Below are 56,591 nucleotides of genomic sequence, written 5' to 3'. Positions count from 1 at the left end.
GGAACGCGCGTTGCCCTTTGGTATCCAGGCTCAGGTTCAGGTAGAAATGCTCTTTCCCGTCGTCCTGCACTTTTTTGCGGCTCAGCACTTTGTTGGTGGCCGTATCGATGGTGATCAGCTCGCCGTCTGCGTTAGTGCTGTAAAGACGTTTTGCCTGCGCATCCAGCGCCAGACCCGTGCTGAATGCGCCGGTGTTAGCAATGGTCTCTTTCAGTTTCAGCGTTTCGCCATCCACTACCCAAATCACACTCTCTTTGCCGATACCGGTGATATAGACGGTATTGGTGGTGTCATCGGCCACCAGCTCGCGCGGCTGCAGCGGCTTCACGGTTTCGCTGCGCTTGCGATCGTCAAGCACCAGGCGCCCTTTCACTTCACCGGTTTTGGCGTCGATAGCCGTTACCGCGCTGTTGGTGGTGTTACCAAACCACAGGGTCTGAGTGGCATTGTTGATGGTGGCGCCGAACGGTTTTAAATCGTTATGAATGGCCTGCGTCACTTCAAGTGTGACGGGATCAAGACGGTAAACCACGCCACCTTTATCCGTTTTGCGGCTTTGCGTGGTAGCAACCCACAGGGCATTTTCCTGCTGGCTGACCGCCATTTCGTAAGCGCCTTTACCCACCGCTTTTCGCAGCATCTCTTCTGCAGCATGAACATTAAACGACCCCGCTACCAGCAGTGAACCCAACAGCAGAGAACCACGCAGACGCGGTGAGCACAGATGACGTAATGACATGACGACTCCCTTTGATAAAAAAATGTGTAATGCCGACATTGCTTCCCTGAGACGAAGTCATCGCTTCATCCTGTTTTATTGTTGAGAATAGTAATCATTATTCACCTGAATGTGGAGCCTTTGTTTCCCGTTTCGCGCCCCGCTTCGTTTTTATCTACACTTCTGTTAACGCAACGTGCTGTTAAAGTTTTCAAAACCTTTACAAAAGATTTACCATACGCACATGTGTTCCATTTGGTTCGTTTTCTTCATCAACCGGCTCTTTATTCATGAAAATCATTTCTGCCCGTCAGGCCACGCTCACCCTGTTGTGGATGCCGACGATCTTTGCCCCCGCAGCGGCACTGGCTGCACAAGAACAAACGATGATCGTCAGCGCCACGCCGCAGACCGTTTCTGAACTCGATACCCCTGCCGCGGTTAGCGTCGTGAACGGGGATGATATGCGTCAGGCCGCGCAGCGCATCAACCTTTCTGAATCACTCGGCAGCGTGCCCGGTTTACAAATTCAGAACCGGCAGAACTACGCTCAGGACCTGCAGCTCTCCATGCGCGGCTTCGGTGCCCGCTCTACCTTCGGCGTGCGCGGTATTCGCATGTACGTCGACGGCATCCCGGCGACCATGCCGGACGGCCAGGGGCAGACTTCAAATATCGATCTCTCCAGCATCGACAGCGTCGAAGTGCTGCGCGGTCCGTTCTCTGCCCTGTACGGCAATGCCTCCGGCGGCGTGATCAATATCGCCAGCCAGACCGGCCAACAGCCGCCGACCATTGAAGCGAGCAGCTATTACGGCAGCTACGGCACCTGGCGCTACGGCCTCAAAGCCACCGGCGCAATGGGTGACGGCACCCATGCGGGCGATGTGGATTACACGGTGTCGACGACCCGTTTCACGACGAAGGGCTATCGCGACCACAGCGGCGCGCGTAAAAATCTGGCGAACGCCAAACTGGGCGTGCGCATTGATGACGCCAGCAAACTGACGCTGATTTTCAACAGCGTCGACATGAAAGCTAACGATCCGGGCGGACTGGATTATCAGGAGTGGCGCGACAACCCGCGTCAGTCTCCGCGCGCCGATCAGTACAACACCCGCAAAACCATCAAGCAGACCCAGGCTGGCCTGCGCTACGAGCGCCAGCTGACGGAGCAGGACGATCTCAGCGTGATGATGTACGCCGGTGAGCGTGAAATGACGCAGTATCAGTCAATTCCCTATCAGCCGCAGCTGAAAGAGACCCACTCCGGCGGCGTGATCGATATGCAGCGCCACTATCAGGGCGTGGACACCCGCTGGACGCATCGCGGCGAACTGCTGGTGCCCGTGACCTTCACCACCGGGCTGAACTACGAAAACATGAGCGAAGATCGTCGCGGTTACGAGAACTTCGTCATGAACAACGGCGTGCCGGAGTACGGTGTGAAAGGCGATAAACGCCGCAACGAACGCAACCTGATGTGGAACGTCGACCCGTATCTGCAGACCAGCTGGCAACTGACGCAAAAACTCTCCCTGGATGCAGGCGTGCGTTACAGCTCCGTGTGGTTTGACTCCAACGATCACTACGTACAAGGCGCCAACGGGGATGACAGCGGCGACGCGAGCTACCACAAATGGCTGCCTGCCAGTTCTTTAAAATACGCTATCACCGATGGGTGGAATGTCTACGCTGCGGCAGGCCGCGGGTTTGAAACGCCGACCATCAATGAACTCTCCTACCGTTCCGGAAATCAAAGCGGGCTGAACTTCGGCCTGAAACCCTCCACCAACAATACTTACGAAGTGGGCAGCAAAACCCGCGTCGGCAATGGTCTGTTGACGGCGGCACTTTTCCGCACCGATACGGATGATGAGATTGTGGTAGACGCCAGTGCCGGCGGCCGTACCAGCTATAAAAACGCCGGCAAAACGCGTCGTCAGGGCGTGGAGCTTTCCCTCGACCAGCAGTTTGCCGAGAACTGGAAGCTGAAAATGGCGTGGACGTATCTGGATGCAACGTACCGCACCAACGTCTGCTCCGACGCCGACTGTAACGGTAACCGTATGCCGGGCATCGCCCGCAATATGGGCTACGCGTCGTTTGGCTGGCAGCCGGAAGAAGGCTGGTACGCAGGCTCGGATGTGCGCTATATGAGCGACATTATGGCGGACGATGAAAACACCGCCAAAGCCCCTTCCTACACTGTTGTCGGCCTGAATACGGGCTACAAATTTAACTACGGCAACTGGGGAATGGACGTCTTCGGGCGCGTCGATAACCTGTTCGACAAAGAATATGTCGGATCGGTCATCGTTAACGAATCCAACGGCCGCTACTACGAACCGGCTCCGGGGCGTAATTACGGCGTGGGGATGTCCGTGTCATATCGTTTCGAATAACGGTTAATAGAAGCTACACAACAAAAACCCCGCCTGACGAAGGCGGGGTTTCAGAGGCCAATTATTCCTCAACGTAACGGTACGCGGTCACAATCCCTTGATCAGAGAAATCAACCGACAGATATTGTTTCCTGTCGAGGATCACCGGAATGATAAGGTAGATGCGGCGATCGACGATTTTTGAGGTATATACCCAGTGGTTCACTTTGTTGTAATCCGGTGTATTGGCGGGAACGCCGAAGGCAATCAGAACATCTTTGCGGGTGGTCACCTCAGGAGTGATTTTCTGTTTGATCTCTTTTTCAGAATACTGCGCTAAGCTGGTTGCGCCCGTTTTATCGTAATTTGACGCACATGACGCGCTCATTAAGACAAGTAAAACAATTCCTAACGCCTTCGCCGCTCTCATTGCTTAACATCCTTTTCCACATAGATGCCATTGGTGGTATCTAATGCGACTTCCTTCATATACAGCACGCAGTAGCCCGTCTTGTCTGCGTAGCTGATGTGCCCTTCATAGATTTTTTGCTTTTCAGGTACGAATGAAAGGGTGACGTGGCAGCCCTGATACAATGAATGCTCAATGATGGTTTTTTGATTAGGTATTAGCAGCGTTTCAAAATAATCATCTTTGTAACTCTTTCCGGTTATTTTGGGTAAGCCAATATCCTTTGTTGAACCCAGGAAAGGATTCAGGTAACGATTATGCTTTAAAACCCATCCACCCGTTTCTTTACCGGAAGGGTCGTATTGATAAATCCCGTAGCTCATAGGAGGCCCGATAAGACGGATTTTTGCGACATCAGCACTGTTTGCTGGAGGGGTGTACAGTTTTGGCTCTGGGAATAACGTGCTGCAGCCTGATACGCTCAGGGCAACAGGAATCAAAATCCAGCTCAGATATTTCATCATCTATCCTTGTCTAAAAAGGTAGAGTGAATATCGGCATGCCTCTTCAAAACTTGATGGTGAGTTTTTGCATCAATAAACATGAAATAATATTCCCGGAAGAGCAATTCCTCCGGGTAATAGTTAAGTAGGGCAATAGTTTTAGTGAAGAAGTAAAAAGGAATTAAACTATTACTTAACTAAAATACTGCTGCAATAAAAGCGCCGTCGACCCGTCAATGAGTTTATCAATCGCTTTATCACAGGCCACTGCATCGCCGCGCTCAAGCGCATCCAGCAGTTCATCGTAGCGATACGAGTATTTTGAAATGTCGTGTACATCTTCGTAGAGATAATTGAAGCAGGGGCCAATACGCACCCAAAGTTGCTCAATCATCGCCGTTAATGTTGGCATCTGGGCGCACTCATACAGCCTGAAGCGAAACGCACGATTAGCATGCAGGGCGCGCTGCGCCTCGCCGTTACGCATTGCAGCGTGGAATTTCTCTGCCAGATCGCGTAATTCCTGCAGCTTGCTGTCTGTCATTTTTTCACAGGCTGCCGCAACCGCCATCGACTCTAATTGCTTACGAATGGCGTTTATTTCTGTATAGCGATCGAGGGTGATCTCCGGTACCAGAAAAGCCTGTGCCGGTGTGGCATGCAGGGCTCCGGCGGAAACCAGCCGTAAAAGTGCTTCGCGAACAGGAGTAATACTGGTGCCTAATTTATCCGCAATCTCTTTGGTAATAAGCCTGGCGCCAGGTTTGAGCGCTCCGGCAATCAACGCCCCTTTCAGGCTCACCTCAACTTGCATCGTAAGGCTCAGGCGTTGTGCTTTTTCTAAATGTTCCAATTCAAGCATGTGCATTTCCTTCAGCTTAAAAAATAAGCGCTATTCATCCACCCGTTTTGACCTGAACGAGTGCCTGTCGATATATCCTGTATCTTCACACTGGTATTGGAATGACGCTAAAAAATTCAAGAACCAAAATTTATGCATTTTTTTGCCCTCGGCTCACCGAATCCGGTATGGCCGATAGCTATGCTGGTATTATTAAAGACATTATAGTCAAACTTTAAGAATATATTATGGCGGGGATTCCCGCCATAATGAGTACCATTAGTTATCCTTCGCGACGCGTATCACCACTTTGCCAAAGTTTTTGCCTTCCAGCAGGCCAATCAGCGCCTGCGGTGCATTCTCCAGCCCGTCGATCACCTGCTCGCGATACTGAATTTTGCCCTCTTTGATCCAATGCCCCATCTCATCCTGAAACTCCTGAATGCGATGACCGTAATCCTGGCCAATAATAAAGCCCTGCATGCGAATGCGTTTCTTGAGCAGCGTCGCCATCAGCAGAGGCAGACGGTCTGGCCCGTCCGGCAGTCCGGTGGCGTTGTACCCGCTCACCAGCCCGCACACCGGCACGCGCGCCGAGGTATTCAGCAGCGGCAGTACTGCGTCGAACACTTTACCGCCGACATTTTCGTAGTACACATCGATGCCTTTCGGACAGGCCTGAGCCAGCTGTTCGGCAAAATCGTCCGCGCGATGATCCAGGCACTTGTCAAACCCGAGGACCTCAACCGCGTGACGGCATTTCTCCGCGCCACCCGCAATGCCGACCACATAACAGCCTTTGATTTTGCCGATCTGCCCCACGGTCGCCCCAACCGGGCCGGTTGCCGCTGCAACCACTAACGTCTCGCCCTCTTTTGGCTGGCCGATATCCAGCAGCCCCATGTAGGCCGTGAAACCGGGCATTCCCAGCACGCCAAGTGCCCAGGATGGCTGTTTCACCTCATCGCCGAGTTTGACCAGGCCCGTGCCGTCAGAGAGTTCATACTCCTGCCAGCCGCTGTAGCCCAGCACCCACTCGCCCGCTTTGAATTTCGGGTGGTTCGACTGCTCAATGCGGCTGACCGTGCCGCCCACCATCACCGCGCCAATTTCAACCGGCGGCGAATAGGACGGCGCATCACTCATGCGGCCACGCATGTACGGGTCGAGTGACAGCCAGACGGTACGCAGCAAAACTTGCCCGTCCGAAGGCGTTGGGATCGGTTGCTCTTCTAAACGAAAATTGTCCGCGACCGGCGCACCCTGTGGGCGAGACGCCAGCACCAGGCGGCGGTTTGTGTTTGCAGATTGACTCATGGATCGCTCCTTATTACGCAAATGTCCTTAGAGACTAGCGCCTGTTGCCGACAACTGCCTTATCATTACGAGCCAGACTGATTCAGGCGCACCACCAGATACACGCAGGGGTTTTGCGTCTCATTGATAAAGCGGCAGTCGTTAGGTGGCCCCAGCTCCAGACAATCTCCGGCCTGCATTTCATGGCGGGTATCGCCCTCCTGAAACACCAGTTCACCGGACTGCAACCAGATAAGCTGACGCGCCAGCGCGTAGGATGACGCAGGCATCGGCACATCGCTGCCGCCGGGGAGTTCGACCTGAACCAGATCGATTGGCAAGTCGGTACGCGGTGAAACGTGGCGGCGCAGATAATGCGTTTGCGGATCGCGCCACACCGGCTGGTTGGCAAAGCGCAGCAGCTTGCCTTCCTGCATCTCAGCGCGGGCGATGAGCGTCGACATGCTGATACCGAACGCCCCCGACAGCCGCGCCAGAAGCGTTGCGGTCGGGCTGCTTTCGCTGCGTTCAATTTTGTGGATCATGGCGCGTGACACGCCTGCCCGCTCAGCAAGCTCGCTAAGCGACCAACCGCGCGATTCGCGTTCCACCCGAATTCGCGCGCTAATCCGTTGATTCATATCGTCTGGCATAGTGTTCATGACGTCATACTAAAGTGTATGGACCCGATTTCAATGCCGTTGTCATAACAAAAAAATATGTCTTATGCCGTAGCGGTCTGGCGCGGCGTTTGTGTAATATTGTGAGTAATACGTACCACTATAGTGAACAACCGATCCCGAGGTTCCGATGATTATCCGTCATGCCAGCAAAGAAGATTGCGCCGCTATCGGCGAGATTTACAACCACGCGGTGCTGCATACTGCAGCAATCTGGAACGACACCACCGTCGACACGGAGAACCGTATTGCCTGGTTTGAAGCGCGCACGCTGATGGGCTATCCGGTGCTGGTCAGCGAAGAAAACGGCGTGGTCACAGGCTATGCTTCCTTCGGCGACTGGCGCGCTTTTGACGGTTTCCGCCATACGGTGGAGCATTCGGTCTATGTTCATCCCGAGCATCAGGGTAAAGGCATTGGCCGCGAACTGATGAAAACGCTGATCGTTGAAGCGCGCGCCATCGGCAAACACGTGATGGTGGCGGGTATCGAAGCGCAGAATCAGGCATCCATTCATCTGCATGAGACCCTCGGTTTTGTCATTACCGGGCAGATGCCGCAGGTGGGGACAAAATTTGGCCGCTGGCTGGATCTGACCTTTATGCAGCTCCAGCTCGACGATCGCCACGAACCGGACGCGATCGGATGAATCAATCCCTGACGCTGGTCTTTCTGGTGGCTGCCGGCATCGGTCTGGTGGTGCAAAACACGCTGATGGTGCGCATCACCCAGTCGTCATCGACGATTTTGATCGCTATGCTGCTGAACTCACTGGTCGGTATTGTCTTGTTTGTCAGCATATTACTGATTAAAAACGGCGTGGCGGGCTTCAGCGAGCTGGCGTCCACAATACGCTGGTGGACGCTGATTCCCGGGTTGCTAGGGTCATTTTTTGTCTTTGCCAGCATCAGCGGCTATCAGTATGTCGGTGCAGCCACCACGATTGCGGTGCTGGTCGCCAGTCAGCTGATTGGCGGGCTGGTGATGGACGTGCTGAAAAGCCAGGGGATCCCGCTGCGGGCGCTGATTGGCCCGGTCTGCGGTGCGGTGCTACTGGTGATTGGCGCCTGGCTGGTTGCGCGGCGCCAGTTCTGACGTTTACAGAATCGAGCCGCCTTTGGTCAGCTGATCGTGGCGGGCGTCGGCCTCTTCTTTATGCTGCTTTCCGTGGTGCGCAATGGTGTTACGCAGACGTTGCTGCTGAGCGTAGCGATCTTCGCGGCTCAGTTCGCTGTCTTCGCTCAGTTCGATGAGCAGTTCATTCATGTGAGTGATGACACTCTCTTCCACCGCGGCATCCACGCGCGCGATCACGTCGTCTAAATGTGACATTGTCACTCCTTGTCGTCGAGTCATATCGCCGGGCGGCGGCATTGCCTTACCCGGCTAACACATACACTGTCCAGTTAACCCGGTAAGCGCAACGCCACCAGGCATCTGGCTAGTTCAGCTTCGCTTTGGAGAAATCACTGCCCATCAGGCTAACGCTATACCCGGTCACATTACTGCGTGTGGCGTAGAACGTTTTGCCGTTTGCCAGCGCAATCCACGGCGCCTGCTGGTAGAAAATCCCCTGCGCCTGGCTGTACAGCGCCGCACGCTTCGCCGGATCGCTGGTCAGCTTCGCTTTTTGTACCAGGTCATTATACCCTTTGTCACACCAGCGTGCGGCATTCGAGCCGGTCTTGATGCTGTTGCAGCCGAGCAGCACATCGGCGAAGTTGTCCGGGTCGCCGTTATCAGACATCCAGCCAAACAGCGCGCTGTCGTGCTCGCCTTTACGCATTCCGGACAGGTACTCGCCCCACTCGTAAGAGACAATTTTCGCCTTCACGCCTACCTTCGCCCAGTCGCTCTGGATCATCTCCGCGATACGTTTGGAGTTCGGGTTGTACGGACGCTGAACCGGCATCGACCACAGGGTCACTTCTGCGCCCTTCTCCAGCCCCGCCTGCTTCAGCAGCGCTTTCGCTTTTTCCGGATCGTAACTGTAGTCTTTCAAATCTTTGTTAAAACCGAGCATGTTCGGCGGAATCGGTGATTTAGCGACCGTACCGGAACCCATAAACACGGCGTTAACAATGGCCGTTTTATCCGTCGCGTAGTTCAGCGCCTGACGCACCAGCACGTTATCAAACGGTTTTTTCTCGGTGTTAAACGCCAGGTAGCCGACGTTCAGCGCATCTACAGAATGCAGCGTCAAATCCTTGTTTTTCTTAATCACGTCAAACTGAACCGGGGATGGCGCAGGGATAATCTGGCATTCGTTGGTTTGCAGCTTCGCGAGACGCGTTTCGACGTTCGGCGTAATCGAGAAAATCAGATGCTTTGTCGGCACCTCGCCGTCCCAGTAATTCGGGTTAGCAACGTAGCGGATCAGAGAATCAACTTTATATTGCTGCAGCACGTACGGGCCGGTACCAATTGGCCAGGTGTCGACGTTTTCCGGCGTCCCTTTTTTGAGCATAGCGTCTGCGTATTCGGCTGACAGGATCGAGGCGAAATCCATTCCCCAGTCGGCGAGGAACGCCGCGTTCGGCTCACTCAACACAAACTGCACATGGTAATCATCGACTTTTTTGACTTCCTGGATCAGCTTATCCAGTCCGACGTCATTGAAATATTCGTAATTACCCTGGGAGACGTTGTGATACGGATGCTTAGGGTCTTTCTGACGCAGCACCGAGAAAATAACGTCATCGGCATTAAAATCACGGGTCGGTTTGAAGTATTTGTTGCTATTAAATTTCACGCCTTTACGCAGCGTAAACGTATAGGTTTTGCCGTCCGGAGAGATAGTCCAGGATTCCGCCAGAGACGGAACCGGGGTATTTTTGACCGGATCAAAATTAATTAGACGGTTATAAAGCACCTGAGAGCTGGCAACGAATGACGGGCCGGAGCTGGCGATTTGCGGGTTAAACGACTCCGGTGACGCCTCAGAGCAGTAAATGATCGTATCTGTGTTTGCCGCCCAGGCAGCGCTTGCCGGTAAGAGTGTACTCAGCGCAAGCGCGAGCAGCTTTTTCCCTGTGGTCATGGTTATAAGCCTTTTGATTTTTTTATATAGAACGTCAATAACAGCACAGCCCTGGGCGGGTGGCAAATAACGAAACACTATCAGGATATTCTAAAGCCATTAATTTCGCTGGTTTAACAGCCAGCCATCGCCCGATGATTTGCCTTAAGTGTGCTGTTTCGTCAACCACTAATGCACCTTTCTATCCGCTAAGAAATCGCCGCTTTTAGCGTCTCCTCGTCCGTTTGCTTGCAAAACGATTTCGTTAAAGTAATGGGGTGAAGAAGTCTACAGGACCAAATCGTGGCAAAAACACTTTTACGCAGCGGCAATCTCGATGATTTTCAGGCCGTTGGCGGCGGCGGACAGGCCGTATTTGAATCAGCACTACAAATCCGTGAAGCGCTGCGTCTGCGCAAACAGCAGACGATCGTCGATTGTCTGGCGATTCCGCAGGTCAATGACGGCGGCGACCGTGTCGACTGGTATTCACCGGTGGACGGTGACGTTCTGGGCTGGAATGCCGCCGATGAAGACGCACGTTTCCGCGCCCTGCGCTATCTGGAGAACACCCTCTCAAGCGTTGAATCGCTGAGCAAAAAGAGCCTCCAGTCGCCTAAAACCGCACAACAGCTGTTTGGTTCTCTGCTTTCGAAAGCATTCCAGTTCCCAGGCGAAAATTTCCTGTTCCTCGTCGACGGCAAGCCGGTTATCGCGTTCTGGGGTTTTGTGAATCTCAATGAAAACGCGCGCGAGAATGTTCTGGATTGCCTGCGTGAATCCCTCAAGCCTGAGCCGATGCCTGCGCCAGTTGAAGAGCCTGAGCCTGAAGAACCCGCCCCGGCGATTGTGTTTGAGCAAGCCGACGCACCGCTCATCGCACCACCGCCTGTGGTTCGTGTGACGGAAGACGACCTCTATTCCGCTGAGCCTGCGCCCGTGGTGATGCCTGAAGTGTCCGCGCCCGCAGAACCTACGCCTGTGGTTGTAGGCAAAAAACGCCGCGTTCCGCTCTGGTCTCTGCCTGTGGCGGCCGTGATTGTCGCGGCCATCGCAACTCCGCTGCTGTGGCCGAAACAGGCGCCTTCGGCCGAGCCTGTCGCAACGCCTGCTCCGACACCGATTGCTATTGCCCCGAAACCGGTAAAACCGGCGGTCGAGATGGCGATGAACCTGCCGCTGCACCAGGCCGAAATTCTGCCGGTTAAAGCCGCAGAACCTGCACCTGCCCCGGTCGCAGAACCGGTGATAATTTCCGCGATCCCAAAAGATGCCATGGTGATGGACGCCGTTCAGGTAAAAACCGGCTCAACGAAATTCCTCAACGGCACCTGGCGCGCCATGCTGGAGGTGAAAGATCCGATCACCGGGAAAGCACCGTCACTGCGTTATCAAATTCAGAACAACAAGGGGACCGCTCGCGTGGTTCAGGGCGATAACGTTATTTGTCGAAGCGACATTTTCTCGGGCCTTCACAGCAACGGCGAACTGATGATTAAGAGTCGCGGCAATGCCCGCTGCACGGATGGTTCGCGCTACCCGATGCCGGAAATCGCCTGTAAAGCCGGGACTAACGACGTGGCGGAGTGTACTGCCCGTTATGATGCCAAAACCGTCGTTCCGCTGACGTTCAAGAAAGCAGGTGCCTGATCCTATGCTGGTAAATCTTTGCGACTACAAACAAAGCGTCACGCTGATTGCGAACAGCGGCGTACAGTTTCTTGATTTTGGCCTGACGCCACAGGACACGGCAAGTCTGGGCCGTTTCGTGCGTAAAACTGCCAATGGCCCTTTGCTGCGCCTCAATTACGATCTGGTCAATGGCCGCTACACCCTGCCCGCTGCACGCGGCGGTCAGCCTGAAGTGGTGAAACCGGAAAGCACGTTTACCCTGCATCAGTCCCTGGCGGTGCTCGATGGTGTCTGGCTTCCGGTGCCTTTTTTACGCTTTAATCCGCCGCGTACCTTTGTCGACGGCCCGGATAACTGGGCGCGCGCGCAGGTGCGTAAGCTTGAGACGCCGGACAGCGCGGGTAACACCCACCGTGTCACGTTCGCGCTCGACAGCCAGATAGCCGATCACGCCACGCCGGGCCTGTCACCGGTCGAAAACGATATTCTGAACGGCACCCGTTTTGCGCTGGCCTGGCGCGACGACGAGGTGCTGAGTTTTCTCGATCAGACCTGGATTGACGGCTGGCTGCGCGAGGCATTCAGCGGCTACGCCACGAGCGTCGAAAACCGCTCCGAGCGCGACCTGCACCAGGCGATGCGCGGCTTTGAATATCAGGCCCACTGGCTCAACCTGATGACTATGCTGGGCGAACAGATCGCCGTTCCGGAAGTGAAATTTGTTACTCACACCCTGAGCACGCCCGCCATTCCGGTCGATTTGATCCTCGATGTCGGCAACACCCACACCTGCGGCGTGATCATTGAAGATCACGGCGATGCCAATGACGGCTTACGCCAGACCGCCGAACTGCAGGTGCGATCCTTAAGCGAACCGCAGTTCCTGAATGAGCCGCTGTTTACCAGCCGCCTTGAATTTTCTGAAGCCCGCTTTGGCAAGCAGCACTTCTCCGTTGAAAGTGGCCGCGAAGATGCGTTTGTCTGGCCTTCAATCGTGCGCGTGGGCGATGAAGCGCGCAAACTGGCGATGCAGCGTCTGGGCACTGAGGGCAACAGCGGGATCTCCAGCCCGCGTCGCTATCTGTGGGATGAAACCCCGACGGTTCAGGACTGGCGCTTTAGCAGCATGAATGCCAAAACCCAGCGCGAACCGCTGGCAACCGCCTTCCCGCTGATGAACCTGATGAACGATGACGGGCAGCCGCTGTTCACCCTGCCGCCGGATGAACGTCTGCCGGTCTTCTCGCCGCAGTACAGCCGCAGCACGCTGATGACGCACATGTTGTGCGAACTCCTCGCTCAGGCTCTCGGCCAGATCAACAGCGTCGCCACGCGTCTGCGTTTGGGCTTCCCCGCCTCGCCTCGTCAGTTGCGTACCCTGATCCTGACCCTGCCCTCCGCCATGCCTAAACAGGAGCGCGAGATTTTCCGCCGCCGCATGTTTGAAGCCATCGCCATCGTCTGGAAAGCGATGGGCTGGCACCCGCAGGATGACGATTTTGCCAGCCGCAAGCAGCAGGATAAGAGCGTGGTTCCGGTTCCCGCCATCCAGATGGAGTGGGACGAAGCCAGCTGCGGACAGCTCGTGTGGCTGTACAACGAAGCCATTTCCCATTTCGGCGGCCAGACAGAGGCGTTCTTCGCCTCTCTCGCCCGCCCGGACCGCGAAGTAGAGCCGGGCGCACAGCCTGGGCGCTCGCTGCGCGTGGCCTCCATCGATATTGGCGGCGGAACCACTGATATGGCGATTACCCACTATCAGTTGGATGACGGCTCTGGTAACAATGTCAAAATCACCCCACAGCTGCTGTTCCGCGAAGGATTTAAAGTGGCGGGCGACGACACGCTGCTGGACGTGATCCAGCGCTACGTCCTGCCCGCCCTGCAAACGCAGTTGCAAAAATCCGGTATCGCCGATGCTTCTCTGTTAATGGCATCGCTGTTTGGCGACTCCGGGCGCATTGATACTCAGGCAGTGCTGCGCCAGCAGACGGCGCTTCAGCTGTTTATGCCGATTGGACACGGGATCCTCGCCGCCTGGGAGAGCAGCGATATCGACGATCCGCTGGCGGGTTTACACGCCACCTTCGGCGATCTGCTAAAACAGCAGCCGACCCGCAACGTGATGAACTATCTGCAACAGGCGATCGACCACGCGCTGCCCGCCGGTTCGGCACCGTTCGATCTGTTTGCGGTTCCGCTGCATGTGAACTTCCAGGAAATGCAGGACGCGATGCTGGCGGGCCAGTTTACACTGGCCGCTCCGCTGCATGCCGTGTGCGAAGCGATTTCCCATTATACCTGCGATATTTTGCTGATCACCGGGCGTCCTGGCTGTCTGCCTGGGGTGCAGGCGCTGATTCGCCACCTGCAGCCGGTGCCGGTCAACCGCATCGTCTGGCTGGATAAATACCGCGTACATGAGTGGTATCCGTTTAGCCAGCAGGGCCGTATCGGTAATCCAAAATCTACGGCAGCCGTCGGCGCGATGCTGTGCAGCCTCGCCCTGGACCTGCGTTTGCCGCGCTTTAATTTCAAAGCTGCCGACATCGGTGCCTACTCCACCGTGCGTTATCTCGGCGTGCTGGATAATACGGTCAACACGCTGCGCGAAGAGAACGTCTGGTATCAGGACATCGACCTCGATAAGCCGGGCGCGAAGCTGGATGCGCGACTGCACTTCCCGCTACGCGGTAACGTGACGCTCGGCTTCCGTCAGTTGGCTAACGCCCGCTGGCCCGCCACTCCGCTCTATACGCTGAGCATTAACTCAGCAGAGCTGGCAAAAGCCATCGCCGGAGACGGCGTGCTGAACGTTCGCTTGCAGCTGCGCGGCGGTACGAAACACGAAGGCCCGGAGTCGTTTGAGCTGAGCGACGCCTGGCTCCAGGACGGGACACCGGTGCCGCCTGACGCCTTAACGTTTAAACTGAATACCCTGGCCGACCGCCGCCATAGCGGAAGCCACTACTGGATCGACAGCGGGAGCGTATATCTCAAATGACAGCGATGACTGCCACCTCTCAGGCGTTAATCGAGTGGATCAACGACACGCGCCTGCATGCCCCGATGCTGGATAACGATGCTGACGCCCTGCTGGCCCGCCTCACCTGCGCGCAGGCACGCGGACAGGCGCTTGACCGCGCCCTGACCGGACACAGCAGCATTGGTCTTTACGGCCATTCGCAGGCAGCCAAAGCGCACCTGCTGGCGTCACTGTGCGGCAGCGGAAATGGTCGGCTGGATGTTTCTCCCGGCCAGCGCACCTTTGACTATTTTTCCCATATCAACCCCGGCCACGCCCTGACCAACATGGCCGTGCGTTTCACGCCGCGCTCCAGTGATGTCAGCGACGATGCCTTCCCGCTGCGCCTGAGCCTGGTCACGGAAGCCGAGCTGGTCCAGCTGTTTATTGCGCGCACCACGCTGCACACACTGATTCGCCCGGTAGAAAAATCGGTGATTGAAGCGCGTGTCGAAAAATGGCGTGCCCTGCGCCAGCCGCAAGGTGTTCCGGGGATCACCGCCCAGGAAGTGGCGACCATTGCCCGCTACTGGCGCAGCACCGTTCCCGCGTCTGAACAGCAGATGGACGATAGCCTGTGGCATCAGTTCGCGCAGCTGATCCCCTCCCTCGATTTAAGCACTCGCGCCAGCGTCTGGTCGCTGCTGTGGGGTGAGCAGCAGGAACTGACCCAGCAGTGGCTGAAACTGGCCCACGTGCTGCATCAGACCAGCCACGCCCGCCAGCTGGCGGCACCGCTGAGTTTGCTGGTCGATAATTTCGGCCTGCCCAGCGAAGGGTTCCTCACCCGCGCAGAGTTCACCGCGCCGGACGCACAGGAAGCCGTGCTGCACCCGCTGAATAATGGCGAGATGTTGAATGCCATTAGCATTCCCGTCGATGTGCTGGCATTCCTGACACGCGAACTGGTCCTGCCCGCTGAAAACGGTGTGCTGGATAACGTCGATATCATTGATATTCCCGCGCCATCGGAGACCGATCTCTCGCCGCTTGCAGAAGCCAAATGCACATGGCTGCTGGAGCATTATCGCCAGCAGATGCAGCCCGACGTGCTGGTGATTTGCAACGCTACCGCCCGCCACGAGCAAACGGCAAAAACGGCAAAAACCTTGCTGAACTGGGTGAAAGATACCCAGACGACGGAAGAGTCCGCCCTGCCTGGCCTGGTATGGGCCATTACGCCGCACGACGCGCGTTTCCTCACCAAACAGAATCTGGATGAGGCGGTGCAGCACCTGCTCGGCAAACCGGGCCAGCGCTGGGGAACGTTGCAGGCTCTCGACACGCACAGCATGCAGCGCGTGGTGGAGTGGCTGTCGCAGGCAACGTTTGCCACACAACGCCAGTCTCGCCTGCAAGCGCTGAAGAACACTCAGCAACGCGAGCTTCGTGCATTGATGCAAAGCTATCTCGCGCCGATGACCGTTGAGCCTGATGCACAACGCACTCAGGCTGAAGCGATGGTGCGCACGCTACAATCCAGCGCGGCTCGCCATGGCGAGTTGCTTGAAGGGCTGCTGCCACCGCTGAAAGCCTTCGAAACGCTGCTTACCGTTCAGCAGCCCCGCGAAGAGCAGGTTAACGGTTTGTTCACCGACGCGATTGATCTCTTTGCCGACAACGCTAGCGAAGGCCATGAGGTCTTCCAGACCAAAGATAAAGCGCGTCTGGCGCATCGTGTCTGGATCAACCATCTGCGCCAGTGGAGCCGTAACGAAGCCGCCGCGAACAGACTGGGGCTGGACGTTGCTGCACTCCCCCAGATTGCCGATACGCTGGTGATCAGTAGCTACCGCCTGAATCTGCCGCAACAGTTACAGCGCATCGTAGAAGCCGATAAAAGCAGTGCCGCACAGCTGCATGCGGCCATCGGTAACTTCATCGGCTGGCTGGGCTACGCTGAAACACCTGCGGCGACGCGTCCGGCAAGCCGCGTGCGTAAAGGCCAGGCCATCTTCGTGACGCCTGTCGTCAGCAGTGCAACGCCAAGACTGACGCAACTGGGTGAGCAGCCAGTTCACGCCGCCACGGTGTACGTGTACGACTGGCTGGTCGCGCTTTATACCCGCGCGATTGAGAACATTGGCTATCAGCACCCGCATGATATCCAGCCCGGCGCACGTCAGGCGTTACAAACGATATTGCGTTAACCCTAATGACAGCCTGCAAAGGCGCGGGCTGTCACTCTTCTGAGACACAATCCGAAAGCGCGCGCGCCAGCGCGGAAGGATTTTCCCACGACATGGAATGCCCGGCGGCAGGGATCACCAGAATTCGGACACCCTGCTGACGCATCTCTTCGGCCTCGGCATCTGGCAGCGAGAGTTCGCCAAACAGCAGCGTGACCGGACATTTCAGCGCCAGAAAGCGTGCGCTCCAGTCAGGGGTAACGCCCGCAACCAGAGACGCGGCACCGCGCCAGACGGCATAAGGTGCATTACTGCGCAGACACCCCGCCCACGCAGACGCTTCGGCGGCAAGCATAGTGTGATAGCCAGTTTCAATAAATGAGGCCTCACTCTGCGCGGCAATCCCGCGGCTAAACATGCCCCCTCCCGCATGAAAATTGGGTTCAGAGACAATCAGCCCGCGAATACGGTTTTCGGTAAGACCGGCGGTTTCGATAGCGATGCTGCCGCCCATGCTGTGGCCATAGAGCCAGAATGCGTCAATATTGAGATGGTTCAGAAGTTCGACAACGACCTTCGCCTGATCGCTGGTGCGATAGAGAAAGTGTTCAGGTTTGTCGCTATAGCCACTGCCGGGAAGGTCGATAAGAATGGCCCTACGCGCACCAAACTGCGGGTCGCAGACGACGCGGGGATATTCATACGAAGAGGCGCAGCCGAGGCCGTGAATAAAGACCACGGGATCGCCAGAACCAGGGAGGTCCTGCCAGCGCACATTGCAGCAGGCTTGCTGCGAGTAAAAACTGTTCATAAGCACTCCTTTGTTGATGCACTGTGTATTTATACAGTCACCCGTAGCGGAATGCTATTTTGTCTTTAAATTTTGGAAGCGTGCTTCAGAAAAGCGAGATCAACAGTGCCACAGGAAAGCTCATCGGCCAGGTCGAGCCCACCAGAAACGCGCTCAAAAACCGAATGCGTTTACGGTCTTTCGACAGGAACCAGGTAATCAGGGCGCATATTGCTGCCATGACTGCGTAAAACACCAACATCTTTTGATAAAGCGTCATTCTGTGCACTCGATCGATAAAATAACCGCGCGCAATATGCGTCATATATTGATACAGATCAAGTTTTAATGTTACAGATTAACCACTAAAATCACATGGTTAATAACAATGAAGTATTTCGTAGACGTTAATTCCCCGCCTGAGTTACCCCTTTTCCTACCCCTTTAAAGTTGCATTTTACATGCACATTTTGCACAATGATTGTGCCCGAAAAGTGGTGTAATAACAGCAGGCTTTAGAGGGAGAAACTATGTTACGCATTCCGCAGAGTTGTATTCATACCCGTTCCACCCCTTTCTGGAACAAGGACACCGCCCCTGCTGTCATTTTCCAGCGCCATCTTGATAAAGGCACGCGACCGGGCGTTTATCCCCGTTTGTCGGTAAGTCAGGGAGCGATACGTTACTTAGGTTATGCCGACGAGTTCACGCCGGTCCCTGACAGCGAACTCATCATCAAGGCTGGCCATTTCGGCGTGTTTCCGCCTGAAAAATGGCATCACATTGAAACGATGACTGACGATACGATTTTTAACGTCGATTTCTTTGTTGAACCGGAAGTTTTGAAATCTCTTTGAGCATTTAAACGCCCGTAAGGAACTTATTATGCTACGTATTCCTGAAAATTTTGTTCACACCCGCTCCACTCCATTCTGGAACAAAGACTCCGCACCAAAGGCCCTGTTCACCCATCACAACACCAAAGCGGGCGTGTATGGCCGCCTGTCTGTTATGCAGGGCGCGGTGAAATATTTTGGATTCCCGGATGCGCAAGCCACTGAACCCGATCTTGAACTGATTATCGAAGCGGGTTCTTTTGGCATTTCGCCACCGCAAAAATGGCACCGCATTGAGCTTCTGACCGACGATACCTACTTCAGTATTGATTTCTTCGCCGATCCGCAGGCAAATCTTGAAGGCGCGGGCCTGGGAAAAGTCGTTAATACACATAAGGGGTAAGAAGATGGGCAAGGCAACGTATACCGTTACCGTCACGAATAACAGCAACGGCGTGTCGGTCGATTACGAGACACAGGCCCCAATGGAGCTGTTAATTCCCGATGTCGCCGCCGATGTTGTGAAAGATTTGGTCAATACCGTGCGCGCGTATGACACGGAAAATGAGCATGATGTCTGTGGCTGGTAAACACTGCCGGGTGGCGGTGACGCCTGACCCGGCAACGATTTAAGCCCGGTAAGCGCTGCGCTACCGGGCGTAAATGACGCTAGTGTTTAATCATGACGTGCCTGACCACGGTGTAATCCTCCAGGCCATACACCGACATATCTTTGCCGTAACCGGATAGTTTCATGCCGCCGTGCGGCATTTCGCTGACCAGCATGAAATGGGTATTCACCCAGGTGCAGCCGTATTGCAGCTGAGCGCTGAGTCGATGCGCGCGGCCCACGTCTTTCGTCCACACCGATGACGCCAGACCATACTGCGAGTCATTGGCCCAGGCCAGAACTTCCTCTTCATCGCTGAATTCCGTCATGCTGACCACCGGGCCAAACACTTCGCGCTGGACGATGGCGTCTTCCTGTTTTGCTCCCGCCAGCAGCGTGGGCTGGAAGTAATACCCTGCGCCGTCCACTTTATTGCCCCCGGTCACCACGTTGACATGTCCGAGCGCTTTGGCTGCATCCACTGCCTGGCAGACCCGCGCCAGATGCGCCGCAGAGCTGAGCGGTCCCAGTTCGGTGGATTCATCATCCGGCGCGCCGGTTTTCAACGTGGCCACCGCCGCACCGAGCTTTTCGACCAGAGCGTTGTAAATGCCTTTTTGCGCGTATATCCGGCATGCAGCGGTACAGTCCTGGCCCGCGTTATAGAAACCGAAGGTCCGCACGCCCTCGACAACCTCGTCGAGGTCAGCATCGTCAAAGACGATGACAGGCGCTTTCCCCCCCAGCTCCATGTGGGTGCGTTTAATCGACGACGCCGTGTGGCCGATTATGTGCTCGCCGGTGGCAATCGAGCCGGTCAGGGAGACCATGCGCACTTTTTCATGCCCCGTCAGCGGGTCGCCAACGGTTTTGCCGCGACCAAACAATACATTTAATACCCCTGCCGGGAAGATCTCTTTCGCCAGTTCCCCCAGTTTGAGTGCGGTCAGCGGCGTGATTTCAGAAGGTTTGATCACCACGCAGTTACCGGCGGCCAGCGCCGGAGCCAGCTTCCACGCCGCCATCATCAGGGGATAGTTCCACGGCGCGATGGACGCCACTACGCCCACCGGATCGCGGCGAATCATGGAAGTATGGCCGTCGAGGTACTCTCCCGCCGCCAGTCCATTCAGCGTACGAGCGGCACCGGCAAAGAAACGGAACACATCCACGACTGCGGGGATTTCGTCGTTGATGACACAGTGCAGCGGCTTGCCGCAGTTTTGCGATTCGAGGCGCGCGAATGTGTCGGCATGTTCCTCAATCATATCGGCCAGTTTCAGCAGGCATTCGGAACGCGCTTTCGGCGTGGTTCGGCCCCATTGTGAAAAGGCGCGGTCAGCGGCTCGCACGGCAGCGTCGACCTGTGCGGCAGACGCTTCGGCGATCTCCAGCAGTACCTCGCCCGTGGCAGGATTGTAAACCGGCTGGTTTTCGCCTTCGCCGGTGACCAGTTCACCATTAATCAGCAGTTGAGTTTGCATAGCATTGTCCTGTTGAAATCAACGTTATTTCCCGCTTTCGACAACATTTTCGTTGTCGCGGGTTAGCCACCAGGCCCCCAGAATCGGAATGGTCGTTACCAGCATCACCAGCAGTGCGACCACGTTGGTGACGGGCACATCACGCGGGCGTCCAAGCTGATTGAGTAACCACAGCGGTAACGTACGCTCATGTCCCGCCGTAAATGTCGTGACGATGATTTCGTCGAACGACAGTGCAAACGCCAGCATGCCTCCCGCCAGCAGTGCAGAGCTTAAATTCGGCAGCACGACGTAGCGGAAGGTTTGCCAGCCGTCGGCACCTAAATCCATCGACGCTTCGACCAGGCTCCACGAGGTGCGCCGGAAGCGAGCGATGACGTTGTTGAACACCACTACCACGCAGAAGGTCGCATGACCGGTTACGATGGTGAAAAAGCCCGGCTCGAGATTGATGGTTTTAAACGCCGTCAGCAGCGCCAGACCGGTGATGATCCCCGGAAGCGCAATCGGCAACAGAAGCAGCAGCGAGATGGCGTTTTTGCCGAAAAACTCGCTGCGCCAGAGTGCCGCCGCCGCAAGGGTCCCCAGCACCAGCGCAATGGCCGTCGAGAGCGACGCGATCTGAAGTGACAACGTCACTGAATCGATAATATCGCTTCTTGATGCCGCCACGCTAAACCACTTCAGGGTCAGCCCTTTCGGCGGGAAGCTGAACGCCGCATCTTCCGTATTAAAAGCATAGATGGCGATAATCAGAAGTGGGAAGTGAAGGAAGATCACCCCGCCCCAGGCCGCCAGTTTCAGGAACACGTTCGCGCGTTCAGAGTGCATCGAACGCTCCCAGACGTTTCACGAACGCCAGATAGAGTGAGATAAGCACAATCGGCACTAAGGTGAACGCCGCCGCCATCGGCATGTTGCCGATCGCCCCCTGCTGCGCATAGACCATGTTGCCAATGAAATAACCCGGCGGGCCAATAAGCTGCGGCACGATAAAATCGCCCAGCGTTAGCGAGAAGGTAAAAATCGAACCGGCCGCAATGCCAGGAATGGCCAGCGGCAGCACCACGTAGCGGAAAGTCTGGCGCGGGCGCGCGCCCAGATCGGCTGACGCCTGTAACAGCGAGGGCGGCAAACGTTCCAGCGCCGCCTGAACGGGCAGGATCATAAACGGCAGCCAGATATAGACAAAGACGAGGAAGCGCCCCAGGCCGGACGTCGACAGCGTGTTACCGCCAATTGCGGGCAGCGTCAGCACTGACATCAGCAGCGGCCCCAGCCCCATATAGCCGAGAAACCACTGCGCGACGCCATCTTTTGCCAGCAACAGCGTCCACGCGTAGGCCTTAACGATGTAGCTCGCCCACATCGGCAGCATCACCGCGATATAGAAAAAAGCTTTCCATTTACCGCGCGTGTAGCGCGCCATGTACCACGCCATTGGAAAGGCCAGAATCGCGCTGGCAATCGTGACGGCAATGGCCATCAGCAAAGTGCGCAGGATGATGTCGTAATTGGCAGGGTTGAAAAGCGCCAGTATGTTCGCAAAGGTCAGATCCGGCGTCACCGACATGGTGAAATCGTCGAAGGTGTAGAAACCTTGCCACAGCAGGGTCAGCAGCGAGCCGAGATAGACAATCCCGAACCACATCAGCGGCCCGAGCAGAAGCAGGAACAGCCCGAGCGACGGTTTGCGCCAGAGCAGCGTCGTGATCCGGCTGACCGGGCCACGGGAGGATGGTGCAGGTGAAACGCTCATGTCCATCTCACCTTTCCTCATGCAGCGGCACCATTGCCTCGCGCGACCAGGAGGCCAGCACCTGCTGCCCTGGGGCAACATCCACAGGGATATTCGCGCCGCTCAGATTGGCTTGGCTCACCAGCAGTTTTGCGCCATCGGCGAGACGCAGCTCAAACCGCGTAGCCGCGCCCTGATATTGCACCGCCTGCACCAAGCCCTGTACCTGAACATCGCCGCTCTGATTGAGGCGAATATGTTCCGGGCGCAGCGAATAAATTCCCTCCATGCCGCAAACCTGTTTTGCAACGGCGGCATCAAACACGTTGGAAGTGCCGACAAAGCTGGCGACGAACGGCGTGCGTGGGCGCATATAGAGCTCGCGCGGGGTATCGACCTGTTCAATTCGCCCGTTGTTAAACACGGCGACACGATCGGACATCGACAGCGCTTCGCCCTGATCGTGGGTAACGAAAATAAAGGTGATCCCCAGCTCCTGCTGCAGTTTTTTCAGCTCGAACTGCATCTGCTCGCGCAGTTTCAGATCCAGCGCACCGAGCGGTTCGTCAAGCAAGAGCACACGCGGCTCATTGACCAGCGCGCGGGCGATAGCCACACGCTGACGCTGCCCGCCGGAAAGCTGAGAGGGCTTACGCTTTTCTGCAAACCCTAATCCTACTTTCTCCAGCGCGTCACGCGCCTGCGCCTGGCGTTTCTTTTTATCGACGCCTTTCACCATCAGACCGTAGGCGACGTTTTCAATGATCGACATATGCGGGAACAGGGCGTAATCCTGGAACACGGTGTTCACATCGCGCTCCCACGGCGGTAGCTCGCTGGCCCCTTTGCCGAAGATTTTGATCGCCCCGCCGCTCAACTGCTCGAACCCGGCAATCAGGCGCAGACAGGTGGTTTTGCCGGAGCCAGAAGGCCCCAGCATGGAGAAAAATTCGCCGTCGCGAATGCCTATGGTGACACCGTCCACCGCCCGTACGTCGCCGTACAAACGGGAGACGTCGTTAAACTCAACTGCGTACGTCATGGTCTGCTCCCGGGCGATTAACGGCCACCCATGATGGCGATGTAATCCTGCGTCCAGCGGCTATACGGGACATATTTTCCGCCTTCTGCAATCGGGGTTTTCCAGAACATGATTTTGTCGAATTCGTTATAGCCGTTGGTTTCGCAGCCTTTTTCGCCGAGCAGCGTGCTGGCTTTACAGCCTTCAGCCACCACCGGCAGAGAGCCAAACCACGCCGCCAGATCGCCCTGCAGTTTTGGTGTCAGCGACCAGTTCATCCACTTGTAGGCGCACATCGGATGTTTGGCTTCGGCGTGCAGCATGGTGGTGTCTGCCCAGCCGGTTACCCCCTCTTTCGGGAAGACCGTCGCGATGGGCTGGTTTTCCCCTTTCAGGGCGTTAGCCTGATAAGGCCATGCGCTCGATGCCACCACGCCTTCGTTTTTGAAGTCGCTCATCTGAACGGTGGTGTCGTGCCAGTAACGGTGAATAAGCGCGTGCTGGTCACGCAGCACTTTCAGTACGGCTGCGTATTGCGCTTCGGTGAGCTGGTACGGGTCAGTAATACCGAGCTGCGGCTGCGTGGCTTTGACGAACAGCGCGGCATCCGCAATGTAGATCGGGCCATCGTAGGCCTGCACACGGCCTTTGTTGGTTTTGCCGTCCGGGAGATTTTGCTCTTTAAAGATCACCGTCCAGCTGTCCGGCGGTGTCGGGAAGGTTTTCGTGTTGTACATCAGCAGGTTCGGTCCCCACTGATACGGCGTGCCGTAGACTTTGCCGCCAACGTTAAACCATTCGCCTTTCACGATGCGCGAATCAATGGTTTTCCAGTTGGGGATCAGATCCGGATTAATGGGCTGAACGCGTTTCCCCATAATCAAACGTAACGAGGCATCGCCGGAAGCGGTGACCAGGTCATAGCCCCCTTTAGCCATCAGGCTGACCATCTCATCGGAGGTGGCTGCCGTTTTGACGTTCACCGCACAGCCGGTCTCTTTTTCAAACTGGGTGACCCAGTCATAATTTTTATCCGTCTGGCCGCGTTCGATGTATCCCGGCCAGGCGATGATATCTAGCCTTCCCTCGCCTTTGCCGATCTCTTTCGGCGGCTCTGCGGCTTGCGCGGTCATGATGGTCATGCCGAGCGCGCACAGGCTGCTGCGGGCAAATTTTTTGCTCATTTGATTTACTCCTGTCGCAATGAAATTTGGCGGCAGCCGTGCCGTAAAAATATCTCCCTTAATAAACGTAGACTGCGCAAATGCGCCGCACCCTGCGGGCTTTGGAAATTTCATCAGGTTGTGACAGAGGGCGCATTCCCTGTTAAGTGGATTATAGACAAGGAGTTAGCGGCGAGCGGCGGTATGCAGATTTCCTATGACTGACAGTCGGGAATAAACCCGGCGCAGGTCACAGGATAAGCATTGTTTATTTATACGAGGATATTACGCCTGCGGTAAATAAGCCTTTTCGCTTATTTCAGCATGACGCTTATTAATTTCGCCAGCTGGATTACAGCCTGTTCTTCCCGCTCCCCCCACGCCCAGGAGGTATTAAAGCGAAAGAACGGCGTCCAGACGTCGGAGGTAGAAAACATTTTGCCCGGCGCGATGCTGATATGGTGCGCCAGCGCCTGCTCACTGAGCAGCCCGGCGTCCAGCTGTGCAGGCAGTTCCAGCCACAAAAAGTAGCCGCTGTCGTTGTGGTGAATTTTCACTTCCGCCGGCAAATGGCGCATTAACGATTGCCACGCCTGCTGCTTACGCTCGGCCAGCGTACGGCGCAGACGGCGAAGATGGGCGTCATAGCGTTTGGTGGCGAGATAATCCACAAGAGCAAGCTGCATCGGGGAGCTGGTCGAAAGTGTGCTCATCAATTGTAATTGCTGGATGCGGCGCGCATGTTTGCCCGCTGCGACCCAGCCGATACGAAAACCAGCGACCAGACATTTCGAGAAAGATGAGCAGTGCAAAGTCATATCCTGGCGGTCCCAGGCTTTTGCGGGCAGCGGTTTTTCGCGCCCAAAATAGAGCTCGCTGTAGACGTCATCTTCGATCAAGGTGACGTTATGTTTCGTCAGCAGCGCCACCAGATGGGATTTTTTCTCGGCGCTGAGGGTAAAGCCCAGCGGATTTTGGCTGTTAGTCATCAGCCAGCAGGCTTTCACCGGATAGTCGTTCAGCGCCTGCTCAAGGGCGTTGAGATCGATCCCTTCGCGCACGTCAGTGGCGATCGACAGCGCCTTGAGCTTTAACCTTTCCAGCGCCTGAAGTGCACCGTAGAAACAGGGGTTTTCGACAATCACCCAGTCACCGGGTTCGGTCACGGCCTGGAGACTCAGATTTAGGGCTTCCAGCGCACCGGCGGTGATCACAATCTCTTCCGGCGAAATATTCATCCCCTGCTGCGCGTAGCGACGGGCGATGGCGTGGCGGAGATCGACGTTACCCGGCGGCAGGTTTTCAATCACGCTCATGGCGGTTGCGGTTTTGCTGACGTTGGCAAGGGAGCGGTTCAACTGCTGAAGCGGGAAAAGCCGAGGATCGGGGAATGCGGAGGCAAAGGGTAAAACAGAGGGGTCGCGGCTGGCCTGCAGGACATCAAAAATATAGGTATTGATATCGACCACTTCGTCGCGCATCACCTGCGCCGGTGGCGCAGGCTGCTGCTTTATCGGGCGTGGAGCAACGTAGTATCCCGACTGTGGGCGAGCAACGATTCGCCCCTGGCTTTCCAGCGTTTGATAGGCATGACCGACGGTCATGAAACTCATGCCGCTGCTGGCAACTTGCTCACGCAACGACGGTAGTTTATCTCCCGGCAACCACACGCCAAGTTCGATTTGCGAAATGATTTGCTGCGCCAGGCGCTGGTATTTTTTCATCGTTCTCTCCTTGCTTCACACCATAGTATATCAGCAGGAGAAAATTGGCAGTTTTAATGAACTGTTATAGCTTATGCGGTGTTATGACGGACGATGACTGAGGTGTGCACGCTCAGATGGCGCGGACGTTGCCAGATGGTCAAAGGTCATCATGGACGATTTGCAGAAAATGCATTTCGCACCGTGTGGGTTTTTTTCAGACACATCAAAAACGGATGTGCGGTATTGCGAGCCATGACAGCATGGGCAGCGAAAATGGATATAAGAAACCATATGAATCTCCAGAACACGTAAATACGTGAATGACAAATTGGGCCTTTCAAGGCAATGATGGTCTGAGACAAAACTAATCGGAGTGTCAGAGTGTAAAGAGAAGACCCAAGAGGCTGCGGAGAGGCACAACGTGATGAGAAATGCTTTGAAACGACGTCAGATATTTTTTTGGGTATCAAACCGAGGAGCCATTAACGCATGACTGAGAGAACAAAACAACCCCTTTAATGAAGAAAACTCATAAAAATAAAATTCTTATGCTCTGAACGTTTAACGGCTTTATGCGTTAGTCGCGCTTAACTGTTCACTATATCAGATGACTAAAGCCTATCTATTTCGCAAACTGTTATACATAAATTTCAAATTTCTGCCTCTGATAGTTCGATTCCGCCCCCTATACCATAACACCACACCGATTGACATTGAGGCTGTGCATGTTTGGTTTAGATGCTTTTCATCTGGCGCGGATACAGTTTGCCTTTACCGTATCCTTCCACATTATTTTCCCGGCGATCACCATTGGTCTCGCCAGCTATCTGGCGGTGCTGGAAGGGCTTTGGCTGAAGACCAAAAAACCCGTCTGGCGCTCGCTGTACCATTTCTGGTCCAAAATTTTCGCCGTCAACTTTGGCATGGGCGTGGTGTCCGGGCTGGTGATGGCCTACCAGTTCGGGACCAACTGGAGCGGATTTTCGCAGTTCGCGGGGAGTATTACCGGCCCGCTGCTGACCTACGAAGTGCTGACCGCCTTCTTCCTCGAAGCCGGTTTCCTCGGGGTGATGCTGTTTGGCTGGAACAAAGTCGGGCCGGGGCTGCACTTCTTTTCCACCTGCATGGTGGCGCTGGGCACTATTATTTCGACCTTCTGGATCCTGGCGTCCAACAGCTGGATGCAAACCCCTCAGGGGTATGAGATCGTCAACGGCGTGGTGGTCCCGGTCGACTGGTTCGCGGTGGTGTTTAACCCCTCCTTCCCCTACCGCCTGTTCCATATGTCCATTGCGGCATTCCTGAGCAGCGCCCTCTTCGTGGGTGCATCAGCGGCCTGGCATCTTCTGCGCGGTAACAATACGCCCGCTATTCGTCACATGTTCTCCATGGCACTGTGGATGACGCTCATTGTCGCGCCAATTCAGGCGATGGTCGGTGATATGCACGGCCTGAATACGTTAAAACATCAGCCCGCCAAAATTGCGGCGATTGAAGGCCACTGGGAAAACCCACCCGGTGAACCGACACCGTTGTTGTTATTTGGCTGGCCAGATATGGAGCAAGAGCGCACCCGCTATGGGCTGGAAATCCCGGCCCTCGGCAGCCTGATTCTGACGCACAGCCTGGATAAACAGGTGCCAGCGCTGAAAGATTTCCCGAAAGAGGATCGTCCGAATTCGACCATCGTCTTCTGGTCATTCCGCATCATGGCGGGGCTGGGAATGCTGATGCTGCTGTTAGGCGTTGTCGCCGTCTGGCTGCGCTACAGGCAGCGCGTTTATACCTCGCGTCCTTTCCTGTGGTTCGCTCTGCTGATGGGGCCGTCCGGCCTGATCGCCATCCTTGCCGGTTGGGTCACCACCGAAGTGGGTCGTCAGCCATGGGTCGTTTATGGTCTGCAACGCACGTCGGATGCGGTATCTGCCCATGGCGATCTGCATATGAGCGTGAGCCTGCTGGCCTTTATTGTCGTCTATACCTCGGTATTCGGCGTTGGCTACAGCTACATGGTGCGACTTATCAAAAAAGGTCCGCAGGAACACGAATCCTTCCCGACCGAAAACGATGGCCGTCCGGCTCGCCCGCTCTCTGCCGCCAGCACTGAATTTGTGATTAAGGAGAAACCATAATGGGCATCGATCTTTCCATTATCTGGTTTGTGATTATCGTATTCGCCACGCTGATGTATATCGTCATGGACGGCTTTGATTTAGGCATCGGCATTCTGTTTCCGACCACCCGAGACGCGGACGATCGCGACGTGATGGTTAATAGCGTGGCCCCGGTCTGGGACGGGAATGAAACCTGGCTCGTGCTCGGGGGGGCGGCGCTTTTCGGTGCGTTTCCGCTGGCTTACGCAGTGATTATCGATGCCCTCACCATCCCACTCACGTTGATGCTGATCGGCCTGATTTTCCGCGGCGTGGCCTTTGAATTTCGTTTTAAAGCGACGCCAGCACACCGGCCGTTCTGGGACAAAGCTTTTATTGGCGGCTCCATTCTTGCCACCTTCAGCCAGGGCGTGGTGGTTGGCGCGGTAATAAACGGTTTCTCGGTGACCGAGCGCGTCTACAGCGGCGGGCCATTTGACTGGTTTACGCTGTTTAATCTGTTCTGTGGCGTGGGTCTGACGGTGGCGTACGCCCTGCTCGGCGCGACCTGGCTGGTGATGAAAAGTGAAAATCCGCTTCAGGGGAAAATGCGCGGGGTATCTAAAAAGCTGTTGCTGGCGCTGTTGGCGGTTATCGCGGTCATCAGCCTGTGGACGCCGCTGGCGCACCCGGCAATCGCCGAGCGTTGGTTTACCCTGCCCAATCTGTGGTTCCTGCTGCCGGTGCCATTGCTGGTCCTCGTACTGAGCGGTTGGGCCTGGAAAAAACTGAACGATAGCGACAGCCACAATGCACCGTTTGTGCTGACGTTGGGGCTGATTTTCCTCGGATTTAGCGGGCTTGGGATCAGCATCTGGCCGTACATTATTCCGCCGTCCATCACGCTCTGGCAGGCCGCAGCACCGCCACAAAGCCAGGGCTTTATGCTGGTCGGCGCCCTGCTGATCATCCCGATTATTCTGGTCTATACGTTCTGGAGCTACTACGTGTTTCGCGGAAAAGTGCAACATGGGGAGGGGTATCACTGATGCAACAGCCTGTCTGGAAACGCCTGATGTGGTTAGCCATTATTTGGGGAGGCAGCGTGCTGGCACTGGCTGCTGTGGGGATGTTCTTCCGCATCCTGATGACTGCCGCAGGCTTTAAATCGCACTAACGTTTTGATAGCCGGGTGGATATCCCTGCCCGGCTTTCGGCACTTTCAGATAAACACCCATGACAAACGGGAGGGTATCGTTAAAGATATTCGCATATATTTATCGGATTTATAGTTTGAGAAGCAATATGAAAAAGCTCGTGGCGTTAAGCCTGATGACCCTGGCGCTGGCAGGTTGTGTAAATCCCGGAAAGGCGTCTGTCCAGGCAGGCCAACTCGAAGGGCACCGTTTTGTGCTGGAGAGCGTAAACGGCGCGGCGGTCAAACCCACCGCGGTGCCACCGGAAATGCGCTTTGGCGAGAAAATGGCTGTTTCCGGCGTGATGTGTAACCGCTTTAGCGGCGAAGGCAAATTATCGGAAGGCGAGTTGAAGGTCAAAGCCATGGCGATGACGCGCAAACTCTGCACCGATCAGCAGCTTAACGAGCTGGATGCAACAATAGGCGATATGCTGCGCAAAGGCGCGCAGGTCGATCTGACGGAAAATCAGTTGACGCTGGCGACAGCAGATAAAACGCTGATGTTTAAACGCGCAGACTAATCAGTAATTACCGCATGACCCTACGGCAAGCGACTGCTCACTGCAGCGTTTGCCATTAGGCAACGCACACATCCCGACAGCCGAGCCATCAAGCTGGCGAGCGACAGACAACGATCCGCCCACCATTGCGCAACTGGCCTGCCCGGAGCTGGACATTGCCGCTTTCATTCCCGGTGAAACATGTGCCGCTGTCGCCTGCTGAACAGGCTCATTGCTGCACGCAGACAACAGTAATGCCGCACACCCTACCCAAAACGCTGAACGCATTCTCTCTTCCCCATACAAATTGCGAAACCTAAGCATAATAGGCACCCTGCGCCGCCCCGTCGAGAGCGGAACTGCGTATTTATGCACCTGAGAAACAAATTCTTGCGATTTTTTTGCCAGAAACTTGATCTACACATTGATGCGAGGAATAGCCAGGACACAAAAGCGAAAATCGGAAAGCCTGACCTTTGCTAAAATAGGGATATAACTATCAGGACTCGTCGACGTTTCACGGGTCCCTCTTTTTTGCGCAATGTAAGGGTGTCACATGATCACTATTGACGGTAATGGCGCGGCCGCGTCCGTCGCGTTCCGCACCAGCGAAGTTATCGCCATCTACCCCATTACACCAAGTTCGACCATGGCGGAACAGGCTGATGCCTGGGCGGGCAACGGGCTAAAAAACGTCTGGGGCGATGTTCCCCGGGTCGTCGAGATGCAGTCGGAAGCCGGTGCTATCGGCGCGGTTCACGGCGCACTGCAAACAGGTGCCCTCTCGACGTCGTTCACTTCATCGCAGGGTCTGCTGCTGATGATTCCCACGCTGTATAAGCTCGCCGGGCAGTTAACGCCGTTCGTGTTGCATGTGGCAGCGCGTACCGTCGCCACTCATGCTCTGTCGATTTTCGGTGACCACTCGGATGTGATGGCGGTCCGTCAGACGGGCTGCGCCATGCTATGTGCCAGTAATGTGCAGGAAGCCCAGGACTTTGCGCTGATTTCCCACATCGCGACGCTAAAAAGCCGGGTGCCGTTTATTCATTTCTTCGATGGTTTCCGCACTTCTCACGAAATCAATAAAATCGTCCCGCTGTCGGACAACACGATTCTGGAGCTGATGCCGCAGGACGAGATCGATGCCCACCGCGCACGCGCGCTGAATCCTGAGCATCCGGTTATTCGCGGCACTTCCGCGAACCCCGATACCTATTTCCAGTCCCGTGAAGCCACCAACCCCTGGTACAACGCGGTTTACGATCACGTTGAGCAGGTGATGAGTGATTTCTCGGCGGCCACCGGGCGTGAATATAAGCCGTTTGAATACTATGGCCACCCGCAGGCCGAGCGCGTTATCGTGCTGATGGGCTCTGCGATTGGTACCTGTGAAGAGGTCGTCGACGAGCTGTTTTCACGCGGCGAAAAGGTTGGCGTGCTGAAAGTGCGCCTGTACCGTCCCTTCTCTGCGAAGCATCTGCTGTCCGTGTTGCCGGAAAGCGTCCGTTCCGTTGCGGTACTCGATCGCACCAAAGAGCCGGGCGCGCATGCAGAACCCCTCTATCTGGATGTGATGACGGCCCTGGCCGAAGCCTTCAACAGCGGTGAGCGCGAAACGTTGCCGCGCGTCATCGGCGGACGCTACGGTTTGTCGTCGAAAGAGTTCGGGCCTGACTGCGTGCTGGCAGTGTTTAATGAGCTGAGCGCCGCAAAACCGAAACCGCGCTTTACGGTCGGTATTTATGACGATGTGACTAACCTGTCGCTGCTGCTGCCAGAAAACACCCTGCCGTCGACGTCGAAGCTGGAAGCGCTGTTTTACGGTCTCGGCAGTGACGGTAGCGTCTCTGCCACCAAAAACAATATCAAAATCATCGGTAACTCCACGCCGTGGTATGCCCAGGGTTATTTTGTTTATGACTCCAAAAAGGCGGGCGGCCTGACTGTCTCGCACCTGCGCGTCAGCGAAAAACCGATTCGTTCCGCCTATCTGGTTGAGCAGGCCGATTTTGTTGGCTGTCACCAGCTGCAGTTTATCGACAAATATCAGATGGCCGAACGCCTGAAACCGGGCGGAATTTTCCTGATTAACACGCCGTACAATGCTGACGAAGTGTGGTCGCGACTGCCGCAGGAAGTGCAGGCGGTGCTGAATCAGAAACAAGCCCGTCTGTTTACCGTCAACGCGGCGAAAATTGCCCGTGAATGCGGCCTGGCGGCACGCATTAACACCGTCATGCAGATGGCCTTCTTCCACCTGACGGATATTCTGCCGGGCGACAGCGCGCTGACCGCATTGCAGGGTGCCATTGCCAAAAGCTACAGCAGCAAAGGGCAGGATCTGGTCGAGCGCAACTGGCAAGCGCTGGCTCTGGCGCGAGAGTCTATTTCTGAGATCCCGCTTCAGCCGGTGAATACCGCCAGTGCAAACCGGCCACCAGTGGTGTCTGACGCCGCGCCTGATTTTGTTAAAACCGTGACCGCTGCAATGCTGGCGGGTCTGGGCGATGCCCTGCCCGTCTCCGCCCTGCCGCCGGACGGCACCTGGCCGGTGGGCACTACCCGCTGGGAAAAACGCAACATCGCCGAAGAGATCCCGATCTGGAAGGAAGATCTCTGTACGCAGTGCAACCATTGCGTTGCGGCCTGTCCACACTCGGCCATCCGCGCGAAAGTGGTTTCTCCAGAAGATATGGAAAATGCCCCTGCCAGCCTGCACTCGCTGGATGTGAAATCCCGCGATATGCGTGGGCAGAAATACGTACTGCAGGTCGCGCCGGAAGACTGCACAGGCTGTAATCTGTGCGTCGAAGTATGCCCGGCGAAAGATCGCCAGAATCCGGAAATCAAAGCCATCAATATGATGTCGCGCCTGGAACACGTGGAAGAAGAGAAAGTGAATTACGACTTCTTCCTCGGCCTGCCGGAAATCGATCGCAGCAAGCTCGAACGTATCGATATCCGCACTTCCCAGCTGATTACGCCGCTGTTTGAATACTCGGGCGCCTGCTCCGGCTGCGGCGAAACGCCTTACATCAAGCTGCTCACCCAGCTGTACGGCGACCGCATGCTGATCGCGAACGCCACCGGCTGTTCGTCTATCTACGGCGGTAACCTGCCTTCTACGCCGTATACCACCGATGCCAATGGCCGTGGCCCGGCTTGGGCAAACTCTCTGTTTGAAGATAACGCCGAGTTCGGACTGGGCTTCCGTCTGACGGTCGATCAGCATCGCGCCCGCGTGATGCGTCTGCTGGAACAATTTGCCGATAAGCTTCCTGCTGAATTAAATGCAGCGCTGCACAGCGACGCCACACCAGAGGTGCGTCGCGAGCAGGTGGCAGAACTGCGTCAGCATCTTCAGGGCGTGGAAGGCGCACAGCAGCTGTTAACCGACGCCGACGCGCTGGTCGAAAAATCGATCTGGCTGATTGGCGGTGATGGTTGGGCGTACGACATTGGTTTTGGTGGCCTGGATCATGTTCTTAGCCTGACGGAAAACGTGAACATTCTGGTGCTCGATACTCAGTGTTATTCCAACACCGGCGGTCAGGCGTCTAAAGCCACCCCGCTGGGTGCCGTCACCAAGTTTGGTGAGCACGGTAAACGCAAAGCGCGTAAAGACCTGGGCGTCAGCATGATGATGTACGGTCATGTGTATGTCGCACAGATTTCGCTTGGCGCGCAGCTCAACCAGACGGTGAAAGCGATACAGGAAGCGGAAGCCTATCCAGGACCGTCGCTGATCATTGCTTACAGCCCTTGTGAAGAGCACGGTTACGATCTGGCGCTGAGCCACGATCAGATGCGCCAGCTGACGGCGACCGGGTTCTGGCCGCTGTATCGCTTCGATCCACGTCGTGCCGATGAAGGGAAACTGCCGCTGGCGCTGGACTCACGTCCACCGTCTGATGCGCTGGCAGAAACGTTGATGCAGGAGCAACGCTTCCGTCGTCTCAATGCCCAGCAGCCAGAAGTGGCCGAGCAACTGTGGAAGGACGCGGCGGCCGATTTGCAAAAACGCTATGACTTCCTGGCGCAGATGGCAGGAAAAGGCGAGAAATCGACCAGCGAGTGATAAAAAAAAGCCCGGAGCATCAGCTCCGGGCATATCCTGTCAATTCTGGATGATAGCTCAGTAAAACACTCTCAGTGCATTAACGGATGAAGAATCATAAAGGCATATAACGGCTTAAAGTTTACCCTCAACTAACAGGAAAGAATAATTTTTAATTTATATAGTTCAATGAATTACATTCACTGAAATTATTTTTCCACCCCGTGTTACGCGTCACCCACTTGCACGCTCGCCCCTGCTGTTAGATGATAAATCTCCTGTTTTACGCTGTAAGGGACAAATCATCATGGTCCATCATCCTGTAAGGTCTTCACGTATCGCCTCCATTGGCTATGATGAACGCAGCGCCACGCTGGAAATCCGCTTTCTCGATCGTAGGACGCTGCGGTATCAGCAGGTTCCGGTACGTGTCTATAACGATTTTTTGCAGGTCGTGTCAAAAGGTCGCTTTTATGATGGCGTCGTAAAGGGGAAGTTTAAGGAAATCACCGTATACTGAGCCTTATCCCTATCCACGTGAAAGGATTTCTTCCGTGCTTACCCGCTTAACATTGGCTGCTCTGATTTTGCTAACCTGTCTGTGGATGGCATTAATTTTTGATTTCGGCGATATCGTGCGTCATCTCAGTGAATTACTGCAGGCACTGGATGCGGATTAACACGCCTTTTATTGTTGGTTTTAATAGATATCAGACATTGGCTGTCTCTTTCTCCGCTTAGGCTAAAATTGAATGTGTATGCGCACATTCAATTGAACACCGGCCTTCTCGATAATCAGGAGATCAAATGACTGACTTAAACGAACGCGTTGAAACCCTTGAACAGACAATTAATGAGCTACAAATAGACCTTCACGCCTCAAAGATTGCCATCACTGTTTTATCCTCGGTAATTAATAACATAAGTGGCAACCCTGGCCTTCTTTCAACTTCTTACGAGGAGGAAAAAAGCTCGGCACCACTGGTTAAGTTCAACCATCCCGAGCAGGAAGGGTATGAAGATAAGGTTACGGAGAGAGTTTTAGCGCTGCTGGCAAAATCAGGCCAGGTGGGGTAAGCAACGCTGCTTTGCTTTACGATGCTTGCGGGATAACGCCGTCATTATGCGTCTGCTCATGGTGATGGCCCTAAAACACATGCCCGTGATCCAGCAAATTGATGTGACTTTAGCGCTTACGTTTTATTTATCACTGTCGATAGCCTCTGAGTGATTGTTAATTCAGCCTTTATTATCCCGGCAGAGACTGTCATTTCATCAGAGATATTTTCCCCTCCAATTGATAACGTATAATATATTTAACATTCTCCTGTTTTTGAATTTACGCCTCCGCAAGGAAGTTTCTCATTTTATTGCTAAATCGTTTCTCTGCGCCCCCTGCCCTAAATATCAGCTACCCTTAAAGACTGCGTGAATGATGCGCATCACTTTTTCACAAGTCGAATTGTGAGAGGAGTATTTAATGACAATCAAGACTCTCGAAGATTTATTCATTCATGACCTTTCTGATATTTACAGCGCAGAAAAACAAATCACCCGCGCGTTACCTAAAATGGCGCGGGCGGCGACAGATCCCAAACTGATTGCTGCTTTTAATCAGCACCTTGAAGAAACCCACGGCCAGATTGAAAGGCTTGATCAGTTGGTAGAAAGCACAGAAGGTGTGCGAATCAAGCGCATGAAATGCCATGCCCTTGAAGGGCTGGCAGAAGAAGCGCAGGAAATCATCGACTCCGTCGAAGCGGGGCCGGTCCGCGATGCGGGTCTGATTGGCGCCGCCCAGAAAGTGGAACACTATGAAATCGCCACTTACGGCACACTGCATGCTCTTGCTAAAAAGCTGGGATACAAAGATGCGGCAAGGCTGCTGGAAGAAACCCTCAAGGAAGAAAAAGCCACTGACGAAAAATTGACGGTGATTGCTGATCAGCAGCCCTAAATTCGTTTGTTGGTAAATAATCGGCCTGCCGCCGTGCGTTGAGCACGCCTGCAGGCCTTTTTTTGGCCTGAGGTTTGGTATGGCCTGGTACTCAGAAACCCCACTCCTCACGGGCCGTATCGGGGCGCGATGAGCTTCTGCTGCAAAACGTGCTGGCATTCGTCGCCGCAATCCGTACCATACACGGCACACTTTCGCATGCTGGTTGCTATCAGCAGGCGCTAACCCGTCTTCTATTGCCAATCAGATGGGGCACGAAAATGCGCAGAGGGTGTATGAAATCTATGCTTCATGGATAGAAGTAGTGAACAGCGAGCAGGTCGAAATGCGCCTCATGACGCTGGCGCGTTAAAATGGTTTTGTCCCACTGGTGCCCCATTTGATATTTGAGTAAAGTATAAATGCAAGATAATCAATCAGTTAATAAGAAAGAACAATACAACCTGAATAAACTGCAAAAGCGCCTGCGCCGCAACGTCGGTGAAGCCATTGCAGACTTCAACATGATTGAAGAAGGCGACCGCATTATGGTCTGCCTGTCAGGCGGTAAAGACAGCTACACGATGCTGGAGATCCTGCGCAATCTGCAGCAAAGCGCACCGGTGAACTTTTCCCTGGTGGCGGTCAACCTGGACCAGAAACAGCCGGGCTTCCCGGAGCACATCCTGCCGGAATACCTTGAGCAACAGGGCGTCGAATATAGGATTGTCGAAGAGAATACCTACGGCATCGTCAAAGAAAAGATCCCGGAAGGGAAAACCACCTGCTCCCTGTGTTCGCGTCTGCGCCGCGGTATTCTGTATCGCACCGCCACCGAGCTGGGCGCGACGAAAATCGCTCTCGGCCATCACCGCGACGATATCCTGCAGACCCTGTTCCTGAACATGTTCTACGGGGGCAAAATGAAAGGAATGCCGCCGAAGCTGATGAGCGACGACGGAAAACACATCGTCATTCGCCCGCTGGCCTACTGCCGTGAAAAAGATATCGAACGTTTTGCGCAAGCGCGCGAATACCCGATCATCCCTTGTAACCTGTGCGGCTCCCAGCCGAACCTGCAGCGTCAGGTGATTGGCGATATGCTGCGCGACTGGGATAAACGTTATCCGGGCCGTATTGAGACCATGTTCAGCGCGATGCAAAACGTTGTGCCTTCTCACCTGTGTGATACTGAACTGTTCGATTTCAAAGGCATTAAGCACGGCGCGGAAGTGGTGAACGGTGGCGATCTGGCGTTCGACCGCGAAGAGATCCCGATGCAGCCTGCGGGCTGGCAGCCGGAAGAAGATGAGTCTCAGTTGGATGAAATGCGACTGAACGTTCTGGAAGTGAAGTAATACTCTGGCGTCTCAGAGACTCTCTGAGACGCTTTTCTTTGTGGCTTATTTCAGCAAACGCACCTTACAGGTTTTGCCTTTAATCTTCCCGCCCTGCAGCTGTTTCCACGCTTTGTTCGCCACTTTCTGACGCACCGCTACATAGACATGTGCCGGATGCACCACAATTTTGCCGATATCCGCACCCTCAAGTCCGATATCCCCGGTCAGCGCGCCTAATACATCCCCAGGACGCATTTTGGCTTTTTTGCCGCCGTCGATGCACAGAGTCGCCATTTCAGCGGCCAGTGGCGTGATACTGACGCTGCCCAAAGCGGGCATCCAGTTGAGTTTCAGCTGCAGCATTTCAGACAGAATGTTGGCGCGCTGCGCCTCTTCCGGGGCGCACAGGCTGATCGCCAGACCGCTGTTGCCCGCTCGCGCTGTACGACCAATACGGTGAACGTGGACTTCCGGGTCCCACGCCAGCTCGTAGTTAACCACCAGCTCCAGGGATTTGATGTCCAGGCCGCGCGCTGCCACGTCCGTTGCCACCAGCACGCGCGCGCTGCCGTTGGCGAAACGCACCAGCGTCTGATCGCGGTCGCGCTGTTCCAGATCGCCATGCAGGGCGAGCGCACTCTGCCCCGCCTCGGCAAGCGCGTCACAGACGGCCTGGCAATCTTTCTTCGTATTACAGAACACCACGCAGGAGGACGGCTGATGTTTGCTCAGCAGCTTTTGCAGCAGCGGAATTTTGCCGTTTTGCGAGGTTTCGTAGAACTGCTGTTCGATGGACGGCAGCGCATCCACCGCGTCGATTTCAATGGTAGCCGGGTTGTTCTGCACCCGTCCACTGATTGCCGCAATCGCTTCTGGCCAGGTCGCGGAAAACAGCAGCGTCTGGCGCGTCGCGGGCGCAAAACGAATCACTTCATTGATGGCATCGGTAAAGCCCATATCCAGCATGCGATCCGCTTCATCCATCACCAGCGTTTGCAGGGCATCCAGCGAAACGGTGCCTTTTTGCAGGTGATCGAGCAGACGGCCAGGCGTGGCGACAATAATGTGCGGCGGATGCTGCAGCGAGTCGCGCTGCGCACCGAACGGCTGGCCACCGCAGAGGGTCAGAATTTTGGTGTTAGGCAGGAAGCGCGCCAGACGACGTAACTCCCCTGCCACCTGATCCGCCAGCTCGCGCGTCGGACAGAGCACCAGGGACTGCGTCTGGAACAGGCCCGCATCAATCTGCTGGAGCAATCCCAGGCCAAAGGCGGCCGTTTTTCCACTGCCGGTTTTAGCCTGCACGCGAACGTCTCGTCCTTCCAGAATCGCCGGAAGCGCGGCAGCTTGTACAGGGGTCATCGAGAGATATCCCAACTCGGTAAGGTTGTCTAGTTGGGCGGCAGGCAGAACGTTCAGCGTAGAAAAAGCGGTCACAATGTACTCTCAAGGTAAAAAATCACAGTCAGTTGGCGCGTATCCTCGCAGATCTGCGCTACCGATGCGACAATTTAATCGGTTCTTCATCCGGCGGCGGGTCGGGCATTGGCTGCGGACGGGGGATCGGATCGGGGACAGGCACCGGATCGATGGGTATCGAGTCAGGTACCGACAGTTGCGTGTAAAGCAGTGAAAGCAGATAGCTCATGTTTCCCTCCAGTTTATCGGGGTGACCCTTTTAGGGTAGACGCTGAGATTCTGGAGGCAAAAAAAAGCCGACTAATTTAGTCGGCGTCGTACGAATCAATATGTGCTATGCAGTAATTCAAAAAAGGAAGTAAGACAATATGGAGCGCAACGCCCATCGCTTGACGTTGCATTCACCTGCGGGAGTAATACTGCACCGAACGGGGTAGCTGTTTATTGACTTCGCTCAAACAAAAACGCGTTTTAAAGCCAGAAAACGCCTGAAAATGTGTAAATTTACAGCCATTTACTGCGATGCAACCACCACGCAACACCACCAATCAAAACAACTAACATGATGCAAAAAGCGGAAAAGCCGAACCGGTACGCCCCGCCTGGTATGCCCCCGAGATTCACACCGAACAGCCCGGTCAAAAACGTGCTGGGTAAAAAGACCATCGCCATTAGTGACATAGTGTACGTCCGGCGCGAAAGTGACTCCTGCATCACCGTTGCGATTTCATCGGTCATCACCGCCGTTCGCGCAATACAGGAGTCGATCTCATCCAGTCCACGCCCGAGCCGATCGGCGATATCCTGCATACGACGTCGCTGATCGTCATTCATCCACGGCAGACGTTCGCTGGCGAGCCGCGCGTAGACATCACGCTGCGGGGTCATGTAGCGACGCATCACAATGAGCTGTTTACGCAGCAGGGCAAGATAACCGCGCGGCGGAATTTGCTGATCGAGCAGGTTATCTTCGAGATCGATAATTTTGTCGTGCAGCTCTTCGATAAATTCACTGGCGTGATCCGTCAGCGCATCGCAGGCATCGACCAGCCACGCGCCGCAGTCGACCGGCCCGGTCCCCTCTTTCAAATCGTTGACCACATCATCCAGCGCCAGCACTTTGCGCTGACGGGTGGAGACAATTAGACGTTCATCCATATAAAGACGCATGGCGACCAGCTGATCAGGGCGCTCGTCGGTGCTGCCATTGATGCAGCGCAGCGTAATCAGCGTGCCCTCCCCGAGACGGCTGACGCGCGGTCGCAGGCTCTCACCGGCCAGCGCATCGCGCACACTGTTTGGCAGCAGCGGCGTCGATGACAGCCACTGCGCACTGTCCGGATGGGTGTAGTTCAGATGCAACCAGCAGGGGTGCTCGCTGTCGATAATATCGTCATCTTCAAGGGGACGTGCCCCGCCTTTACCGTCCAGCAGCCACGCAAATACCGCATCCGGAACATTAACGTCCGATCCCTTAATGCCTTCCACAGTGACTCCCCCTTTTTGGTATGAACATCGTCAGTCTAGCCTTCCCGAAAGGTTATTCAACATCTACCGACAGCATAGCGCTGAATTTGCTCATGAATTAACCCTTTTCCTACTCTAACCACTGGACAGAAAGATGCAAAACAGTAGAGTTACAGAAATGCTGCCATTTTGTTTTTAAATGTATCTTTTACGAGTGTGACGATGAAAAAGCCCTGTGCGGCCTTCGATGTTCGTCTTGCAGAAATGCGGACCAATGCCATTAAAACCAGTGTGACATGGTTCCTGTGGGTAAATATGTTGTTCTCCTCTTTCATCCTGGGGCGTAACTATTTCTCCGCCTTCGAGTCAGAGGTCCTTTTCCACCACCCCGCGGCGGTGCTGGAAACCATGATGGTGGCCGACCTGACCCTCTCCGCCGCCGTGTTATTCATCATGCGGATGGCACCGCTGCAAAACGCACAGTGGCTCGGTACGTTAGCAAAGTGGACCGTGGTGGCCTCAGTCTGTGCTGGGCGGGCTGTTTCTTTGTGCTGATCGTCAGCAACGATCTGCGCATCATCTTCCCTTCTGCCGCATTACTGCTGTTTACCGCGCTGATCTCACTCTACTTTGATCCCAAAGTCCTGCTGAGCTTTATTCTGCCGGTCTGGCTGACGATTCTTGTCACCTCACTTTTTTACCGCAACGGCCTCACGGTCATGAATGGATTGCAGTGGATTTTACTGGCGGGACTGATTGAATCAGGCCGACGTATTCTCAACAGCTGGTTTCTGCTCGCCCTGCGCCGCGAGCAGGAAAATGCGGATTTGATTCAACGACTGGGCCTGCTGGCAAACAACGACCCGCTGACCGGGATTGCGAACCGTCGGTCATTTGAAGCGCAGATGGATCAGGCCATCCTGCGCCATCAGCAGGATGGAAACAGCTTTGGGCTGATCATGCTCGATGTCGATCACTTTAAACTTTATAACGATTATTACGGACATCAAAAAGGCGACCTGTGCCTGATGGCCATCGCCAGGGCGCTGGAATCCGCCGCGCTGACCTCAAGCGGCATTGTCGGGCGTTTTGGTGGCGAGGAGTTTGTTTTGCTGCTGCCCGATGCAGATTCGCAGGCGTTACAGTCGGCTGCACAGAATATTGCGGCGGTGCTTCAGGCGCAGAATATTCCTCACGCGGGTTCTCCCGTCAGCGACCGCGTGACGGTGAGCCAGGGGCTGGCGTTATGGAAACCCGGCGTGACCGCGCGGGAACTGATAGCGAGGGCGGACAAAGCGCTGTATCAGGCGAAACAGGCAGGACGAAACCGCTACAAAGTATAAAGCCTGGCGAACCAGGCTTTTCCAGTCAATCAGTCAGTCAGTCAGTCAGTATGAGTGTTCTGCGTGGCGGGGAAAGGCACTGCGCTCCTGGCGCACACTCTCCTGCCAGTCAGGTTGCGAGCCGCCCTCCAGCCTGAAATTCCGGGTGCGCGTCTGAAGCTCAATCACCTGGTTTTTCAGCACATCGGAGGAGCCTGACAGTTCATCCACCATCGCCACGTTGCTTTGCGTCACACGCTCCAGCTCAGACAGCGCCTGCGTGATTTGCGAAATCCCTTTTTCCTGTTCAGACGTACTCGCCGAAATCTCATCCATCAGTTTGCTGACATGCCCGGAACCGTTGACGATTTCGTGCATATTTTTCTCGGCTTCCGCGACCACCGTCACGCCCTGCGTCACGTTATTGCTCGTCACGTCGATCAGCGACTTAATGCTTTTCGCCGCCTCTGCACTGCGATGGGCAAGATTACGCACTTCACCGGCGACCACGGAGAAACCTTTGCCGTGATCCCCAGCCCTTGCCGCCTCGACCGCCGCGTTCAGCGCCAGAATATTGGTCTGGAACGCGATACCGTCGATCAGTGAGATGATCTCAGTCATTTGCTGCGCGCATTCCGTAATCGACTGCATATTATTTGCCACCTGCCCCATCAGCTCGCCCCCTTTGCGCGCCTGCACCGTCGCGTGGTTCGCACGCTCGCTGGCAAGACGGGTGTTATCGGCGTTGTTACGGGTGCTGGCCGCCATCTGCTCCATGCTGGCAGCGGTCTGAATAAGCGAAGCGGATTGCTGCTCTGTCTTCACCGACAATTCCGCGCTGCGTGAGGAGAGTTGTTCTGAGAGGGTCATCGCGGTTTGCGACGAGGCGCGTATTTCCCGCACCAGCGTGGCGATGTTACTGGATAAGCTGTTGATCCCAGGAATTAAACGCCCCGCACAGTTATTGCCAAACTCGGGGATAGAAACGGCAAGATTGCCTGAGGTGACCTCTTCGATACTTTTTTTCACGGTGTTGATCGGTGTCACAAGATATTTTGTCATGTAGGACCACAGCAACATGACCGCAAGCACATTAATAATATTTACTGCGATAAAAAGCGTTGTACTTTCCGATAAAGTCCAAACTAAACCATCAATGATTAAAAGCACGACCAGCAGAAAATATATAATAAAGGTTCTTACGCTAATATTTCTAAGCATAATTGATCCCATACAACAAGTCGAAGGAGGTATATTGATTATAGCATTCGCATTTTCTTTTTCCACCACATTTTAAGTGGCATTTATTATTCACCTTCGGATGCCGTAAATTTACCTTAAGTCAGTACACAGAATCAGCTTAACCTCAACCATGAGCGTTTTATTCTTTTCACCCCTATTTTCTTTGTGACAACAATAGTTAGCAAACAGATGATTAAATATTAACGCAAAGTTTATTAAGAGCGAATGCTACTGCTGATTAAAATCATGTAGCGCTACTTAAGTCATTAATGAGAGAATATATCTTCGATGCGTTCCTGCACGTAAAAATAACGCGTTTGTTGTTGATTTTTGATAAGCAACTAATCTTGGAATTAGTTAGAGTAAGCCACGGCGGTGATGAGTCACGCACCGGATGAACTCAATAACGACTTTTTAGCGTGGGATTGCATAATGCTCGATGTGTCCTGGGACCCCGTTCTCATTGCCATCTCATTCCTGGTGGCGTTTATCGCTTCATTTGTGGCGCTCGACAGCGCCGGCAAAATATCGGGTGCCAGCCGCAAAGCCGCTCTCTGGTGGCGCATGGCCGGGGGCGTCACGCTGGGGATAGGTATCTGGTCAATGCATTTCATCGGTATGCTATCGATGAAAATGCCGATCGACATGAGCTATCACGTCTGGCTTACCGTCGGCTCACTGGGTATCGCCATTGTCGCGGCCACCAGCGCCATTAATATTGCCGTTCCGGGTGATTCTCTCTCCTTTTTTCGCTGGTTGTTTTCCACGCTGATCCTTAGCGCAGGCGTCGTGGCCATGCACTACACCGGGATGGCGGCGCTGATGCTAAGTGATGACATTCGCTGGAACATGACCCTCGTGACGATCTCCGTCGCGATCGCCATTGTCGCCTCGGGTGCCGCCCTCTGGCTTGCCTTTCACCTGCGCCGTCGGCACAAAGGCGTGTTTATCAACCGCGTCGCCGCGGCCGTGGTGATGGGCGTTGCCATTTGCGCGATGCATTACACGGGAATGAGCGCAGCCAATTTTCAGCACGCCGCGCACATGATGCCGGGCGGAGTAAGCGAGTTAGGGCTGTCAATTTGGGTCTCTACCACCACACTCGTGCTACTGGGTATCATGCTGATTATCTCGCTGGTGGACTCCCATTTTCGCACTCATCGCCTGACGGAAAACCTGCGCCAGCTCAACACCCAACTGGAGCGTAAAGCACGCTTTGATGCCCTTACCGGGCTAGCCAACCGCACGCAAATGGATCTCAGCCTGCAGGATTGCCTGCACGGCTCACTGCTGAATAAAAAACAGTTTGCGGTAATGTTTCTGGATATCGACCATTTCAAACTGGTGAACGACGCCTGGGGGCATCAGGTTGGCGATGAGCTGCTGGTAAGCGTCGCGCAGCGCATTACCGCCCGGCTGACGCCGGGAATGAGCCTCGCCAGGCTCGGCGGCGATGAGTTTATCCTGCTGCTGCCCGACTGCGATGACGAGAAAATTACCGAACTCTCCACGACCCTGCTCGACGATATTCGCCGCCCTTTCGCCATTGGCGGCCACGCGCTTAATATCACCTTAAGCCTTGGCGTGAGCCTTTATCCTCAGCACGGTGAAACCCTCCACGAACTGAAATTTAAAGCCGATGCCGCGATGCATCACATCAAGCAGGAGGGGCGCAACGGCTGGGCGATTTATCGCCCGGAGATGTCGAAAAGCATCTCGGCAGAGCCGTCTTTCCTGCAGGATCTCACCCAGGCGCTGGAGCGCGAGCAGTTTGAGCTTTGGTATCAGCCCACCTACCACGCCGCAGTGAATGAGATTCACGGCTTTGAAGCCTTGTTGCGCTGGCACCATCCTGAACAGGGTGTGCTGCTGCCGAACGTATTCCTGCCATCGCTGGAAAAAACAGGATTAATCATTCCGGTGGGGGTGTGGGCCATTGATCAGGCCTGCAGACAACTGCGCTTCTGGACGGAACAGGGATTCAGCCAGTGGACGCTGTCGTTTAATTTGTCCCCTATTCAGTTTGAGCAACAGGATATATTCGAGGTCATTTCCGGCACCATGCAGAAATACAATCTCGAACCTTCACGACTGATCCTCGAAGTCACCGAAAGCACGGCCCTGAAAAACCTGGAACGCAGTATTGAATTATTAGATATGTTTAACCACGCCGGTTTTACCGTTTCCATCGACGACTTTGGCACCGGATACTCTAACCTGCTGATGCTGAATGTGCTTCCGGCTAAAGAGCTTAAAATAGATAAAAGTTTTATTGATAGCATGCGGGAAAATGATAAAAGCAAAAAGATTGTCGAAACCATTATCCACGTTGCCCGGACTATGGATATGGTGGTGGTCGCCGAAGGTATTGAAACCCAACAGCAGCAGCAAATGCTGGCATATCTGGGATGTGATTATCTGCAGGGCTACTATTTTTCCCGCCCGCTTCCTGCAGAACAGGTGCCGTGGCTGGTATTACAGAATAAATCTGACAAACAAATTATTCCAATTGGTAAAAATCAAATAGAACCCCCACTTCATTCACAAAAAAATCATGCCTGATGTGATGAAGTGGAGTATGTTTTGAAATATGCCCACGTGTGTATAACCGTGATACTGCAAATTTCATGAGCGTTGGCTGCCGATGACTGGGAAGACTCTATGTTGCCACACAGCTTTGATGCGCTGAATTTCGTCAAAACACCGGTTTGGTTAGTCTCACCCGTCTCTGAGCAGGTTATTTTCGCCAATAGTGCGGCGAGAGACATGATGCGTAATAAAACGCTGAATGACATGCGTCAGGGCGCTTATTCCGCCAGTGCACAGCAGCAGCTGGCAATGTACGTTCCGGATCTCAAATCCGAGCTGGAAATTGTCGAAATCTGGACCGTCTGGCGCAACGATCAGGAAACCACGCTGAGCTGTCGCCTGTCCCTCACCGAGCATGAAAGTGCGGGTGAAATCATTGTGTTTGAAGGGCTGATTTCCCAGGCCCCTTCCGGCCTGAAAGCGAGCCGCTCTGCCAACTACCAGCGTAAAAAACAGGGTTTCTACGCCCGCTTTTTCCAGACTAACAGTGCGCCCATGCTGCTCATAGATACCGCGCGTGACGGGCAAATTGTCGACGCGAATCTGGCGGCCCTCAATTTTTACGGTTACAGCCACGATGACATGTGCACAAAACACACATGGGAAATTAACACCCTGGGGCGCGATATCCTGCCGATTATGACGGAGATCGCCCGTCTTCCCGGCGGGCATAAGCCTCTTAATTTTGTCCACCGGCTGGCCGATGGATCTACCCGCCACGTGCAAACATACGCGGGTCCGATTGAGATTTACGGCGACAAGCTCATGCTGTGCATCGTTCACGATATCACCGAGCAAAAAAGGCTTGAGCACGAGCTGGAGCACGCCGCCCTGCGGGACTCCATGACCGGCCTGCTAAATCGTCGACAGTTTTATCTCATCACTGAACAGACTCATCCGTCCCATTTGCCCGCCCAGCAGCAGTTCAGCCTGTTACTGGTCGACATGGATCATTTCAAGAATATCAATGACGTATTCGGCCATTCCAGAGGCGATGAGGTGCTGATTTCCCTGTCGCGCATGCTCGAAGCCTGCAGCCGTAAAGATGATTTTGTGTTCCGCTGGGGCGGCGAAGAGTTTGTGATCCTGCTGCCGCGTACCACGCTTGAGGCTGCGATGCAGGTGGCCGAAACCATTCGTGCCGAAGTGGCGCGCATTGTCATCCCCGGCCTGCCCCGCTTTACCGTGAGTATTGGCGTCGCACGACATAATCCGGACGAGAGCATCGACGATCTGTTAAAACGCGTAGACGACGCCTTATACCGCGCCAAAAACAATGGCCGCAATAAAGTGCTCGCCGCCTGAAAACTGGAGTATTGATTAAAGCCCCGCTACAATGCCCCCCTCGAATTAACAGCGGTCAGGTGGGTCACTTTTGCTATGGGGAAAACAGAAGTCATACTCATCCTAATTATTCTCAGCGTTATTATATTTGGCTTATGGTTTATTTTTAGCGGTGAGATGTGGCACCTGGTGGGGTATCTGGAAAGCAGCCTCTACCCGGCGATTGACGCGCCCTGACTGGCGAATCAAAAAAAGGCCCGTTCTCATACGGGCCTTTTTATTCATATTAATGCTTCTCGATATACATCGTCCGGCTATAAGCCACATCTTCGGCGTTATTTATCGGATACCCTTTCACCCACGGCTTAATCAGGCGACCGTTGGTATATTGATAAATCGGCGCGATCGGGGCTTTTTCGGCAAGGATTTTCTCAGCCGCGTTGTAATCCGCATTGCGCGCTTTGGCCGTCGTTTCCAGCGTCGCCTGGTTGATAATCTTGTCGTACGCCGGATCGCTGAAGCGCGAAATGTTGCCGCTGTGTGTGGATGTTAACAGTGACAGGAAAGTGGACGGCTCATTGTAATCCCCCACCCAGGAGGCGCGGATCACGTCGAAGTTGCCAGTGTTGCGGCTATCAATATAGGTTTTCCACTCCTGATTCTGCAGCTTCACATCCACGCCGAGGTTTTTCTTCCACATCGACGCCACCGCAATCGCGATTTTCTGGTGGTTTTCTGAAGTGTTATAGAGCAGCGTCAGTTTCAGCGGTCGCTGCGGGCCGTATCCGGCAGCCTGTAACAGCATTTTGGCCTGCGCATTCAGCTCCGCCTGCGACATCTGCTCGAACGGTGACTTTTCTGGCGTAAAGCCTGCAGTCACATCCGGCGTAAAGTGCCACGCCGGTTTCTCGCCCGTTCCGAGCACCTTCTCCGCCATAATCCGACGATCGATGGTCATGCTCAATGCCAGTCGCACACGCTGATCGGCCGTTGGCCCTTTCTGAGTGTTAAACGCGTAGTAATAGGTTCCCAGTTGCGGCGGCGTATAAACCTGCCCCGGAATATCTTTGAGCAGCTTCTGATAGAGATTTTTTGGGAAGGATTCGGTGATATCAATATCCCCCGCCAGATAGCGTTTAGTGGCCGATGACTCCTGGTTGATCGGAATAAAAGTCACTTTTTTCAGTACCGTCTGGGCGTTGTCCCAGTAGGACGTATTCGGCTCAACCACCAGCTTCTCATTCACCACGCGATCTTTCAGAACATAGGCACCGTTGCCCACCAGTGCGCCTGGGCGAGTCCACTCTTTCCCGCTCTCAACGTTGGCTTTCTGCACCGGATAAAAAGCAAAGCTGGCGGTCAGATTAGCGAACCAGGGCAGCGGTTTATCGAGCTGTACGCGAAGGGTTTTGGCATCCACGGCGGTGATACCGAGCGTATTAGGCTGGGCTTTGCCGTCGATAATGCTCTGGGCATTGGTGATCCCCGCCAGCGCCGCAAACCAGGCAAATGGCGACGTCGTTTTCGGGTCCACCAGGCGCTGCCAGCTGTAGACAAAATCTTGCGCCGTCACCGGCGTACCGTCTGACCACTTCGCGTTGTCGCGTAAGGTAAATGTCCAGATACGGTTGTCATTGCTCTGCCACTTTGTCGCGACACCGGGGACGAGTTCGCCCTTTTCATTCTGATTCACCAGCCCTTCGAACAGATCGCGGATCACCTGAATTTCTGGCAAACCGACGGCTTTCGCCGGATCGAGCGAGGCGGGTTCGTCCTTGATATGGCGGACCAGTTCCTGTTTTTCCGCCAGCTTCGTTCCCTGAGGAATATCAGCTGCATAAGAAACAGAAGTGAGTCCACACAGCCACAGCGCAGTACAGAGCAGCGAAACAGGATGCTTCATGAGATCCCCTTTGGAATGATGGGTGACAAGCAGATGCGTAATTATTTGTTTCAGAACAGCGAAATGCAAACACCTTCGCGCGGAAAGTTGAGATCGGATCAGTTTCTCCGGCCCGTGAAACTATTTGATTAAGCGCGTGTTTTACACAACACTGGCTATAAAGAACTCGCTATCAGGATTTCATATGTCACTTACCCGCCCAAGAACGGAACGTGGCGCTTTCCCGCCCGGAACGGAACATTATGGCCGCTCATTTCTGGGTGCCCCGCTGATCTGGTTTCCTGCCCCGCAGGCCGACCGCCACAGCGGGCTTATCATCGCCGGGACGCACGGGGATGAGAACTCCTCCATCGTCACCCTCTCCTGCGCGCTGCGTACGCTGGCACCCGATCTGCGTCGTCATCACGTGGTGTTAACGGTGAATCCAGACGGCTGCCAGTTAGGGCTGCGGGCCAACGCGCGCGGTGTCGATCTGAACCGCAATTTCCCGGCGGCCAACTGGCGAGCGGGAGAGACGGTTTATCGCTGGAACAGCGCGGCGGACGAGCGTGACGTGGTGCTCCTCACCGGTGAAAAACCCGGCTCCGAGCCTGAAACCCAGGGGCTGTGCCAGCTCATTCATCATCTTCAACCGGCGTGGGTGGTGTCGTTTCACGATCCGCTGGCCTGCATCGAAGATCCGCGCCACACGGAGTTAGGCGAGTGGCTGGCCGACGCCTTCGCGTTGCCGCTGGTCACCAGCGTCGGATACGAAACGCCAGGCTCGTTTGGCAGCTGGTGCGCAGACCTCGGCCTGCACTGCATCACGGCCGAGTTCCCGCCCGTCTCCTCTGATGAAGCGAGCGAGAAATACCTGAAAGCGATGACCGGCCTGCTGCGCTGGCAATCTCAGAGATGAAGCGTCCCGGTAGTAAAATTCAGCGCAGGTGAGACATCTACGGCGAGCCAGGTGGGTCCATCAAGATCGGCGTAGCTCACTTGCTCTGTCAGCGGCAGTGCGGCGCTGATGGCTCTTGAGGTGCAGAGCATACAGCCAAGCATCAGCGCGAACCCGTCAGCCCGCGCCTGTTTCGCCAGCGCCAGCGCTTCGGTTAATCCACCCGTCTTATCAAGTTTAATATTCACCATCTCGTAGCGCCCTTTCAGCCCGGCCAGGCTGTCACGCGTGTGGCAGCTCTCATCGGCGCAGATAGGCAACGGGTGGATAAAGTTTTCCAGCGCGGCGTCTTGTGCCGACGGCAGCGGCTGCTCCAGCATCGCCACGCCCAAATCAGCCAGCAGCTGACAGCGCGCGGCCAGCCCTTCACTCTTCCAGGATTCGTTGGCATCGACAATGAGGGTCGCATCAGGAACCGCGCTGCGGATCGCCACCATCCGCTCGCTAATCAAATGATCGTCAAGCTTCACTTTCAGCAACCGCGCCCCGGCCTCATACAGCGCTTTAGCACTTGACGCCATCTGCGCAGGCTCGCCGATCACTACCGTTTGCGCCGTCACAATGGTCTGCGGCAGTACCACGCCAAGCGAGTCGCTGATCGTGTGATTCTGCCGATGCGCCTCCAGCGACCACAGCGCACAGTCGACCGCATTACGCGCCGCACCCGCCGGGAGCGCCTGTTGCAGCGCTTCGCGTGTCAGCCCCTTTTCCAGTTCAGGAACGATAGTCATGATCTGCGCCATCACCGACGCGAGACTCTCGCCGTAGCGAGGATAAGGTGTGCATTCGCCCGCGCCCTTCACACCGTCTTCTTCAATCTCGACGACGACTACGCTGGCTTCGCTACGGCTACCGCGAGAGATCACAAACGGGGTATGCAGTGGCCACGCTTCTTCATAGACCTTGACGGTTCTCATCACTCACTCCTGTAGGGAAAAATAGGTTTGCCGTGTTATCCGCTGTTGTCATACACTAGCCGCGACGTTAACTATATGTAAACAGGAAGATATCTATGTCACAACTCGTTCATTTCCAGGGCAACCCGGTTTCTGTTGCAGGTTCCATTCCGCAGGCAGGCAGCAAAGCACAGGCTTTTACCCTCGTGGCAAAAGATTTGTCTGACGTAACACTGGGTCAGTTCGCCGGTAAACGCAAAGTCCTGAACATTTTCCCAAGCATCGACACCGGCGTTTGCGCTGCGTCTGTGCGTAAATTCAACCAGCTGGCGACCGAAGTCGACAACACCGTGGTGCTGTGCATTTCCGCGGATCTGCCGTTCGCCCAGTCCCGTTTCTGCGGCGCAGAAGGTCTGAGCAACGTTATCACGCTTTCTACCCTGCGTAGCCCTGATTTCCTCGAAAACTACGGCGTAGGTATCGCGGAAGGCCCACTGAAAGGCCTGGCTGCCCGTGCAGTCCTGGTGATTGACGAAAACGACACCGTGATCTTCAGCGAGCTGGTCAACGAAATCACCAACGAACCCGACTACACCGCTGCGCTGGATGTGCTGAAAGCGTAATAGCATCGCTCAGTGCTCAGAATTTCAAAGCCTCGCTGATGCGGGGCTTTCTTTTGTCTGACGTCTGCCCAGCAAGGACACTCTTTGTCCCTGTGCACACTATCGAACGGTTGCGGGATGAACTTAACTGTGGAGCAGGCGTGGGGGAAAATTCTGGAAGGGTATGATCCGTTTGGTAACAGGATGCGGTTTTGCAAGGCGTGAATGATAAAATCTGAGGAGGATGTAGATCTTCCTGAGCCGCATCTCGCTCATTGAGATGACTCCCCTGAGCGAGATGCGGATGTCCGACGCCAGCTTCGCGCAGCATGCGGACATCGCACTCAATACGGCGATATCAGAACGCGATCATCACCACGTATTCAAAAACTCCGCGATCTCATCGATCCGCGTTTCATCGATACCGGCTTCCCGGGCCATCTCACTCTGCGCCTCTTCGCTGATCTCTTCGTTATTCATTAAACGCGTGATCAGCGACTGGAAATAATAGGCCACCGCGTCGCGCTCTGCTTCGCTGACGGGCTTTGCGGATTCCTTTGAATATTCATCCGCGATGTCATAAAACTTTAATGGTATTTCATTGCTCATACGTTAAGCCTTAATGTTTGGATAGCAAAAACCCCGCCCGCGCGGGATTTTCTCAGTTCTGGTCGTCCGCTTTCTTCTGATTCAGACCGTACTCACGCAATTTATTGGCGATGGCCGTGTGCGATACGCCCAGGCGTTTCGCCAGTTTACGGGTGCTCGGATAGTTGCGATAAAGTTGGGTCAGCACAGAGCGCTCGAAACGGCTGGTGATGTCATCCAGCGAGCCTTCCATCGCCTCTTCGCCAACCGACACGGTTCCCGCATCGTAATCCGGCAACAGAATGTCCTGCGAGCGCAGTTCGTAACCTTCCAGCTGCGTGAGCGCACGGTAGACGGCGTTTTTCAGCTGGCGGATGTTGCCCGGCCAGCCGTAGCGCGTCAGCATCGAACCCAAATCCGCCGAGAGCTTCGGACGCGGCACGCCCTGTTCGTCGGCAAAGCGCGCCACGAACAGTTCGGTCAGCGGCATTATGTCCTGCGGACAGTCGCGCAGCGGCGGAATATTCAGGGTCAGTACGTTGAGTCGATAATAGAGATCTTCCCGGAATACGCCCTTTTGCACCAGTTCGACGAGGTTTTTCTGCGTCGCGCAAATGACGCGCACATCGACGTGAACCTCGTGATCTTCCCCGACGCGGCGGAAAGTGCCGTCGTTGAGGAAGCGCAGCAGTTTAGCCTGCATGCGCGGCGACATCTCGCCAATCTCATCCAGCAAGACTGAGCCGCCGTTGGCCTGCTCGAAGAAGCCTTTTTTGCCCTCCGGCGCGTGGCCGAACAGCTCGCTCTCAACGGCATCTTCCGGAATGGACGCGCAGTTCAGGGCCAGATAGGGTTTTGCCGCGCGTGGGCTGGCGGTGTGAACCGCATGTGCGAGTAAATCCTTACCGGTTCCCGTTTCGCCGGTGATCAGCAGCGGCGCAGTGAGATTCGCAAGTTTACGCGCCTGGTCCACCACATGCTTCATTTTCGGGCTAACGGCAATAATCTGACTGAACGCGCCGACATCCTGGTTGGAGAGATTCTGCAGCTGGCGCCCCATACGGATGGTCGAACGCAGCATGATCACCGCACCGGTCAGCACGCTGACGTCATTCTCACCGCGCAGATGCACCGGGGTGATCTCCATCAGGAAGTTCTGGCCGCCGATCACCACATGTTCGCTGTGCGTGCCCTGCGGATTGCTGTCGAGCCAGCGCTGGAAATTGAAACCGGCGATCAGCTGCGCCGCGTGATGGTTGCTCAGTTTTTCCTGACTCTGGCCGAACAGCTGGCAGCTCGCCTGGTTGGTGCGCTCCACTTTGCCTTTCAGATCGAGGGATAAAAACGGTTCAGGCATCGCTTCGAGCAGTGCACTTAACGCCAGATGCTCGCGCTCTGATGGCATCCACGGCACGGTACGCACATCCGTAACGCCAGCGATACGGCGGATTTCCGCCATCAGGCTGCTGAAGGTATTAAATTCGATTTCGGCAAAATTGAGGTAAATTCGCCCGATAGGGTCGATATCGATGCCGCGCAAATCAATGTCACGCAAAACAAGGAGATCGAGTAATTCGCGGGTCAGGCCGATACGGTCCTGACAGAACACTTCCAGACGCATGGGAAATTCACTCTTTAGCCAGTAACCTTAAAATGATATGTCAGATATCGTCTGGCTGGAAGCTCGCTGTCAACAAATATTGACAGCGAGTTGAATTCTTCAGCGTTTACTGCGGTTTTTTGCTCAAAGTCTCTTTCAACTGACCAATCAGTTCACGACGGAAATCCCCGAGACGCGGTTTATCGTCATTCATCCATGGCAGGGGGCGGCATAATTCCATGGCTTTGATCCCCAGACGCGCGGTTAACAGACCCGCACCGATCCCCTGTGCCGCGCGGGTGGACAGTCGTGCGGCAAGATCCTGAGACATCCAGTCCATCCCCACTTCACGGACCAGTTCACTGGCACCGGCAAAGGCCATATTCAGCAGAACCAGGCGGAAAAGGCGCAGACGGCTGTAATAGCCCAGTTCGATGCCATACAGCGTGGCAATGCGATTGATAAGCCGCAGATTACGCCACGCAATAAAGGCCATATCCACCAGCGCCAGCGGGCTGACGGCAATCATCAGCGTCGACTCCGCCGCCGAGCGGCTAATCTCACGCCGAGCCTGCGAATCAAGCACGGGCTGAACGATACTCGCATAGAGACTCACGATTTCACGGTCGTTTTGCGTTTCATGGATCGCCGCGTACCAGCGCTGCAGAGCCGGATGGGACTGGTCAATCCCGGCCTGGCTCGCCAGTTTTTCACAGAATGCGCGCCCTTTTCCGGTGGCATGACTGTGTAACAGATCGCGCGCTTCGTCGCGCTCATGGGCGCGCTGGCGCAGTCGCCACAGACGACGCCATTCGGTCGCAATCGATCCAACGCCCGCCCCGACGATAAGCGCACCGGCCGCGCAGCCACCAAGGGCCACCCAGTCCTGGGTCTGCCAGGCATTCATCGTCCACTGCACGCCCTGACCGACCACGCTCACACCAAAGAGCGTCAAACCGGCGGTAACCATTTTGCGCCACAGGCTACGTTTAGGCCGCAGGGCGGCCTCAACAACCGCTTCGGCCGGCCCTTCGTCCGACAGCAGTTCGTCAGCAACGACAGGCGCGAATTTCTCGGCCTCCGGGCCACTGAAAGCCTGGGCGGATTTAAAGGCTTCGTCGCGCGCCTGCTCAAGCGTGCCGGTAAAATCGATGCGTGGCTTTAAGGGTTCGGTCATCGCAGTTTATCTCCTATTAAAAACTCCAGCGCCGCGTCCAGGCGAATATGCGGTAACGGCTGATCGACGTTCATCGCCTGAGGGCGAAACGCTTCAAACTGAAAACCCTGCTTTTCCCAGAACGCCTGCCCCGGCAGACGGGCGGGCACTTCCCCAGGATAAACCGTCAGCGGCTCGCCGTCGCTCAGACGATTACCACGCAGGGCCGGGATTTTCTCACCGTTGACATCAATCAGCCCGCTCTGCGTCGCCTGCACCGCGGCCAGCCCCAGACAGTCCATGCTAATCCCTTCAAACGCCGCATTTTGCCAGGCGTCCTGCACCAGCTGTTGCAGCAGCGACACCATATTCGCGTGCTGATCGACCGTGACATGATCGGCTTTGGTCGCCGCAAACAGCAGTTTGTCGATCACCGGTGAAAACAGGCGGCGGAACAGGGTACGCTGTCCGTAATGGAAACTTTGCATCAGCTGCGTGAGGGCGAGGCGCATATCGTTGAAAGCCTGTGGCCCACTGTTCAAGGGCTGAAGACAATCCACCAGCACGATCTGGCGATCGAAGCGCAGGAAGTGATTTTTGTAGAACCCCTTCACCACCTTCTCGCAGTAGTAGTTAAAGCGATCGCGGAGCATCCCGACGTTGGTGTGTTTATCCGCCATCGCCAGTTTTGATTCACCCCAGCTATCGACATCTGGCCACGGGAAGAACTGTAAGGCAGGCGCACCCGCCATTTCGCCCGGCAGGACAAATCGCCCAGGCTGGATAAAATGCAGCCCCTGCTGTTTACATTGATGCAAATAATCGGTCCAGGCCTGCGCAATTGCCGCCAGACGGTTCTCGTCGGCCGGAGCCAGCGGGTCTAACCCGGCGCACAGCTCACGCCATTTTGCCGACCACTCCGCGCGCTGCCCCTGCAGCAGTCCGGTCATTTGCCGCGACCAGCTCAGGTAGTCCTGGGCCAGCATCGGCAAATCGAGCAACCATTCACCGGGATAATCGACAATTTCCAGATAGAGCGTGGATGTGTCTTTAAAATGACGTAATACGGATTCGTTAGAACGAAAGCGCAGCGCGAGACGGATTTCGCTCACCCCGCGCGTCGGCGTTGGCCAGGCGGGCGGCGTGCCGTACAGCTGTGCCAGCCCTTCGTCATAAGTAAAACGCGGGATGCCAAAGTCGCGCTGCGGTACACGCTTCACGCCGAGCAGGCGCTCTTCGCGCGCGGCACTCAGCAGAGGCAGGCGCGCTCCGGCGTGTAAATTAAGAAGCTGGTTGACCATCGCGGTGATAAATGCGGTTTTGCCGCTGCGGCTAAGTCCCGTCACCGCCAGACGCAAATGGCGGTCTACGCCACGGTTAACCAGTGAGTTGAATTCGTTTTTAAGTCGCTTCATCGCCATCCTGTTTTGCCCCGAAGACCGCTGATATCAGCTTCAGAATACAATAAATTGGGGCAGATCGTTGATTTTCAATTCATTGTCACTGTCATTCCCGTTTTTTCTCCCGTAATATAATCCCACTACCGCTATCATGGAGTTGTAAGGTGTATGTCACCCACCATTTATGATATTGCACGTGTTGCTGGCGTATCAAAATCAACCGTGTCCAGGGTTCTAAACAAGCAAACAAATATCTCCCCGGAAGCACTTGAAAAAGTGCAAAAAGCGATTGATGAATTAAATTATCAACCCAACAAGCTGGCCCGAGCCCTGACCACTTCAGGTTTTGACGCGATCATGGTTATTTCCACGCGTTCAGCCAAGACCACAGCCGGTAATCCTTTTTTCTCTGACGTTTTACATACCATTACGGAAAAAGCCGAAGAGGAAGGTTTTGACGTTATTCTTCAAACGTCGAAAAGTAGCGAAGATGATTTGCAGAAATGCGAAAATAAAATTAAGCAAAAAATGGTTAAGGGAATTATTATGCTCAGCTCCCCGGCCAATGAATCTTTTTTCCCACGGCTTGATACCTATGGCATTCCCGTCGTGGTAATTGGTAAAGTCGAAGGCGATTTCCAGAATATCTATTCAGTCGATACGGATAATTTTCACGGTAGTATGACGTTAACCGATACGTTTATTCGCAATGGCCACCGTAAAATCGCCTGTCTGCATGCGCCCGTTGATTACCACGTCTCAATAGACCGTCTCGCGGGTTATAAAGCCAGCCTTGAAAAACACAACATTGCCTTTAATGCTGATTGGGTTGTCGACGGCGGATATACCCACGAAAGTGCGCTGGACGCGGCCTGTCAATTACTCTCCTCAGCACAGCCACCACGCGCCGTTTTCGCCACGGACAGTATGAAACTTCTCGCTCTGTATCGCGCAGCGGAGGAATTAAACCTGATGATTCCGGAACAGCTGGCGATCGCCGGTTATACGGATCCGTTGCTGTCGTTGATATTGACCCCTGCACCGGCTGGCTTCGAAATCCCTACCCGCCAGTTGG

Annotated in this window: 54 protein-coding genes and 2 pseudogenes (2 of these 56 running past the window's edge); 28 read left to right on the top strand and 28 right to left on the bottom strand. The window is 55.0% G+C overall.

Going from position 1 to position 56,591, the window contains the following annotated elements; all coding sequences use genetic code 11:
* Positions 1-739 carry the 5' portion of a 7-bladed beta-propeller protein YncE gene (gene yncE / locus ETG88_RS09220; protein WP_102103788.1) on the bottom strand. Its footprint begins 323 nt before the window's first position, so only the first 739 of its 1,062 coding nucleotides appear in the window; its start codon is at positions 737-739; its stop codon lies beyond the left edge, outside the window.
* A 269-nt stretch (positions 740-1,008) separates the two neighbouring features.
* Here yncE and pqqU point away from each other — a divergent pair, with 269 nt between their 5' ends.
* Positions 1,009-3,123 carry a TonB-dependent receptor PqqU gene (gene pqqU, locus ETG88_RS09215; RefSeq protein ID WP_129035245.1) on the top strand — a complete coding sequence of 705 codons (2,115 nt, stop codon included), beginning with the start codon at positions 1,009-1,011 and terminating at the stop codon, positions 3,121-3,123.
* A gap of 61 nt (positions 3,124-3,184) precedes the next feature.
* Here the strand turns inward: pqqU and ETG88_RS09210 are convergent, their stop codons facing one another.
* From ETG88_RS09210 to ETG88_RS09190, 5 genes are all read right to left on the bottom strand, one after another.
* On the bottom strand, positions 3,185-3,532 hold the full coding sequence (locus ETG88_RS09210; RefSeq protein WP_129035244.1) for a hypothetical protein: 348 nt from the start codon (positions 3,530-3,532) through the stop codon (positions 3,185-3,187).
* A complete protein-coding gene (locus ETG88_RS09205) occupies positions 3,529-4,035 on the bottom strand; it encodes a hypothetical protein (RefSeq protein ID WP_228483284.1) in 507 nt (168 codons plus the stop codon). Before ETG88_RS09205 ends, ETG88_RS09210 begins: the two co-directional genes overlap by 4 nt.
* A 172-nt stretch (positions 4,036-4,207) precedes the next feature.
* Complete coding sequence (locus ETG88_RS09200) at positions 4,208-4,876, bottom strand: GntR family transcriptional regulator (RefSeq protein ID WP_100780046.1); 669 nt, start codon at positions 4,874-4,876, stop codon at positions 4,208-4,210.
* A gap of 258 nt (positions 4,877-5,134) precedes the next feature.
* On the bottom strand, positions 5,135-6,172 hold the full coding sequence (gene curA, locus ETG88_RS09195; protein WP_129035243.1) for an NADPH-dependent curcumin/dihydrocurcumin reductase: 1,038 nt from the start codon (positions 6,170-6,172) through the stop codon (positions 5,135-5,137).
* A gap of 65 nt (positions 6,173-6,237) precedes the next feature.
* Positions 6,238-6,813, bottom strand: a complete 576-nt coding sequence (locus ETG88_RS09190) for a helix-turn-helix domain-containing protein (protein ID WP_100780044.1) — start codon at positions 6,811-6,813, stop codon at positions 6,238-6,240.
* A gap of 148 nt (positions 6,814-6,961) precedes the next feature.
* Between ETG88_RS09190 and ETG88_RS09185 the strand changes: the two genes are divergently transcribed.
* Together ETG88_RS09185 and ETG88_RS09180 are read left to right on the top strand one after the other, a co-directional pair.
* Entirely contained in the window at positions 6,962-7,480 is a 519-nt protein-coding gene (locus ETG88_RS09185) for a GNAT family N-acetyltransferase (protein ID WP_129035242.1), read from the top strand.
* Positions 7,477-7,926, top strand: a complete 450-nt coding sequence (locus ETG88_RS09180) for a DMT family transporter (RefSeq protein ID WP_102103794.1) — start codon at positions 7,477-7,479, stop codon at positions 7,924-7,926. The genes ETG88_RS09185 and ETG88_RS09180 overlap by 4 nt, the downstream gene beginning before the upstream one ends.
* A 3-nt stretch (positions 7,927-7,929) precedes the next feature.
* Here ETG88_RS09180 and ETG88_RS09175 read toward each other — a convergent pair whose 3' ends face one another.
* Together ETG88_RS09175 and ETG88_RS09170 are read right to left on the bottom strand one after the other, a co-directional pair.
* Positions 7,930-8,163 carry a YdcY family protein gene (locus ETG88_RS09175; protein WP_102103795.1) on the bottom strand — a complete coding sequence of 78 codons (234 nt, stop codon included), beginning with the start codon at positions 8,161-8,163 and terminating at the stop codon, positions 7,930-7,932.
* A 109-nt stretch (positions 8,164-8,272) separates the two neighbouring features.
* On the bottom strand, positions 8,273-9,871 hold the full coding sequence (locus ETG88_RS09170; protein WP_129035241.1) for an ABC transporter substrate-binding protein: 1,599 nt from the start codon (positions 9,869-9,871) through the stop codon (positions 8,273-8,275).
* 282 nt (positions 9,872-10,153) lie between these two features.
* Between ETG88_RS09170 and ETG88_RS09165 the strand changes: the two genes are divergently transcribed.
* Genes ETG88_RS09165 through ETG88_RS09155 form a run of 3 tightly spaced genes read left to right on the top strand, consistent with a single transcriptional unit; the run spans position 10,154 to position 16,657 of the window.
* The gene (locus ETG88_RS09165; protein WP_129035240.1) at positions 10,154-11,500 is read left to right on the top strand and encodes an SrfA family protein; all 1,347 of its coding nucleotides are present in this window, start codon (positions 10,154-10,156) and stop codon (positions 11,498-11,500) included.
* 4 nt (positions 11,501-11,504) lie between these two features.
* The gene (locus tag ETG88_RS09160) at positions 11,505-14,486 is read left to right on the top strand and encodes a virulence factor SrfB (RefSeq protein ID WP_129035239.1); all 2,982 of its coding nucleotides are present in this window, start codon (positions 11,505-11,507) and stop codon (positions 14,484-14,486) included.
* Positions 14,483-16,657 carry a virulence factor SrfC family protein gene (locus ETG88_RS09155; protein WP_129035238.1) on the top strand — a complete coding sequence of 725 codons (2,175 nt, stop codon included), beginning with the start codon at positions 14,483-14,485 and terminating at the stop codon, positions 16,655-16,657. The genes ETG88_RS09160 and ETG88_RS09155 overlap by 4 nt, the downstream gene beginning before the upstream one ends.
* A 31-nt stretch (positions 16,658-16,688) precedes the next feature.
* Here the strand turns inward: ETG88_RS09155 and ETG88_RS09150 are convergent, their stop codons facing one another.
* A complete protein-coding gene (locus ETG88_RS09150; RefSeq protein ID WP_129035237.1) occupies positions 16,689-17,447 on the bottom strand; it encodes an alpha/beta fold hydrolase in 759 nt (252 codons plus the stop codon).
* A gap of 85 nt (positions 17,448-17,532) precedes the next feature.
* On the bottom strand, positions 17,533-17,706 hold the full coding sequence (locus ETG88_RS09145) for a GhoT/OrtT family toxin (protein ID WP_095284283.1): 174 nt from the start codon (positions 17,704-17,706) through the stop codon (positions 17,533-17,535).
* 250 nt (positions 17,707-17,956) lie between these two features.
* On the opposite strand from ETG88_RS09145, the gene ETG88_RS09140 reads away from it, so the two are divergent.
* From ETG88_RS09140 to ETG88_RS09130, 3 genes are read left to right on the top strand one after another with little or no spacing between them, the layout of a single operon-like run.
* Positions 17,957-18,283, top strand: coding sequence for a TehB family protein (locus tag ETG88_RS09140; protein ID WP_129035236.1), 327 nt, complete (start codon positions 17,957-17,959; stop codon positions 18,281-18,283).
* A gap of 28 nt (positions 18,284-18,311) precedes the next feature.
* A complete protein-coding gene (locus tag ETG88_RS09135; protein WP_129035235.1) occupies positions 18,312-18,665 on the top strand; it encodes a TehB family protein in 354 nt (117 codons plus the stop codon).
* 4 nt (positions 18,666-18,669) lie between these two features.
* Complete coding sequence (locus tag ETG88_RS09130; protein ID WP_095282123.1) at positions 18,670-18,852, top strand: DUF1869 domain-containing protein; 183 nt, start codon at positions 18,670-18,672, stop codon at positions 18,850-18,852.
* A 79-nt stretch (positions 18,853-18,931) separates the two neighbouring features.
* On the opposite strand, the gene patD is transcribed toward ETG88_RS09130, so the two are convergent.
* The 7 genes from patD to ymcF form a co-directional block, all read right to left on the bottom strand.
* A complete protein-coding gene (gene patD, locus ETG88_RS09125) occupies positions 18,932-20,356 on the bottom strand; it encodes an aminobutyraldehyde dehydrogenase (protein ID WP_129035234.1) in 1,425 nt (474 codons plus the stop codon).
* Between the two features lie 24 nt (positions 20,357-20,380).
* On the bottom strand, positions 20,381-21,187 hold the full coding sequence (locus ETG88_RS09120) for an ABC transporter permease (RefSeq protein ID WP_100780033.1): 807 nt from the start codon (positions 21,185-21,187) through the stop codon (positions 20,381-20,383).
* On the bottom strand, positions 21,177-22,115 hold the full coding sequence (locus tag ETG88_RS09115) for an ABC transporter permease (RefSeq protein WP_420890798.1): 939 nt from the start codon (positions 22,113-22,115) through the stop codon (positions 21,177-21,179). The genes ETG88_RS09120 and ETG88_RS09115 overlap by 11 nt, the downstream gene beginning before the upstream one ends.
* A gap of 7 nt (positions 22,116-22,122) precedes the next feature.
* Positions 22,123-23,136, bottom strand: coding sequence for an ABC transporter ATP-binding protein (locus ETG88_RS09110; protein ID WP_129035232.1), 1,014 nt, complete (start codon positions 23,134-23,136; stop codon positions 22,123-22,125).
* A gap of 17 nt (positions 23,137-23,153) precedes the next feature.
* Positions 23,154-24,299, bottom strand: coding sequence for a putative ABC transporter substrate-binding protein YdcS (gene ydcS, locus ETG88_RS09105; protein ID WP_129035231.1), 1,146 nt, complete (start codon positions 24,297-24,299; stop codon positions 23,154-23,156).
* Positions 24,300-24,592: 293 nt separating this feature from the next.
* Positions 24,593-26,002, bottom strand: coding sequence for an aminotransferase-like domain-containing protein (locus ETG88_RS09100; protein ID WP_102103806.1), 1,410 nt, complete (start codon positions 26,000-26,002; stop codon positions 24,593-24,595).
* 81 nt (positions 26,003-26,083) lie between these two features.
* Positions 26,084-26,275, bottom strand: a complete 192-nt coding sequence (ymcF, locus tag ETG88_RS09095; RefSeq protein ID WP_100780028.1) for a cold shock small protein YmcF — start codon at positions 26,273-26,275, stop codon at positions 26,084-26,086.
* Between the two features lie 434 nt (positions 26,276-26,709).
* Here ymcF and ETG88_RS09090 point away from each other — a divergent pair, with 434 nt between their 5' ends.
* The 4 genes from ETG88_RS09090 to hslJ all read left to right on the top strand — a co-directional run bounded on the left by ETG88_RS09090 (position 26,710) and on the right by hslJ (position 29,796).
* Positions 26,710-28,116, top strand: coding sequence for a cytochrome ubiquinol oxidase subunit I (locus tag ETG88_RS09090; RefSeq protein WP_129035230.1), 1,407 nt, complete (start codon positions 26,710-26,712; stop codon positions 28,114-28,116).
* Positions 28,116-29,126, top strand: coding sequence for a cytochrome d ubiquinol oxidase subunit II (gene cydB / locus ETG88_RS09085; RefSeq protein WP_129035229.1), 1,011 nt, complete (start codon positions 28,116-28,118; stop codon positions 29,124-29,126). The genes ETG88_RS09090 and cydB overlap by 1 nt, the downstream gene beginning before the upstream one ends.
* Positions 29,126-29,254, top strand: a complete 129-nt coding sequence (locus ETG88_RS09080) for a DUF2474 domain-containing protein (protein WP_100780025.1) — start codon at positions 29,126-29,128, stop codon at positions 29,252-29,254. The genes cydB and ETG88_RS09080 overlap by 1 nt, the downstream gene beginning before the upstream one ends.
* A 128-nt stretch (positions 29,255-29,382) precedes the next feature.
* Entirely contained in the window at positions 29,383-29,796 is a 414-nt protein-coding gene (gene hslJ, locus ETG88_RS09075; RefSeq protein WP_129035228.1) for a heat shock protein HslJ, read from the top strand.
* Here the strand turns inward: hslJ and ETG88_RS09070 are convergent, their stop codons facing one another.
* Positions 29,797-30,063: a putative hemolysin gene (locus tag ETG88_RS09070; protein WP_100780875.1), complete on the bottom strand. Its 267-nt coding sequence runs from the start codon at positions 30,061-30,063 to the stop codon at positions 29,797-29,799. It lies immediately after the preceding gene.
* Positions 30,064-30,331: 268 nt separating this feature from the next.
* On the opposite strand from ETG88_RS09070, the gene nifJ reads away from it, so the two are divergent.
* From nifJ to ttcA, 7 genes and pseudogenes are all read left to right on the top strand, one after another.
* A complete protein-coding gene (nifJ, locus tag ETG88_RS09065; RefSeq protein ID WP_129035227.1) occupies positions 30,332-33,856 on the top strand; it encodes a pyruvate:ferredoxin (flavodoxin) oxidoreductase in 3,525 nt (1,174 codons plus the stop codon).
* A gap of 286 nt (positions 33,857-34,142) precedes the next feature.
* Entirely contained in the window at positions 34,143-34,355 is a 213-nt protein-coding gene (locus ETG88_RS09060) for a KTSC domain-containing protein (protein WP_100780022.1), read from the top strand.
* Between the two features lie 34 nt (positions 34,356-34,389).
* Positions 34,390-34,515, top strand: a complete 126-nt coding sequence (locus ETG88_RS22540) for a hypothetical protein (RefSeq protein ID WP_255419397.1) — start codon at positions 34,390-34,392, stop codon at positions 34,513-34,515.
* 127 nt (positions 34,516-34,642) lie between these two features.
* Entirely contained in the window at positions 34,643-34,912 is a 270-nt protein-coding gene (locus tag ETG88_RS09055) for a hypothetical protein (protein ID WP_129035226.1), read from the top strand.
* 403 nt (positions 34,913-35,315) lie between these two features.
* Positions 35,316-35,792: a YciE/YciF ferroxidase family protein gene (locus ETG88_RS09050; RefSeq protein WP_100780020.1), complete on the top strand. Its 477-nt coding sequence runs from the start codon at positions 35,316-35,318 to the stop codon at positions 35,790-35,792.
* A gap of 136 nt (positions 35,793-35,928) precedes the next feature.
* Positions 35,929-36,144: pseudogene (locus ETG88_RS09045) on the top strand (tyrosine-type recombinase/integrase); the annotation flags it as partial.
* Between the two features lie 49 nt (positions 36,145-36,193).
* Positions 36,194-37,129, top strand: a complete 936-nt coding sequence (gene ttcA / locus ETG88_RS09040) for a tRNA 2-thiocytidine(32) synthetase TtcA (RefSeq protein WP_129035225.1) — start codon at positions 36,194-36,196, stop codon at positions 37,127-37,129.
* 45 nt (positions 37,130-37,174) lie between these two features.
* On the opposite strand, the gene dbpA is transcribed toward ttcA, so the two are convergent.
* The 3 genes from dbpA to zntB form a co-directional block, all read right to left on the bottom strand.
* Positions 37,175-38,548, bottom strand: coding sequence for an ATP-dependent RNA helicase DbpA (gene dbpA / locus ETG88_RS09035; protein WP_129035224.1), 1,374 nt, complete (start codon positions 38,546-38,548; stop codon positions 37,175-37,177).
* Positions 38,549-38,606: 58 nt separating this feature from the next.
* Positions 38,607-38,759 (bottom strand): proline-rich small protein YnaL, encoded by a 153-nt coding sequence (gene ynaL / locus ETG88_RS22295; protein ID WP_157809239.1) that lies wholly within the window; start codon positions 38,757-38,759, stop codon positions 38,607-38,609.
* 275 nt (positions 38,760-39,034) lie between these two features.
* Positions 39,035-40,018 carry a zinc transporter ZntB gene (gene zntB / locus ETG88_RS09030; RefSeq protein WP_100780017.1) on the bottom strand — a complete coding sequence of 328 codons (984 nt, stop codon included), beginning with the start codon at positions 40,016-40,018 and terminating at the stop codon, positions 39,035-39,037.
* Between the two features lie 201 nt (positions 40,019-40,219).
* Between zntB and ETG88_RS22690 the strand changes: the two are divergent.
* Positions 40,220-40,782 (top strand): annotated as a pseudogene (locus tag ETG88_RS22690) (membrane-associated sensor domain-containing protein); the annotation flags it as partial.
* A gap of 120 nt (positions 40,783-40,902) precedes the next feature.
* Positions 40,903-41,340 (top strand): diguanylate cyclase, encoded by a 438-nt coding sequence (locus ETG88_RS22685; protein WP_491546704.1) that lies wholly within the window; start codon positions 40,903-40,905, stop codon positions 41,338-41,340.
* 45 nt (positions 41,341-41,385) lie between these two features.
* Here ETG88_RS22685 and ETG88_RS09020 read toward each other — a convergent pair whose 3' ends face one another.
* Positions 41,386-42,540: a methyl-accepting chemotaxis protein gene (locus ETG88_RS09020; RefSeq protein WP_228483282.1), complete on the bottom strand. Its 1,155-nt coding sequence runs from the start codon at positions 42,538-42,540 to the stop codon at positions 41,386-41,388.
* A 453-nt stretch (positions 42,541-42,993) separates the two neighbouring features.
* Here ETG88_RS09020 and ETG88_RS09015 point away from each other — a divergent pair, with 453 nt between their 5' ends.
* The 3 genes from ETG88_RS09015 (at position 42,994) to ETG88_RS22290 (ending at position 46,671) form a co-directional block, all read left to right on the top strand.
* Positions 42,994-45,123: a putative bifunctional diguanylate cyclase/phosphodiesterase gene (locus tag ETG88_RS09015; RefSeq protein ID WP_129035299.1), complete on the top strand. Its 2,130-nt coding sequence runs from the start codon at positions 42,994-42,996 to the stop codon at positions 45,121-45,123.
* A 99-nt stretch (positions 45,124-45,222) separates the two neighbouring features.
* The gene (locus tag ETG88_RS09010) at positions 45,223-46,455 is read left to right on the top strand and encodes a sensor domain-containing diguanylate cyclase (RefSeq protein ID WP_129035223.1); all 1,233 of its coding nucleotides are present in this window, start codon (positions 45,223-45,225) and stop codon (positions 46,453-46,455) included.
* A gap of 75 nt (positions 46,456-46,530) precedes the next feature.
* A complete protein-coding gene (locus tag ETG88_RS22290) occupies positions 46,531-46,671 on the top strand; it encodes an Ecr family regulatory small membrane protein (protein ID WP_142503374.1) in 141 nt (46 codons plus the stop codon).
* A 49-nt stretch (positions 46,672-46,720) separates the two neighbouring features.
* Here the strand turns inward: ETG88_RS22290 and ETG88_RS09005 are convergent, their stop codons facing one another.
* Positions 46,721-48,337 carry a peptide ABC transporter substrate-binding protein gene (locus ETG88_RS09005; protein WP_100780014.1) on the bottom strand — a complete coding sequence of 539 codons (1,617 nt, stop codon included), beginning with the start codon at positions 48,335-48,337 and terminating at the stop codon, positions 46,721-46,723.
* Between the two features lie 184 nt (positions 48,338-48,521).
* On the opposite strand from ETG88_RS09005, the gene mpaA reads away from it, so the two are divergent.
* On the top strand, positions 48,522-49,235 hold the full coding sequence (mpaA, locus tag ETG88_RS09000; RefSeq protein WP_123427763.1) for a murein tripeptide amidase MpaA: 714 nt from the start codon (positions 48,522-48,524) through the stop codon (positions 49,233-49,235).
* Here mpaA and ycjG read toward each other — a convergent pair.
* The gene (gene ycjG, locus ETG88_RS08995; RefSeq protein ID WP_100780012.1) at positions 49,226-50,191 is read right to left on the bottom strand and encodes an L-Ala-D/L-Glu epimerase; all 966 of its coding nucleotides are present in this window, start codon (positions 50,189-50,191) and stop codon (positions 49,226-49,228) included. The two genes, mpaA and ycjG, sit on opposite strands and share 10 nt — an antisense overlap.
* 95 nt (positions 50,192-50,286) lie before the next feature.
* Between ycjG and tpx the strand changes: the two genes are divergently transcribed.
* Positions 50,287-50,793, top strand: a complete 507-nt coding sequence (tpx, locus tag ETG88_RS08990) for a thiol peroxidase (protein ID WP_100780011.1) — start codon at positions 50,287-50,289, stop codon at positions 50,791-50,793.
* Between the two features lie 351 nt (positions 50,794-51,144).
* Here the strand turns inward: tpx and ETG88_RS08980 are convergent, their stop codons facing one another.
* From ETG88_RS08980 to ETG88_RS08965, 4 genes are all read right to left on the bottom strand, one after another.
* Entirely contained in the window at positions 51,145-51,381 is a 237-nt protein-coding gene (locus ETG88_RS08980) for a DUF2543 family protein (protein ID WP_102103823.1), read from the bottom strand.
* Between the two features lie 52 nt (positions 51,382-51,433).
* Positions 51,434-52,981 (bottom strand): transcriptional regulator TyrR, encoded by a 1,548-nt coding sequence (gene tyrR / locus ETG88_RS08975; protein ID WP_100780008.1) that lies wholly within the window; start codon positions 52,979-52,981, stop codon positions 51,434-51,436.
* 106 nt (positions 52,982-53,087) lie between these two features.
* Positions 53,088-54,137, bottom strand: a complete 1,050-nt coding sequence (locus ETG88_RS08970) for a YcjF family protein (RefSeq protein ID WP_100780007.1) — start codon at positions 54,135-54,137, stop codon at positions 53,088-53,090.
* The gene (locus ETG88_RS08965; protein ID WP_100780006.1) at positions 54,134-55,531 is read right to left on the bottom strand and encodes a YcjX family GTP-binding protein; all 1,398 of its coding nucleotides are present in this window, start codon (positions 55,529-55,531) and stop codon (positions 54,134-54,136) included. The genes ETG88_RS08970 and ETG88_RS08965 overlap by 4 nt, the downstream gene beginning before the upstream one ends.
* Positions 55,532-55,684: 153 nt before the next feature.
* Between ETG88_RS08965 and ETG88_RS08960 the strand changes: the two genes are divergently transcribed.
* Positions 55,685-56,591, top strand: the 5' portion of a protein-coding gene (locus tag ETG88_RS08960) for a LacI family DNA-binding transcriptional regulator (protein WP_129035222.1). Its footprint extends 104 nt past the window's final position; only the first 907 of its 1,011 coding nucleotides appear in the window; it begins with the start codon at positions 55,685-55,687; the stop codon falls past the right edge of the window.

This window comes from Lelliottia nimipressuralis, assembly GCF_004115925.1.
GTDB lineage: Bacteria > Pseudomonadota > Gammaproteobacteria > Enterobacterales > Enterobacteriaceae > Enterobacter > Enterobacter nimipressuralis.
This window is presented reverse-complemented; position numbering and strand designations above follow the sequence as displayed.

Bases quoted from the DNA above. Each gene is read 5' to 3' on its own strand.
- ETG88_RS09130 (WP_095282123.1), top strand. From the start codon at position 18,670: ATGGGCAAGGCAACGTATACCGTTACCGTCACGAATAACAGCAACGGC.
- ycjG (WP_100780012.1), bottom strand. From the start codon at position 50,191: ATGAGAACCGTCAAGGTCTATGAAGAAGCGTGGCCACTGCATACCCCG.
- pqqU (WP_129035245.1), top strand. From the start codon at position 1,009: ATGAAAATCATTTCTGCCCGTCAGGCCACGCTCACCCTGTTGTGGATG.
- ETG88_RS22685 (WP_491546704.1), top strand. From the start codon at position 40,903: ATGGATCAGGCCATCCTGCGCCATCAGCAGGATGGAAACAGCTTTGGG.
- ETG88_RS09010 (WP_129035223.1), top strand. From the start codon at position 45,223: ATGTTGCCACACAGCTTTGATGCGCTGAATTTCGTCAAAACACCGGTT.
- ETG88_RS08965 (WP_100780006.1), bottom strand. From the start codon at position 55,531: ATGAAGCGACTTAAAAACGAATTCAACTCACTGGTTAACCGTGGCGTA.
- ETG88_RS09185 (WP_129035242.1), top strand. From the start codon at position 6,962: ATGATTATCCGTCATGCCAGCAAAGAAGATTGCGCCGCTATCGGCGAG.
- tpx (WP_100780011.1), top strand. From the start codon at position 50,287: ATGTCACAACTCGTTCATTTCCAGGGCAACCCGGTTTCTGTTGCAGGT.
- ETG88_RS09190 (WP_100780044.1), bottom strand. From the start codon at position 6,813: ATGAACACTATGCCAGACGATATGAATCAACGGATTAGCGCGCGAATT.
- ETG88_RS09060 (WP_100780022.1), top strand. From the start codon at position 34,143: ATGGTCCATCATCCTGTAAGGTCTTCACGTATCGCCTCCATTGGCTAT.
- nifJ (WP_129035227.1), top strand. From the start codon at position 30,332: ATGATCACTATTGACGGTAATGGCGCGGCCGCGTCCGTCGCGTTCCGC.
- ETG88_RS09120 (WP_100780033.1), bottom strand. From the start codon at position 21,187: ATGCACTCTGAACGCGCGAACGTGTTCCTGAAACTGGCGGCCTGGGGC.
- ETG88_RS22290 (WP_142503374.1), top strand. From the start codon at position 46,531: ATGGGGAAAACAGAAGTCATACTCATCCTAATTATTCTCAGCGTTATT.
- ETG88_RS09175 (WP_102103795.1), bottom strand. From the start codon at position 8,163: ATGTCACATTTAGACGACGTGATCGCGCGCGTGGATGCCGCGGTGGAA.
- tyrR (WP_100780008.1), bottom strand. From the start codon at position 52,981: ATGCGTCTGGAAGTGTTCTGTCAGGACCGTATCGGCCTGACCCGCGAA.
- patD (WP_129035234.1), bottom strand. From the start codon at position 20,356: ATGCAAACTCAACTGCTGATTAATGGTGAACTGGTCACCGGCGAAGGC.
- ETG88_RS09135 (WP_129035235.1), top strand. From the start codon at position 18,312: ATGCTACGTATTCCTGAAAATTTTGTTCACACCCGCTCCACTCCATTC.
- ETG88_RS09080 (WP_100780025.1), top strand. From the start codon at position 29,126: ATGCAACAGCCTGTCTGGAAACGCCTGATGTGGTTAGCCATTATTTGG.
- ydcS (WP_129035231.1), bottom strand. From the start codon at position 24,299: ATGAGCAAAAAATTTGCCCGCAGCAGCCTGTGCGCGCTCGGCATGACC.
- ETG88_RS09180 (WP_102103794.1), top strand. From the start codon at position 7,477: ATGAATCAATCCCTGACGCTGGTCTTTCTGGTGGCTGCCGGCATCGGT.
- ETG88_RS09115 (WP_420890798.1), bottom strand. From the start codon at position 22,115: ATGAGCGTTTCACCTGCACCATCCTCCCGTGGCCCGGTCAGCCGGATC.
- ETG88_RS09155 (WP_129035238.1), top strand. From the start codon at position 14,483: ATGACAGCGATGACTGCCACCTCTCAGGCGTTAATCGAGTGGATCAAC.
- ETG88_RS08980 (WP_102103823.1), bottom strand. From the start codon at position 51,381: ATGAGCAATGAAATACCATTAAAGTTTTATGACATCGCGGATGAATAT.
- ETG88_RS09160 (WP_129035239.1), top strand. From the start codon at position 11,505: ATGCTGGTAAATCTTTGCGACTACAAACAAAGCGTCACGCTGATTGCG.
- ETG88_RS09005 (WP_100780014.1), bottom strand. From the start codon at position 48,337: ATGAAGCATCCTGTTTCGCTGCTCTGTACTGCGCTGTGGCTGTGTGGA.
- hslJ (WP_129035228.1), top strand. From the start codon at position 29,383: ATGAAAAAGCTCGTGGCGTTAAGCCTGATGACCCTGGCGCTGGCAGGT.
- ETG88_RS09020 (WP_228483282.1), bottom strand. From the start codon at position 42,540: ATGCTTAGAAATATTAGCGTAAGAACCTTTATTATATATTTTCTGCTG.
- mpaA (WP_123427763.1), top strand. From the start codon at position 48,522: ATGTCACTTACCCGCCCAAGAACGGAACGTGGCGCTTTCCCGCCCGGA.
- ETG88_RS09210 (WP_129035244.1), bottom strand. From the start codon at position 3,532: ATGAGAGCGGCGAAGGCGTTAGGAATTGTTTTACTTGTCTTAATGAGC.
- ETG88_RS08970 (WP_100780007.1), bottom strand. From the start codon at position 54,137: ATGACCGAACCCTTAAAGCCACGCATCGATTTTACCGGCACGCTTGAG.
- ETG88_RS09200 (WP_100780046.1), bottom strand. From the start codon at position 4,876: ATGCTTGAATTGGAACATTTAGAAAAAGCACAACGCCTGAGCCTTACG.
- ETG88_RS09050 (WP_100780020.1), top strand. From the start codon at position 35,316: ATGACAATCAAGACTCTCGAAGATTTATTCATTCATGACCTTTCTGAT.
- ETG88_RS09205 (WP_228483284.1), bottom strand. From the start codon at position 4,035: ATGATGAAATATCTGAGCTGGATTTTGATTCCTGTTGCCCTGAGCGTA.
- ETG88_RS09170 (WP_129035241.1), bottom strand. From the start codon at position 9,871: ATGACCACAGGGAAAAAGCTGCTCGCGCTTGCGCTGAGTACACTCTTA.
- ETG88_RS09150 (WP_129035237.1), bottom strand. From the start codon at position 17,447: ATGAACAGTTTTTACTCGCAGCAAGCCTGCTGCAATGTGCGCTGGCAG.
- ETG88_RS09090 (WP_129035230.1), top strand. From the start codon at position 26,710: ATGTTTGGTTTAGATGCTTTTCATCTGGCGCGGATACAGTTTGCCTTT.
- ymcF (WP_100780028.1), bottom strand. From the start codon at position 26,275: ATGGTTTCTTATATCCATTTTCGCTGCCCATGCTGTCATGGCTCGCAA.
- curA (WP_129035243.1), bottom strand. From the start codon at position 6,172: ATGAGTCAATCTGCAAACACAAACCGCCGCCTGGTGCTGGCGTCTCGC.
- ETG88_RS09015 (WP_129035299.1), top strand. From the start codon at position 42,994: ATGCTCGATGTGTCCTGGGACCCCGTTCTCATTGCCATCTCATTCCTG.
- ETG88_RS09100 (WP_102103806.1), bottom strand. From the start codon at position 26,002: ATGAAAAAATACCAGCGCCTGGCGCAGCAAATCATTTCGCAAATCGAA.
- ynaL (WP_157809239.1), bottom strand. From the start codon at position 38,759: ATGAGCTATCTGCTTTCACTGCTTTACACGCAACTGTCGGTACCTGAC.
- ETG88_RS09140 (WP_129035236.1), top strand. From the start codon at position 17,957: ATGTTACGCATTCCGCAGAGTTGTATTCATACCCGTTCCACCCCTTTC.
- cydB (WP_129035229.1), top strand. From the start codon at position 28,116: ATGGGCATCGATCTTTCCATTATCTGGTTTGTGATTATCGTATTCGCC.
- ETG88_RS09070 (WP_100780875.1), bottom strand. From the start codon at position 30,063: ATGCGTTCAGCGTTTTGGGTAGGGTGTGCGGCATTACTGTTGTCTGCG.
- ETG88_RS09055 (WP_129035226.1), top strand. From the start codon at position 34,643: ATGACTGACTTAAACGAACGCGTTGAAACCCTTGAACAGACAATTAAT.
- ttcA (WP_129035225.1), top strand. From the start codon at position 36,194: ATGCAAGATAATCAATCAGTTAATAAGAAAGAACAATACAACCTGAAT.
- ETG88_RS09110 (WP_129035232.1), bottom strand. From the start codon at position 23,136: ATGACGTACGCAGTTGAGTTTAACGACGTCTCCCGTTTGTACGGCGAC.
- ETG88_RS09145 (WP_095284283.1), bottom strand. From the start codon at position 17,706: ATGACGCTTTATCAAAAGATGTTGGTGTTTTACGCAGTCATGGCAGCA.